Origin of the sequence: Enterovirga sp. GCM10030262, assembly GCF_042666435.1 — a bacterium.
GTDB lineage: Bacteria > Pseudomonadota > Alphaproteobacteria > Sphingomonadales > Sphingomonadaceae > Allosphingosinicella.
On sequence record NZ_JBHTDC010000001.1, the window covers coordinates 225,358 to 282,457 of the forward strand.

At 66.8% G+C, this 57,100-nt stretch carries 49 protein-coding genes and 1 riboswitch (2 of these 50 running past the window's edge); of the genes, 14 read left to right on the forward strand and 35 right to left on the reverse strand.

What is annotated here, in order from left to right; translation table 11 throughout:
* Positions 1–233: the start of a GNAT family N-acetyltransferase gene (locus ACFQRC_RS01070; protein ID WP_379956846.1), read on the reverse strand. The gene continues 346 nt to the left of window position 1, outside the view; 233 of the gene's 579 nt are visible here — the first part of the coding sequence; it begins with the start codon at positions 231–233; the stop codon falls past the left edge of the window.
* 47 nt (positions 234–280) lie between these two features.
* Entirely contained in the window at positions 281–511 is a 231-nt protein-coding gene (gene rpmE / locus ACFQRC_RS01075; protein ID WP_379956848.1) for a 50S ribosomal protein L31, read from the reverse strand.
* A 137-nt stretch (positions 512–648) separates the two neighbouring features.
* A riboswitch (cobalamin riboswitch) is annotated at positions 649–818 on the forward strand.
* A gap of 106 nt (positions 819–924) precedes the next feature.
* On the opposite strand from rpmE, the gene ACFQRC_RS01080 reads away from it, so the two are divergent.
* The 4 genes from ACFQRC_RS01080 to ACFQRC_RS01095 are packed head-to-tail and all read left to right on the forward strand — an operon-like array spanning position 925 to position 5,216.
* Positions 925–2,787: a TonB-dependent receptor plug domain-containing protein gene (locus ACFQRC_RS01080; protein ID WP_379960371.1), complete on the forward strand. Its 1,863-nt coding sequence runs from the start codon at positions 925–927 to the stop codon at positions 2,785–2,787.
* Positions 2,756–3,544, forward strand: coding sequence for an ABC transporter substrate-binding protein (locus ACFQRC_RS01085; protein ID WP_379956850.1), 789 nt, complete (start codon positions 2,756–2,758; stop codon positions 3,542–3,544). The genes ACFQRC_RS01080 and ACFQRC_RS01085 overlap by 32 nt, the downstream gene beginning before the upstream one ends.
* On the forward strand, positions 3,541–4,509 hold the full coding sequence (locus ACFQRC_RS01090; protein WP_379956852.1) for a FecCD family ABC transporter permease: 969 nt from the start codon (positions 3,541–3,543) through the stop codon (positions 4,507–4,509). The genes ACFQRC_RS01085 and ACFQRC_RS01090 overlap by 4 nt, the downstream gene beginning before the upstream one ends.
* Entirely contained in the window at positions 4,506–5,216 is a 711-nt protein-coding gene (locus tag ACFQRC_RS01095) for an ABC transporter ATP-binding protein (RefSeq protein WP_379956854.1), read from the forward strand. Before ACFQRC_RS01090 ends, ACFQRC_RS01095 begins: the two co-directional genes overlap by 4 nt.
* Here the strand turns inward: ACFQRC_RS01095 and fabZ are convergent.
* From fabZ to ACFQRC_RS01160, 13 genes are all read right to left on the reverse strand, one after another.
* A complete protein-coding gene (gene fabZ / locus ACFQRC_RS01100; protein WP_379956856.1) occupies positions 5,213–5,701 on the reverse strand; it encodes a 3-hydroxyacyl-ACP dehydratase FabZ in 489 nt (162 codons plus the stop codon). The two genes, ACFQRC_RS01095 and fabZ, sit on opposite strands and share 4 nt — an antisense overlap.
* Entirely contained in the window at positions 5,701–6,297 is a 597-nt protein-coding gene (locus tag ACFQRC_RS01105; RefSeq protein WP_379956858.1) for an OmpH family outer membrane protein, read from the reverse strand. Before ACFQRC_RS01105 ends, fabZ begins: the two co-directional genes overlap by 1 nt.
* Positions 6,297–9,074 carry an outer membrane protein assembly factor BamA gene (gene bamA, locus ACFQRC_RS01110; RefSeq protein WP_379956860.1) on the reverse strand — a complete coding sequence of 926 codons (2,778 nt, stop codon included), beginning with the start codon at positions 9,072–9,074 and terminating at the stop codon, positions 6,297–6,299. The genes ACFQRC_RS01105 and bamA overlap by 1 nt, the downstream gene beginning before the upstream one ends.
* Positions 9,075–9,154: 80 nt before the next feature.
* Positions 9,155–10,291, reverse strand: a complete 1,137-nt coding sequence (rseP, locus tag ACFQRC_RS01115) for an RIP metalloprotease RseP (RefSeq protein WP_379956862.1) — start codon at positions 10,289–10,291, stop codon at positions 9,155–9,157.
* Entirely contained in the window at positions 10,288–11,460 is a 1,173-nt protein-coding gene (locus ACFQRC_RS01120) for a 1-deoxy-D-xylulose-5-phosphate reductoisomerase (RefSeq protein ID WP_379956864.1), read from the reverse strand. Before ACFQRC_RS01120 ends, rseP begins: the two co-directional genes overlap by 4 nt.
* On the reverse strand, positions 11,448–12,278 hold the full coding sequence (locus tag ACFQRC_RS01125; protein WP_379956866.1) for a phosphatidate cytidylyltransferase: 831 nt from the start codon (positions 12,276–12,278) through the stop codon (positions 11,448–11,450). The genes ACFQRC_RS01120 and ACFQRC_RS01125 overlap by 13 nt, the downstream gene beginning before the upstream one ends.
* Positions 12,275–13,045 carry an isoprenyl transferase gene (locus ACFQRC_RS01130; protein ID WP_379960373.1) on the reverse strand — a complete coding sequence of 257 codons (771 nt, stop codon included), beginning with the start codon at positions 13,043–13,045 and terminating at the stop codon, positions 12,275–12,277. The genes ACFQRC_RS01125 and ACFQRC_RS01130 overlap by 4 nt, the downstream gene beginning before the upstream one ends.
* 74 nt (positions 13,046–13,119) lie before the next feature.
* Positions 13,120–13,677, reverse strand: a complete 558-nt coding sequence (frr, locus tag ACFQRC_RS01135) for a ribosome recycling factor (RefSeq protein ID WP_379956868.1) — start codon at positions 13,675–13,677, stop codon at positions 13,120–13,122.
* A gap of 15 nt (positions 13,678–13,692) precedes the next feature.
* Positions 13,693–14,415, reverse strand: coding sequence for a UMP kinase (gene pyrH, locus ACFQRC_RS01140; protein ID WP_379956870.1), 723 nt, complete (start codon positions 14,413–14,415; stop codon positions 13,693–13,695).
* 173 nt (positions 14,416–14,588) lie between these two features.
* A complete protein-coding gene (tsf, locus tag ACFQRC_RS01145; RefSeq protein WP_379956872.1) occupies positions 14,589–15,533 on the reverse strand; it encodes a translation elongation factor Ts in 945 nt (314 codons plus the stop codon).
* A 119-nt stretch (positions 15,534–15,652) separates the two neighbouring features.
* Positions 15,653–16,411 carry a 30S ribosomal protein S2 gene (gene rpsB, locus ACFQRC_RS01150; RefSeq protein ID WP_379956874.1) on the reverse strand — a complete coding sequence of 253 codons (759 nt, stop codon included), beginning with the start codon at positions 16,409–16,411 and terminating at the stop codon, positions 15,653–15,655.
* A gap of 354 nt (positions 16,412–16,765) precedes the next feature.
* Positions 16,766–17,563 carry a CDP-alcohol phosphatidyltransferase family protein gene (locus ACFQRC_RS01155; protein WP_379956876.1) on the reverse strand — a complete coding sequence of 266 codons (798 nt, stop codon included), beginning with the start codon at positions 17,561–17,563 and terminating at the stop codon, positions 16,766–16,768.
* Complete coding sequence (locus ACFQRC_RS01160; protein WP_379956878.1) at positions 17,560–18,294, reverse strand: phosphatidylserine decarboxylase; 735 nt, start codon at positions 18,292–18,294, stop codon at positions 17,560–17,562. The genes ACFQRC_RS01155 and ACFQRC_RS01160 overlap by 4 nt, the downstream gene beginning before the upstream one ends.
* 122 nt (positions 18,295–18,416) lie before the next feature.
* On the opposite strand from ACFQRC_RS01160, the gene ACFQRC_RS01165 reads away from it, so the two are divergent.
* The gene (locus ACFQRC_RS01165; RefSeq protein WP_379956880.1) at positions 18,417–19,640 is read left to right on the forward strand and encodes an NADP-dependent isocitrate dehydrogenase; all 1,224 of its coding nucleotides are present in this window, start codon (positions 18,417–18,419) and stop codon (positions 19,638–19,640) included.
* On the opposite strand, the gene ACFQRC_RS01170 is transcribed toward ACFQRC_RS01165, so the two are convergent.
* On the reverse strand, positions 19,603–20,895 hold the full coding sequence (locus ACFQRC_RS01170; protein ID WP_379956882.1) for an FAD-dependent oxidoreductase: 1,293 nt from the start codon (positions 20,893–20,895) through the stop codon (positions 19,603–19,605). The genes ACFQRC_RS01165 and ACFQRC_RS01170 overlap by 38 nt on opposite strands.
* Positions 20,896–20,930: 35 nt before the next feature.
* Here ACFQRC_RS01170 and ACFQRC_RS01175 point away from each other — a divergent pair, with 35 nt between their 5' ends.
* Positions 20,931–22,553: a GNAT family N-acetyltransferase gene (locus tag ACFQRC_RS01175; RefSeq protein ID WP_379956884.1), complete on the forward strand. Its 1,623-nt coding sequence runs from the start codon at positions 20,931–20,933 to the stop codon at positions 22,551–22,553.
* Between the two features lies 1 nt (position 22,554).
* Here ACFQRC_RS01175 and ybaL read toward each other — a convergent pair whose 3' ends face one another.
* Positions 22,555–24,186, reverse strand: coding sequence for a YbaL family putative K(+) efflux transporter (gene ybaL, locus ACFQRC_RS01180; protein WP_379956886.1), 1,632 nt, complete (start codon positions 24,184–24,186; stop codon positions 22,555–22,557).
* A 110-nt stretch (positions 24,187–24,296) separates the two neighbouring features.
* Between ybaL and ACFQRC_RS01185 the strand changes: the two genes are divergently transcribed.
* Entirely contained in the window at positions 24,297–26,093 is a 1,797-nt protein-coding gene (locus tag ACFQRC_RS01185; RefSeq protein WP_379956888.1) for a cation:proton antiporter, read from the forward strand.
* Here ACFQRC_RS01185 and alaS read toward each other — a convergent pair.
* Both alaS and ACFQRC_RS01195 read right to left on the reverse strand, forming a co-directional pair.
* Entirely contained in the window at positions 26,068–28,728 is a 2,661-nt protein-coding gene (gene alaS, locus ACFQRC_RS01190) for an alanine--tRNA ligase (RefSeq protein WP_379956890.1), read from the reverse strand. The genes ACFQRC_RS01185 and alaS overlap by 26 nt on opposite strands.
* A gap of 50 nt (positions 28,729–28,778) precedes the next feature.
* Complete coding sequence (locus ACFQRC_RS01195) at positions 28,779–29,318, reverse strand: hypothetical protein (RefSeq protein ID WP_379956892.1); 540 nt, start codon at positions 29,316–29,318, stop codon at positions 28,779–28,781.
* A gap of 207 nt (positions 29,319–29,525) precedes the next feature.
* Between ACFQRC_RS01195 and ACFQRC_RS01200 the strand changes: the two genes are divergently transcribed.
* Complete coding sequence (locus ACFQRC_RS01200; protein WP_379956894.1) at positions 29,526–31,550, forward strand: elongation factor G; 2,025 nt, start codon at positions 29,526–29,528, stop codon at positions 31,548–31,550.
* 12 nt (positions 31,551–31,562) lie between these two features.
* Here ACFQRC_RS01200 and ACFQRC_RS01205 read toward each other — a convergent pair whose 3' ends face one another.
* The 3 genes from ACFQRC_RS01205 to ACFQRC_RS01215 form a co-directional block, all read right to left on the reverse strand.
* Positions 31,563–32,891 carry a dicarboxylate/amino acid:cation symporter gene (locus ACFQRC_RS01205; RefSeq protein WP_379956896.1) on the reverse strand — a complete coding sequence of 443 codons (1,329 nt, stop codon included), beginning with the start codon at positions 32,889–32,891 and terminating at the stop codon, positions 31,563–31,565.
* Between the two features lie 99 nt (positions 32,892–32,990).
* On the reverse strand, positions 32,991–34,253 hold the full coding sequence (locus ACFQRC_RS01210; RefSeq protein WP_379956898.1) for a M24 family metallopeptidase: 1,263 nt from the start codon (positions 34,251–34,253) through the stop codon (positions 32,991–32,993).
* The gene (locus tag ACFQRC_RS01215; RefSeq protein WP_379956900.1) at positions 34,246–34,869 is read right to left on the reverse strand and encodes a glutathione S-transferase family protein; all 624 of its coding nucleotides are present in this window, start codon (positions 34,867–34,869) and stop codon (positions 34,246–34,248) included. Before ACFQRC_RS01215 ends, ACFQRC_RS01210 begins: the two co-directional genes overlap by 8 nt.
* 120 nt (positions 34,870–34,989) lie before the next feature.
* On the opposite strand from ACFQRC_RS01215, the gene ACFQRC_RS01220 reads away from it, so the two are divergent.
* Positions 34,990–36,267 carry a multidrug effflux MFS transporter gene (locus ACFQRC_RS01220; RefSeq protein WP_379956902.1) on the forward strand — a complete coding sequence of 426 codons (1,278 nt, stop codon included), beginning with the start codon at positions 34,990–34,992 and terminating at the stop codon, positions 36,265–36,267.
* 52 nt (positions 36,268–36,319) lie between these two features.
* Here the strand turns inward: ACFQRC_RS01220 and recA are convergent, their stop codons facing one another.
* The 4 genes from recA to ACFQRC_RS01240 all read right to left on the reverse strand — a co-directional run bounded on the left by recA (position 36,320) and on the right by ACFQRC_RS01240 (position 42,503).
* Positions 36,320–37,345 (reverse strand): recombinase RecA, encoded by a 1,026-nt coding sequence (recA, locus tag ACFQRC_RS01225; RefSeq protein ID WP_379956904.1) that lies wholly within the window; start codon positions 37,343–37,345, stop codon positions 36,320–36,322.
* A gap of 209 nt (positions 37,346–37,554) precedes the next feature.
* Complete coding sequence (locus tag ACFQRC_RS01230; RefSeq protein ID WP_379956906.1) at positions 37,555–37,914, reverse strand: response regulator; 360 nt, start codon at positions 37,912–37,914, stop codon at positions 37,555–37,557.
* 40 nt (positions 37,915–37,954) lie between these two features.
* Positions 37,955–40,363 carry a response regulator gene (locus tag ACFQRC_RS01235; protein WP_379956908.1) on the reverse strand — a complete coding sequence of 803 codons (2,409 nt, stop codon included), beginning with the start codon at positions 40,361–40,363 and terminating at the stop codon, positions 37,955–37,957.
* Between the two features lie 55 nt (positions 40,364–40,418).
* Positions 40,419–42,503, reverse strand: coding sequence for a M13 family metallopeptidase (locus tag ACFQRC_RS01240; RefSeq protein ID WP_379956910.1), 2,085 nt, complete (start codon positions 42,501–42,503; stop codon positions 40,419–40,421).
* 114 nt (positions 42,504–42,617) lie between these two features.
* Here ACFQRC_RS01240 and ACFQRC_RS01245 point away from each other — a divergent pair, with 114 nt between their 5' ends.
* On the forward strand, positions 42,618–43,652 hold the full coding sequence (locus ACFQRC_RS01245; protein WP_379956912.1) for a hypothetical protein: 1,035 nt from the start codon (positions 42,618–42,620) through the stop codon (positions 43,650–43,652).
* Here ACFQRC_RS01245 and ACFQRC_RS01250 read toward each other — a convergent pair.
* From ACFQRC_RS01250 to dapA, 3 genes are read right to left on the reverse strand one after another with little or no spacing between them, the layout of a single operon-like run.
* The gene (locus tag ACFQRC_RS01250) at positions 43,624–44,187 is read right to left on the reverse strand and encodes a DUF2062 domain-containing protein (RefSeq protein WP_379956914.1); all 564 of its coding nucleotides are present in this window, start codon (positions 44,185–44,187) and stop codon (positions 43,624–43,626) included. The genes ACFQRC_RS01245 and ACFQRC_RS01250 overlap by 29 nt on opposite strands.
* Entirely contained in the window at positions 44,180–44,662 is a 483-nt protein-coding gene (gene smpB, locus ACFQRC_RS01255) for an SsrA-binding protein SmpB (protein ID WP_379956916.1), read from the reverse strand. Before smpB ends, ACFQRC_RS01250 begins: the two co-directional genes overlap by 8 nt.
* Entirely contained in the window at positions 44,662–45,537 is an 876-nt protein-coding gene (dapA, locus tag ACFQRC_RS01260; RefSeq protein WP_379956918.1) for a 4-hydroxy-tetrahydrodipicolinate synthase, read from the reverse strand. Before dapA ends, smpB begins: the two co-directional genes overlap by 1 nt.
* 86 nt (positions 45,538–45,623) lie before the next feature.
* Here dapA and ACFQRC_RS01265 point away from each other — a divergent pair, with 86 nt between their 5' ends.
* Together ACFQRC_RS01265 and greB are read left to right on the forward strand one after the other, a co-directional pair.
* Positions 45,624–47,663 (forward strand): lytic transglycosylase domain-containing protein, encoded by a 2,040-nt coding sequence (locus ACFQRC_RS01265; RefSeq protein WP_379956920.1) that lies wholly within the window; start codon positions 45,624–45,626, stop codon positions 47,661–47,663.
* A 52-nt stretch (positions 47,664–47,715) separates the two neighbouring features.
* Positions 47,716–48,213: a transcription elongation factor GreB gene (greB, locus tag ACFQRC_RS01270; RefSeq protein WP_379956922.1), complete on the forward strand. Its 498-nt coding sequence runs from the start codon at positions 47,716–47,718 to the stop codon at positions 48,211–48,213.
* On the opposite strand, the gene ACFQRC_RS01275 is transcribed toward greB, so the two are convergent.
* The 3 genes from ACFQRC_RS01275 to aspS form a co-directional block, all read right to left on the reverse strand.
* Positions 48,207–48,605 carry a hypothetical protein gene (locus ACFQRC_RS01275; protein ID WP_379956924.1) on the reverse strand — a complete coding sequence of 133 codons (399 nt, stop codon included), beginning with the start codon at positions 48,603–48,605 and terminating at the stop codon, positions 48,207–48,209. The two genes, greB and ACFQRC_RS01275, sit on opposite strands and share 7 nt — an antisense overlap.
* 69 nt (positions 48,606–48,674) lie before the next feature.
* On the reverse strand, positions 48,675–49,451 hold the full coding sequence (locus ACFQRC_RS01280; protein ID WP_379956926.1) for a polyphosphate kinase 2 family protein: 777 nt from the start codon (positions 49,449–49,451) through the stop codon (positions 48,675–48,677).
* A 115-nt stretch (positions 49,452–49,566) separates the two neighbouring features.
* A complete protein-coding gene (gene aspS / locus ACFQRC_RS01285) occupies positions 49,567–51,381 on the reverse strand; it encodes an aspartate--tRNA ligase (RefSeq protein ID WP_379956928.1) in 1,815 nt (604 codons plus the stop codon).
* Between the two features lie 106 nt (positions 51,382–51,487).
* Between aspS and rnd the strand changes: the two genes are divergently transcribed.
* Positions 51,488–52,663 (forward strand): ribonuclease D, encoded by a 1,176-nt coding sequence (rnd, locus tag ACFQRC_RS01290; protein WP_379956931.1) that lies wholly within the window; start codon positions 51,488–51,490, stop codon positions 52,661–52,663.
* Complete coding sequence (locus tag ACFQRC_RS01295; protein WP_379956933.1) at positions 52,660–52,965, forward strand: I78 family peptidase inhibitor; 306 nt, start codon at positions 52,660–52,662, stop codon at positions 52,963–52,965. The genes rnd and ACFQRC_RS01295 overlap by 4 nt, the downstream gene beginning before the upstream one ends.
* Here the strand turns inward: ACFQRC_RS01295 and ACFQRC_RS01300 are convergent.
* The 3 genes in view from ACFQRC_RS01300 to ACFQRC_RS01310 are tightly spaced (at most 29 nt apart) and all read right to left on the reverse strand, a layout consistent with a single transcriptional unit that may run on beyond the window.
* Positions 52,952–54,412, reverse strand: coding sequence for an exopolyphosphatase (locus ACFQRC_RS01300; protein ID WP_379956935.1), 1,461 nt, complete (start codon positions 54,410–54,412; stop codon positions 52,952–52,954). The two genes, ACFQRC_RS01295 and ACFQRC_RS01300, sit on opposite strands and share 14 nt — an antisense overlap.
* 29 nt (positions 54,413–54,441) lie before the next feature.
* Positions 54,442–56,607 carry an RNA degradosome polyphosphate kinase gene (locus ACFQRC_RS01305; protein WP_379956938.1) on the reverse strand — a complete coding sequence of 722 codons (2,166 nt, stop codon included), beginning with the start codon at positions 56,605–56,607 and terminating at the stop codon, positions 54,442–54,444.
* Position 56,608: 1 nt separating this feature from the next.
* Positions 56,609–57,100, reverse strand: partial view of a chromosomal replication initiator DnaA gene (locus tag ACFQRC_RS01310; RefSeq protein WP_379956940.1) — the 3' portion only. Its footprint extends 129 nt past the window's final position; only the last 492 of its 621 coding nucleotides appear in the window; its start codon lies off the right edge, out of view; it ends in the stop codon at positions 56,609–56,611.

A 57,100-nucleotide genomic window follows, 5' to 3' on the forward strand; every position in this document is an offset into this window, starting at 1 on the left:
AGCATCGACCACAGGCCGCGAGCGCGCAGGATGCGCGACCAGACTTCTTCGCGGGTGAAGGGCTTGCCGCCGATGTGGCGGACAACCGCAGGGTTGCTCCACATAGCGGTGGAGGCTTCAAGGTCGTCCGCCGAGGGCGCGCGCAGGATGAGGCGCTCGGTCTCGATGACCGGAATGGCGCCCCCACCATCCGTCACCCCGGCGAAGGCCGGGGTCTCCGGACCAGAGGTCACGGCTGTCTCCGCGAGATCCCGGCTTTCGCCGGGATGACTCCCACGGGTCACTTCTTTCCGAGGGTCAGCCCACCGAAACGCTTGTTGAAGCGCGCAACCTGGCCGCCGGCGTCGAGCATCTTGCCGGTACCGCCCGTCCAGGCCGGGTGGGCCGACGGATCGATGTCGAGCTGCAGCGTGTCGCCTTCCTTGCCCCAGGTCGAGCGCGTCTCATAGACGGTGCCGTCGGTCATCTGGACCTTGATCATGTGATAATCGGGATGGGTGTCGGTCTTCATGTCTATTTCCTGGGGTTTGGCTGGTTCCGACCAGCCTCGTGGAAGCGTGCCGCGTGGCTGGTTCCGACCAGCCTCGTGGAAGCGTGCCGCGCCCTTAGCGGCTGCGGCATAAGTTGACAAGCCACGGCCGCCGCGCCTAGCGGGCCGTCAGCGAAGGTGCCGCCCGTTGAACGGCGGTGAAAAGGGAAGCCGGTGTGAAACCGGCGCTGTGCCCGCAACTGTAAGCGGCGAGCCCCTCTCCGGCAATCGGAGAGACAAGGCATTGACCCGCGAAGCCAGGAGACCTGCCTTCGTTGTCGTCCGCGTCCGGCCGGGATCAGCCTGCGGCGCGCGGCATCGGGGGCGCTTCTCGCGTCCACGATACCTCCGAGACGACAGTTGAATGTCGTCCAAAGGAGGTCCTTTTGCATCCAATGTTGCTTCTCGCCGCCGCCGCGGTCCAGCAGGGCTCGGCCGATGCCGCAGCCGACACGATCGTCGTCACTGGCTCGCGCGAACCCGTTGCGATCGGGAACGCGGCCGTTTCGGCGACCGTGTTCGACGCCGCGCAGCTCGAATCGCTGTCCCTGCCGCTGACCGGCGACGTGCTGCGCCTGGTGCCCGGAGTCTCCGTATCCGCCACGGGCCCGCGCGGCACGCAGACCCAGGTTCGCATCCGGGGCGCCGAAGCCAATCACACCTTGCTGTTCGTCGACGGCATCCGCTTCAACGATCCCGCCGCCGGCAACGAGGCCCGGTTCGAGCTGCTGACCGGCGATTCGCTGGCGCGGCTGGAAGTGGTGCGGGGGCCGCAATCGGCCTTGTGGGGATCGGAAGCGCTGGGCGGCGTCGTCGCGCTGGAGACGGCCGATCCGATCGCCGCGTCGGGGCTGGACGCGCTTGTCGAATATGGGAGCCACGACAGCGGCCGTGCCTCGGCCCAATTCGCGACGCGCGCGGGGGATGTCGGCCTCAGCGGCTCGGCGGGTTGGCTGAAGAGCGACGGCATCGACAGCTTCGGCTCGGGCGGAGATCGCGACGGCTTCGAGAACCGTTCGGCTAGCCTCAAGGCGGTGTTCAGTCCCCTGCCCGACAACGAGATCGGGGTGGTGGGGCATTGGATCGAGGGGGAGAGCGCGTATGACGGCTTCGACCCCGTCACCTTCCGCCGCGCCGACACGTTCGATTCCACCGACAATCGGGTCCTGGCAATGCGCGGCTGGGCCCGGACGACGCGGGGCGGCTGGTCGCTGCTCGTCGACGGCAGCTATCTCGAGAGCGCGAACCGGAACCGGCTCGCCGATGCTCCGCTCAACAGCACGTTCGGCGAGCGCTTCACCTTGGGCGGACAGCTTTCCAAGACGGTGAGCAGGCACCGCTTCACCGGCGCGATCGAACATGAAGCCGAGGATTTCCGCGCCCGCGACCAGATTTATTTCGGCGGCACCGACCAGGACAGGTCGCGCGAGCTGACCGCCTTCATCGGCCAGTGGCGCGCGGAATGGACACAAGGCTTCATCACCGACGTCGCCGTCCGCCACGACCGGTTCAGCGCCTTCGCCGACGCCACCACTTTGCGCGCCACCCTGCTGGTCAAGCCCGCCGCGGCCTGGACGCTCCACGCCGGCTATGGCGAGGGCATCGCGCAGCCGACCTTCTACGATCTGTACGGTTTCTTCCCGGGCTCGTTCGTCGGCAATCCGGAGCTGCGGCCGGAAAGCTCGAAGGGTTTCGAAGCGGGCGTCCGCTGGGCGAGCGAGCGCGCGGCCCTGGGCGTTACCGGTTTCAGCAACCGGCTGGAGAACGAGATCGTCGACACGTTCGATCCGGCGACCTTCGTCTCCAGCACCGCCAATGTCGAAGGCAAAAGCCGCCGCCGGGGCGTGGAGGTGGACGCCCGCTTCCGGCTGGGATGGCTCAGCCTCGGCGCGAACTACACCTGGCTCGACGCGAGCGAGCGGCAGGTGCCGGGATCGACGGCGGTTCGCGAGGTCAGGCGGCCACGGCACAGCGCCAATGTCATCATCGACGGCTCGCTCGGGCGCTTCGACCTCGGCGCGGGCGTCTCTTATGTGGGCGCGCGGCGGGACATGGATTTCGACCTGTTCCCGGCGGAGACGGTGATATTGGGGGATTATGTGCTGGCGTCGCTGAAGCTCGGCTATCGGGTCACGCCGGCGATGGAGGCTTATGCGCGGGTGGAGAATGCGCTCGGCACCGATTATCAGGATGTGGTCGGCTACAACACTCCGGGACGGACGGTTTATGCGGGTGTTCGCCTGCGCCTTGGGCGTTAGCCTCGCGCTTGCCGGCGCGGCGGAGGCGTCCCCGGCGCGGGTCGCCTCCCTCAACCTGTGCACCGACGAATTGCTGCTGATGCTGGCCGCGCCGGAGCAGATCGTCTCGGTGACCCATCTCGCTCAGCAGGAGGCCGAGACGCCCTTGTGGAAACAGGCCCGACGCTATCGCCGGAACGACGGCAGCCTGCTGTCCGTCGTGGGGCTGCGGCCCGACCTGGTGCTCACCATGGGCGGCGGAGCGCGCGACCGGGTGGCCATCGCGCGCAGGCTCGGCATCCGGACGCTCGACCTTCCCTTTCCGCGTAGCGTCGCCGACATCGAGGCCGGGATAAGGGCGGTGGCGACGGCGCTGAGACGTCCGAAGGCGGGCCGGCGCGCGATCGAGCGGATCGAGGCGCTGAAGCGGAACGCTCCCGAGAGCGGGCTGGACACGATCTGGCTCGGCGGCGGCGGCCGAAGCGTGGCCGCGAACGGGCTGGGGGCGCAATGGATGGCGCTGGCGGGGCTGCGCCAGCGGCCGCTGCGGGGCGACCGGGTTTCGCTTGAGTTATTGCTCGCCAAGCCACCGCGCGTCCTGTTGCGCAGCGACTATCGAAGCGGCCAATATTCGGGCGAGCAGCGCTGGCTGGCGCACCCCCTGGCGAAGGGCACGCGCAAATCCCGGACGATCGCCACCGATGGGCGGCGCTGGACGTGCATGGGCCCGCTGATGATCGACGAGATCGTGCGGCTCCGCGGAGAGGCAAGCGGGTGAGCGGGCGGTCTTCCTTGCTGCTGACGGCGCTGCTGCTGGCGCTATTCCTGCTTTCGCTGGCGGCGCCCTGGACAATGCTGGCCGATTTGCTTGAGCGGGACCGGGGCCTGGGCCTGGCGGTGCTGGTCGAGCTTCGGTTGCCCCGCGCGCTGCTGGCGCTGACCTATGGCGCGATGCTGGGCGCCTCGGGCGCGGCGATCCAGGCGCTGTTCGCCAACCCGCTCGCCTCTCCGGACCTTACCGGCACGACCAGCGGCGCGGCGCTCGGCGCGGTCGTCACCGCCTATATCTTCGGATTCGCCACGCCGCTGGCGCTTTCCGCTGGTTCCGTCGCCGGCGCCCTTGGAGCTCTGTTGCTGCTGCTCGCGCTGGCGGGGCGCAAGGCGGAGACGGCCACCCTGCTTCTCTCCGGGCTGGCGATCAGCGCGCTGGCCGGGGCATTGACGACGCTGGCGCTGGCGCTCGCGCCCTCCCCTTTCGCCTTTTACGATGCTTATGACTGGCTGATGGGGTCGCTCGTCGACCGCAGCCGGAGCCAGGCCGCCTTTGCCGGTATTCCGGCCTTGTTGTGCATCCTGTTGCTGCTGCGCCTGGCCGGGCCGCTCGACAGCCTGACGCTCGGCGAGGAGGTCGCGCTGTCGCTGGGCCACGATGTCGGCCGGATGCGGCTGTGGATCGTCTGCCTGACGGCGCTCGGCGTCGGCGCCTGCGTCGCCATCTGCGGGGCGATCGGCTTCGTTGGCCTGGTCGCGCCGATCTTCGCGCGCCGGCTGACGCGGGGACATCCGGGGCGGGCTATCCTGCCCGCCGCCCTGATCGGCGCGGTCCTCCTGCTCGCCGCCGACCTGGCGGTGAGGACGGCACCTCTCGGGCGGACCCTGCCGATCGGAGTCGTCACCGCCCTCCTCGGCGCGCCCTTCTTCCTGTGGCTGGTGGCGCATATGCGATGGAGGCTGATCCGATGACGCCGCTCGTCGCCGGCACCGGCCTCTTCATACCAGGCCGGCTGAAGGAAACCTCGCTCAGCCTGGCGGCCGGGACTTTGACCTGTCTGATCGGCCCCAATGGCAGCGGCAAGACCAGTCTGCTTCACGCGCTCGCCGGCATCGGGGGGCGGAGCGGCGGACTGCGTGTCGGAGATGTCGATCCGAGAACGCTCGGGCCGGGACAGAGATCGCTCTTCTGCGCCTATCTTCCGGCCTCCCGGGATATAAGCTGGCCGCTGACCGCCGCCGACGTCGTCGCGCTGGGGCTCACCGGTGGGAGCGAGCCGCATCGGGTCGCGGAGATGCTGGCGGCGCTCGATCTCACCGCCATGGCCGATCGCCGCATCGACCGGATGTCGACGGGCGAGCGCAGCCGGGTGCTGATCGCCCGGGCGCTGGCATCCCGGCCGAAGCTGCTGCTGCTCGACGAGCCGGTCGCGAACCTCGATCCGCTGTGGCAGCTAAGGCTGATGGACTATCTGCGGAACCTCGCCCGAACCGAGGGTAGCGCGCTGCTCGTCGCGATGCACGATCTGGAGCTGGCGCGTATTTATGCGGATCGGCTCATCATCATGCAGGACGGCGCCATCGCCGCGGACGGCGAGTCCGCCGAATTGCTCGACGGCCCGCATATTCCGGCGATCTTCGGAATCGAGAAAAAAGACGGCGCCTGGCGCCCCGTCTAGGCCGCCGGCGGGTCGGCGATCATCGCGGTGAAGTTCGCCTCAGCCGCGACCTTGCCATCGACCAGCGCCTTGCCGGCGAACTTGCAGACGGTCGAGCGCTTCTGCACGAACTCGACCTCGAGCCGAAGCAGGCAGCCCGGCTCGACCGGCACGCGGAACTTGGCGCCGTCGATGGCCATAAAATAAACGAGCTTGCCCGAACCGGCGAGACCCAGCGATTCGACCGCGAGGATGCCGGCGGCCTGCGCCAGCGCCTCGACGATCAGCACGCCGGGCATGATCGGCCGGCCCGGGAAATGCCCGTTGAAGAAATCCTCGTTGATCGTCACGGCCTTGATCGCCGCGATCGACCGATCGGGGATTATCTCCTCGACCCGGTCGACGAGGAGCATCGGATAGCGATGCGGCAGCGCCGCCATGACCCGCTTGACGTCGAGCGGACCCCGCTTCGACTCGGTGAGGGCGGCGCTACTGTCTTCGGACATTAGCGGCCCTGGGGCTGCGGCTGCTGGGGCTGGGCCTGCTGCGGCAACGGCGTCACGCTGACGCTCGGCAGCTGCTGGTTGAGCAGGGCCAGCACATCGGCGGTCACGTCGAGGCTCGGCGAGACGGCGAGCGTCGCGCCCTTGCCGATCGCGATCGAGGCGCCGCGCGACTGCATCACCTGGTTGATGATCGGCGTGAGGCGCTGGCCGATCTGCTGGTTCACGTGAGCCTCGATCGAGCGCAGATTCTGCTCGGTGCCGCTCAGTTCCCGGTTCGCGGCGGTTTCCCTGGTCTGATAGGCCTGGATCCGCGCTTCCAAAGCGGCGTCGGGATTGCCCTTGGCCGCGGTCAGCGCGGTCTGGATGCCCTGCGCTTCGGTCTGGAGCGGCTGGCGGAGCGCCGTCGCCCTCTGCTGAAGCTGCTGGAGCTGCTGCTGGATCTGTGTGCCGGCCGTCCGGCAGGCGTTGCACTCGGCCGAGACGCGCGCGATGTCGACGACCGCGACGATGGCGGGCGAAAGACGCTGGGCGGATGCCGCGGTGGGGATGGCGGCGGTGAGCACGGCCAGCGCCGCGCCGAAAGCGAATTTGTTCATCAAAATGCCGTTCCTACGTTGAATGTGAAGAGCTTCGTATCGTCACCCTCGGCGGTAATAAGCGCCTTGGCTATATCGATCCTGAACGGGCCGAAAGGTGAGTTCCAGTTCACGCCGAAGCCGACCGACACACGCGGCTTCATCGTGTCGCCGAGGAACACCTCCTTGAACGGCGCGCTGATCGCGAACCGGACGAGGTCGCTTCCGCCGGGACATTCCGCGCCCACCGGGATTGGCGTGATCACCGGCGAGGTGCCGCCGGTCGTGCACTGGCGAAGGCCATCCTCGTTGAGCACGTCGCGGAACAGCCGCGGATCGCCCGGCGGATAATCGTTGACGATCGGATCCTTGACCCCGAACAATGCGCCGACATCGACGAACACGGAAGGCCGAAGACCCAATTCGCGGCCGGAGGAGCCCAGCGGAATCTCTAGTTCGGCGCGTCCCAGATAATAAGCACGGCCGCCCAGAGCGTCGTCGGTGATCCGGTTCTTGTCGGTCGTCAGCTTCACGTTGATCACGTTGCCGTCGTCATCGAGCTCGAACTCGTAGGGAATGCGCTGGATGCGCGGTCCGACGCCACGAATGTCGAAGCCGCGAATCTGCGGCTCGCCAAGGAAGAATCGGTCGGTGAGGCGAACCGGATCGATGCCCTCTCCCCGGCTGTTCTCGAAGCTGTGGATGTAACCGCCTTCGAGGCTGGTCGAGAAGATGAAGCCGCTATCGCCGATCGGCCAGTATTTGGAGCCGTTGATGCGGGTGCGGAGATATTTGGTGCTGCCGCCGAGGCCGGCGAAATCCTGGCTGAGGACGACGCGGTTGCCGCGCGTCGGGCGGACACGGTTGTCGAGCGTGTCGTAGACCAGCGAATAGCCCGCCGACGAGGTTACCCGATCACCGATCGCATCGCACAGATAACGGCCGGCAAGGAGCGGTTCGCAGAATGGCGGGAGAGGGCCGGTGGGTCCGTCCGGATCGGTGAAATAGGTGCCGCGATCCAGGGAAATCTCATCGTAGCTGAGGCCGTAGCGCAGCGCCAGCGACAGGAATTCCGTCAACGGCACGCCGAGGCGGATCTGGCCGCCGGTGGTCACCTGTTCGTAGGTGGTGTTGCGCTCGCCGTTCCCGAGGAAGTTGAAGCTGCTATAGTCGCGGCGGTAGATGTCGCCGCCGATGGCGATGTTGCGGTCGAACAGATAGGGTTCGGTAAAGCCTAGCTCGACCGACTTGGAATAGCTCGAATAATTGACGGCGGCGCGCAGCTCCTGGCCCTTGCCCATGAAGTTGCGCTGCCGGATCGAGAGGTTGACCAGAAACCGTTCGAGGCTCGAGAAACCCGCCGAGACCTGAAGCTCGCCGGTCGACCTCTCCTCGACGTCGACGGCAAGCACGACCCGGTCGGGCGCCGATCCGGGCTGCTGCTCGATTTCGAGATTGTCCTGGAAAAACCCCAGCGACTGGATGCGGTCGCGCGAACGCTTGACGCGCAGGCTGTTGAAGGGGTCGCCCTCGGCCAGCCGGAACTCGCGGCGGACCACCTTGTCGCGGGTGACGGTGTTGCCGTTGATGTCGATCCGCTCGACATAGACACGCGGAGCATCGCCGATCTGGAAGGTGATATCCATCGTCAGATCGTCTTTGTTCCGCTCGAAATTCGGGCGGACATCGGCGAAGGCATAGCCGAACAGGCCGGCGGTCTCGGTCAGCGAGGTGACCGTGTCCTCGATCAGCTTGGCATTGTACCAGTCGCCGGCCTTCATCGGCAGCGTCTTCTGGAGCTCGATCGCGTTGAAATCGCGCAGTTCGCTTTCGACCGCCACGTCGCCGAATTTGTAGCGTTCGCCCTCTTCCACCACATAGGTGATGATGAAGTCCTGCTTGTCCGGCGTGAGCTCGGCGACCGCGGAGATGACACGGAAATCGGCATAGCCTTCGGTCAGGTAATATTGCCTCAATTTCTGCTGGTCGAAGGCGAGGCGATCGGGATCGTAGGTGTCGTTCGAGCTCAGGAAGCTCAGCAGGCCGCTCGTCTTGGTCGCCATTTCACCGCGCAGGTCGCCGTCCGAGAAGCGCTCGTTGCCGATGATGTTGATCTGGCGGACCTTCGATTTCGGCCCTTCCTGTATTTCGAAAACGAGATCGACGCGGTTCTGGTCGAGTTCGACGATCTTGGGCTCGACCGACGCGGCGAAGCGACCCTGACGGCGGTAGAGCTCGATGATGCGGGCGACGTCGGCTCGGACCTTGGAGCGGGTGAATATCTGGCGCGGCGCGAGGCGGATCTCGGGCGCTATCTTGTCTTCCTTCAACCGCTTGTTGCCTTCGAGGAGGATGCGGTTGATGACGGGATTCTCGCGCACCTCGACGGTCAGCGCGCCCGCGTCGTCGCGGATCTGGACGTCGGCGAACAATTCGGTGGCGTAGAGCGCGCGCAAGGCCTCGTCGAGACGCTCGCGCGTATAGGGCTCGCCGATGCGCAGCGCCATGTAGGAGAGGACGGTTTCGGGCTCGAGGCGCTGGTTGCCGGTGACCGCGATCGAACGGATGGTGCCGAGCGGCACGGGCGCCGAAAGCGGCCCGGTCTCGGCCGTGGCCGGCGCCGCGGTCGGGACCGTCGCGGCGGGGGCTGTCGCGGGTGCCTCGGCCGGCGGCGCGGTCTCGGGCGCGGCGGCCGCGTCCTGCGCATGAGCCGGCATTACCATTCCGCCGAGGACGGTGCCGACCAGGAGCGCGGAGCATAGCCGCCTGATATTGGAGTTTGCCTTGATCGCTGTCACGCGTCCCCGCCCTTTATACTTCATGGCCGGTTATCGCTCCGGCCCCTATCCCTGTCGAACATCGCCCTGCCCGAAGCCGGTCAGCCAATCAACCCGCCAAGCTTCGTCCAGACGCCAAAAGAAGCCAGATCGTTCAGAGTGACGAAGATCATCAAGGCGAGCAGCGCGGCAAGGCCGGTCCTGAACGCCCATTCCTGCGCTTCCGGCTTCAATGGTTTCCGTCTTACTCCCTCGACCAGATAGAAGAGCAGGTGGCCGCCATCGAGCAGCGGGATTGGCAACAGGTTGATGAATCCCAGATTAATCGAGATGACGGTCATGAACCAGAAGAACTCGACCCAGCCGAGGCTCGCCTGCTGGCCGGAATATTGCGCGATCTTCAGCGGCCCGCCCATTTCCTTGACCGAGCGTTGGCCGGTGATGATCTGACCGAGGCCGGTGACCATTGCCCGCACGGTATCGATCGTCTGGCTGACCGAAGCACCGAGGAGCGCGGGCGGCGCCAGCCGGGCATAAGTGGGCGGTCCCGACGTGACGCCAAGCGAGCCCAGGCGCGCCTCGTTGCCGAAGCTGTCGCGCGCGATCGTCTCGCCGGTGACGACCGGGATCCGCAGCCGCTCGCCGTCGCGCTCCACCGTGAACCGGATCGATTGCGCCGGGCGGAGGCTGACATAACCCTGGAGGTCGGCGAAGATCTCGATTCCGCGCCCGTCGGCGGCGACGATGCGATCCCCGGGACGAAAGCCCGCGCGGTCGGCTGCTCCCGCTTCGACGACGCCGTGCACCACCGCGGGCGTGGTCGGATAACCGATGGTCCCGAAGATCGCCATGAAGGCGAGGATGGCGAACAGGAAATTGGTCGCCGGCCCGGCCAGCACGATCAGGAAACGCTGCCAGAGCGGCTTGGCCTGGAAGGTCTCGGCACGCCGCTCGGGCGGCAGCGACAGCCATTCGTCGGTGGGGCTGCTCGCCGGGTTCATGTCGCCGGCGAACTTGACGTAGCCGCCCAAAGGCAGCCAGCCGATCTTCCAGCGCGTGCCGCGCCGATCGGTCCAGCCGCCGATCTCGCGGCCGAAGCCGATCGAGAAGGTCTCCGCCTTCACGCCGAACCAGCGGGCGACGAAATAATGGCCGAGCTCATGGACGAAGATGAGCGGCCCGATGACGAGCAGGAAGCTCGCGATCGTCATCAGGAGGCCGGGATCCGCTGCGGTCAAAGGCGATATTCTCCAACGAGTTCAACGGCGCGCCGGCGAGCCTCGGCGTCGATCTCGATCACGTCGTCGAGGGAGGCCGGCGCCGGCGGGGCGTAGCCCTCCAGCACCTGGCGCGCGATTGTGGCGATATCGAGGAAAGGAAGCCGGGAGTCCAGAAAGGATGCGACGGCTATTTCATTGGCGGCATTGAGGATTGCGGGCTTCGCCCCCTTTTCCCTCAGCACCTCGCGGGCGAGCGCCAAAGCCGGGAAACGCACCAGGTCCGGCTCCTCGAAATCGAGCCGCGCGACCGCGACCAGGTCGAGCCGCTGGCACGGCGTCTCCATCCGCTCCGGCCAGGCGAGGGTGTGGGCGATGGGGATGCGCATGTCCGGCGCGCCCAATTGGGCTAGGAAGGAGCCGTCGACATATTCGACCAGGCTGTGGATCACCGACTGCGGATGGACAACGACGTCGAACGCCTCGGCGGGGAGCGGGAACAGGTGGAAGGCCTCGATCAGTTCGAGCCCCTTGTTCATCAGGGTCGCGGAATCGACCGATATTTTGGCGCCCATCGACCAATTGGGGTGCGCCACGGCCTCGGCGGGAGTAACCGCGCGCATCTCCTCCAGGGTCCGGCTCCGGAACGGGCCGCCGCTGGCGGTGAGGACGACCCGACGAACCGAGCCCGGGCGCGCGCGATCGAAGCATTGAAAGACGGCGTTATGCTCGGAATCGACGGGCAACAAGGTGGCGCCGCTCTCGCTCGCCGCCCGGGTCATGACGTCGCCGGCCGAGACCAGTGCCTCCTTGTTGGCGAGAGCGACCGTCCTGCCCTGGCGAAGCGCCGCCATGACGGGACGAAGACCCGCGCAACCGACGATCGCCGCCATCGTCCAGTCGGCGCCCAAAGCGGCGGCCTCGACGATCGCCTCGTCGCCCGCCGCCGTCTCGACGCCGCTGCCGGACAAGGCGTCCTTCAGGGCGTTGTGGAGCGATGGGTCCGCGATGACGGCGCGCCGGGCGCCCACCCGCCTCGCGGCCGCGGCAAGCCCCTGTACGTCGCGCCGGGCGGTCAGCGCCAGCACGTCGAACCGGTTGGCATTGCGTTCGATCAGGTCCAGCGTCGATTGGCCCACCGAACCGGTCGCGCCGAGGATGGTGACGGTGCGCGCGCTCACCCCGTCCACAGGTCCGCCGCCAGGATCAGGAAGGTCGCCACGATGACCGGCAACAGCCCGTCGAGCCGGTCGAGCGCTCCGCCATGGCCGGGAAGGATGGTGCCGCTGTCCTTGACGCCGGCGCGACGCTTCAGCCAGCTCTCATAGAGGTCGCCGCCCTGGGCGATGACGCCCATCAGCCCGCCGAGGTAGAAGAAGGGCGCGCCGAGATCGAAATACCAGGCGGCGGCGGCGCCGAGCACGGCGGCGCCGACGATTCCGCCGAAGAGCCCCGCCCAGGTCTTGTTCGGGCTGATGCGCGGCGCGAGCTTCGGCCCGCCCAGGGAACGGCCGGCGAAATAGGCGAATATGTCGGTCGACCAAGTGACGATCATCACCCAGAAGGTAAGGCCGAACCAAGCCCAGTTGATCGCCAGCAGGGCGAAGGCGGGAATGGCGATGTAGAGGAAGCCGCCGATCATCGCTGTCCGCCGCGCGAGGAGGCCGAGCAGTAAAGCGAGCCCCGTCGCGATCACGAAGCCCGTCCAGGCGGGGCCGAAGCTGGCGCCGCTCAGCGCCTCGTCCATCATCTCGGCCGGGAACAGCCACTGCGCCGCGGCCAGGAGATAGGCGGCGAGCAACGCCGCGCCGAACGCGCCCCACAGGCGCGGCACCCGGTGCATGTCGACCCATTCGAGCAGCATCACCGCGGCCGCGATGGCGACCAGGATCCGGAACGGCCAGCCGCCCCAGTAGATAGCGAGGCAGGCCACGGCGACCATCGCCACGCCGGCGGCGAAGCGGGTCGGCAGGTCCGACGCGGGAATGGGATCCTCAGCGTCGCTCACAGGCCACCATAGCGACGCTCGCGCGCGGCAAAGTCGCCCAAAGCGGCGCGGAGCGCGTCGCCGTCGAAATCGGGCCAGAGCGTATCGACGAACAGCAATTCGGCATAAGCGGCCTGCCACAGGAGGAAGTTGGAGAGGCGATATTCGCCCGAGGTGCGGATGAGCAGATCGAGGGCTGGGAGGCCGGCCGTGTCGAGCGACGCGTCGATCGCCGCCTCGTCGATTTCGTCGGGGATGATCTCGCCGGCGGCCGCCCGACGCGCGAGGTCGCGGGCGGCCATCACTAGTTCGGTTCGCGCACCGTAATTGAGCGCGATCGCCAGGGTCATGCGGTCATTGCCGGCGGTCCTGGCGACCGCCTCGTCCACCATCCTGGCCACATCGGGCTGGAAGGCCTTGTGATCGCCCAGGATCCGGAGCCGGATGCCTTCGCGGTGGAGCGCGTTCAGCTCGGACCCGATGTAGAAGCGCAGCAGCCCCATCAGGTCGTTGATCTCGGCCTCGGGCCGGCGCCAGTTCTCGGATGAGAAAGCATAGAGCGTCAGGCACTCGACGCCCGCCTCCCCGGCCGCGCGGAGCACCTTGCGGGCCGCCTCGGCGCCCGCTTTGTGGCCGGCCGTGCGCGGAAGCCCCCTCGCCTTCGCCCACCGGCCGTTTCCGTCCATGATGATGGCGACGTGACGGGGCGTGGGGCGCCCCGGATCGGAGCCATCGACGTGACGGGGCGCGGGGCGCCCCGGATCGGAGTCATCGACATGCCGCGGCACCCCGCCGCCGGCGTGGTGCGTCGCGGGCGCGTCCGCGCTCCCCGGCCGCGGCGCCGCGCTGGCCGGGCGAGCGGTCACTGCTGGAGGATTTCCTTTTCCTTGGCGGCGGCGGCGGCGTCGATCTCGGCGACGGTGTCGTCGGTCATCTTCTGGACCTCGGTGCCAAGCCTCTTATGCTCGTCCTCGCTGATCTCGTGCTTCTTCTCGTCGGCCTTGAGGCTGTCCATTCCGTCGCGGCGGACGTTGCGGACGGCGACGCGCGCCTTTTCGGCATATTGGCCGGCGAGCTTGGCGAGTTCCTTGCGGCGCTCCTCGGTCAGGTCCGGGATCGGCAGCCGGATATTCTGGCCGTCGGTGATCGGGTTGAGGCCGAGGCCGGCCGAGCGGATCGCCTTTTCGATCGGCGTGACGTTCGACCGATCCCACACCTGCACGGAGAGCAGGCGCGGCTCGGGAGCGGACACCGTGGCGACCTGGTTGATCGGCATGTTGGCGCCATAGACCTCGACCACCACCGGATCGAGCAGGCTGACCGAGGCCCGACCGGTGCGAAGGCCGCCGAGATCGTGCTTCAGCGCCTCGACGGCGCCGTGCATACGACGCTGAATATCGGCTTTGTCATAGGCTGGCATCGCTCACTCTCCGGTTCAGTCCTGGTCGTTCTGCACGATCGTCGCTGTGCCTTCGCCGCTGAGCACCTTGGCGAGGTTGCCCTGCTCGCGGATGTTGAAAACGACGATCGGGATATTGTTGTCGCGGCACAAAGCGACGGCGCTGGCGTCCATGACGCGCAGGTCGTCGCTCAGCACCTTGTTGAAGCTGACGCTCTCGTAGCGCCGGGCGCCCGGCACCTTCTTGGGATCGGCATCGTAGACGCCGTCCACCGACGTGCCCTTGAACAAGGCGTCGCAGCTCATTTCGGCGGCGCGCAAGGCGGCGGCGCTATCGGTGGTGAAGAAGGGATTGCCGGTGCCGGCGGCGAAGATGACGATCCGGCCCTTTTCCATGTGCCGTTCGGCGCGGCGGCGGATGAAGGGTTCGCAGACCGTGTTCATCGGAATGGCGGACTGGACGCGGGTCTCGACGCCGATCTGCTCCAGCGCGTTCTGGACGGCGAGCGCGTTCATCACCGTCGCCAGCATCCCCATATAGTCGGCGCTGGTCCGGTCGAAGCCCTTGGCGGCGGCGGCGAGCCCGCGGAAGATGTTGCCTCCGCCCACGACGATGCAGAGCTCATGCTCACGGGCGACGCCGGCAATCTCCCCGGCGATGCGGCCGACCGTATCGGGATCGATGCCGAACTGGCCGGGGCCCATCAGGACCTCGCCCGAAAGCTTCAGCAGGATCCGGTTGAAGCGCGGGCGCGGCATGAAGGTGACTGGTCCGATCGAATGAATTCAGTGAAGGCGCGGTGCACCTTAGTTAGCGGTTGCGATGCTGCCAAGCCTTCCCCTCCCGCTTGCGAGAGGGGTTGGGAAGGGAATGTGCCTGAGCGACAGGCCCTCCCCTCGATCCCCTCCCGCAAGCGGGAGGGGAGATAGAGTTACGCGACCGGTTCCGGCTTGTTCGTGCCGGCGGCGGCGGCGACTTCGGCGGCGAAATCGCTTTCCTTCTTCTCGATGCCTTCGCCGAGCTGGAAGCGGGCATAAGCGGCGAGCGTCACGGGCGCGCCGATCTTCTTCGCCTCGGCGGCGACCACGTCTTCGATCCTGGTCTTGTTGTCCATCACGAAGATCTGGCTCATCAGCGCGTTTTCCTTGCGGAACTTGGCGATGGCGCCGTCGACCATGCGGGCGACGATGTCCGCCGGCTTGCCGGATTCGGCGGCCTTCTCGGACGCGATGGCGCGCTCGCGCTCGATCATGGCGGCATCGAGGTCGTCGCCGTTAAGCGCCAGCGGGTTGGCGGCGGCGATGTGCATCGCGAGCTGCTTGCCAAGCGCTTCGAGCGCGGCCTTGTCGCCGGTCGATTCGAGCGCGACCAGAACGCCGATCTTGCCAAGGCCCGGCGCGGCGGCGTTGTGGACATAGGAGACGACGACGCCATCCTTGACCTGAAGCAGGGCCGCGCGGCGCAGCGACTGGTTTTCGCCGATCGTGGCGACGTTCGCGGTCAGCACTTCGCCGACGGTGCCGCCACCCGGATATTGGGCGCGCGACAGCTCGTCGATATTGTCGCCGGTGGCGAGCGCGAGCTGGGCGACGTTGCGGACGAAATCCTGGAACTGCTCGTTCTTGGCGACGAAATCGGTCTCGCTATTGACTTCGACGACCGAGCCCATCGTGCCGAGGACCTGCACGCCGACCAGACCTTCGGCGGCGGTGCGGCCGGCCTTCTTGGCGGCTGCGGCGAGACCCTTGGTGCGCAGCCAGTCAATGGCGGCTTCCATGTCGCCGTTCGTTTCGTTCAGCGCCTTCTTGCAATCCATCATGCCGGCGCCGGTGCGCTCGCGCAGTTCCTTCACGGATGCGGCTGTGATCTCCGCCATTCTACTGATCCTTTCAATTTGCTCCCCTCCTGCTCGCGGGAGGGGCTGGGGGAGGGAATGTGCCTGAATGACAGCCCCCCCCCCTGGTCCCCTCCCGCAAGCGGGAGGGGATAAGATTCTCAGGCCTCCGCCAGCGCGGCTTCGGCCGGCGGCTCGTCCATCGCGCCGATGTCGACGCCCTTGGCGGCCTGGCCGCCCTGCTTGCCGGCGGTGGCCGCGTCCGCGACCGCGTCGCAATAGAGGCGGATCGCGCGGCTGGCGTCGTCATTACCCGGGACCGGGAAGGCGATGCCCTGCGGGCTGGCGTTCGAATCGAGGATCGCGACGACCGGGATGCCGAGCACGTTGGCCTCCTTGATCGCCAGCTCTTCCTTGTTCGCGTCGACGATGAAGATGACGTCCGGCAGGCCGCCCATGTCGCGGATGCCGCCGAGCGAAAGCTCGAGCTTGTCGCGCTCGCGGGTGAGCTGGAGGACTTCCTTCTTGGTGAGGCCGGCCGTGTCGCCGGAGAGCTGCTCCTCGAGGCTCTTGAAGCGCTTGATCGAGCCCGAGATCGTCTTCCAGTTGGTGAGCATCCCGCCCAGCCAGCGATGGTTGACGAAATGCTGGTTCGAACGGCGCGCCGCCTCCGCGATCGGCTCCTGCGCCTGGCGCTTGGTGCCGACGAACAGAACCTTGCCGCCGCTCGCGGTCGCCTGGCGCACGAAATCGAGCGCGCGGGCGAATAGGGGAACGGTCTGCGAGAGATCGATGATGTGGACCCCGTTGCGATCGCCGAAAATATACGGCTTCATCTTGGGATTCCAGCGGTGGGTCTGATGGCCGAAATGTGCTCCGGCCTCAAGCAGTTGCTGCATGGAAACGTCGGTCGACGCCATGTGATAGTCTCCTTCCGGTTAACCCTCTGCGGAACCGAGAGACCGCGACCCCAAAAGGATCGACAGCCACCGGTTATGATGGCTCCGCATGTGGAATGGACGCGCCCTTAGCCGGCCCGGCTCGTGAAATCAAGCATTGACAGTGAGGAACATATAGGGAACGACGGGGTCAACGGATCGTCCGGGCGGCACATTTGCCCGGCCGTGATCAAGTCAGGAGGAAAGCCGTGACTCATATCGCCGCCTCATTGTTCTTCAGCGTCATTCTGGTGGGAGCCTGCGCCATGCTGCATCTCCTGGTGAAGGAGCATTGGCAGGAAATGCTGACGGCGCTCGCCGGTAGTCCGGATGGTTTCAGGCCGAAGGTTCATCCGATGACGGCGCCGCCGGTCGGACGGCCCCGGCCCGCTGCTTCTTGACCCGGCCATAGGCATAGAGGCTGGCCGGGATCAGCGCCGCGTAGAGCATCGCCGAGAGGCTGAGCGCCGGCCAGGGCGCGGAGAAGAGCGCCGCGCCGAGCAAAGCGATGACGACGATCGCCCAGAGGCGGACGTGGCTCCGGAGCCGCAGCGACGTCCATGAGAATGTCGCGACGTTCGAGACCATCAGGAAGGCAACGAGCGCCGCCCATGGCGCCACCACCCAGGGTTCGCGGAAGATGTCCTGGCCCGTCCACAGCCAGAGATAGAGCGGCAGCAGCAGCAGGCCCGCCCCGGCCGGCGCCGGAACCCCGGTCAGGAAGCCGGCCGATTTGTGCGGCTGCTCCTCGACGTCGATGGCGGCATTGAAACGGGCGAGGCGAAGCGCGGCGCAGACCGCGTGGGCGAGCGCGAAAAGCCATAAATAGCGCGGATTTTCCTGCAGCGACCACAGATAGATGATGACCGCGGGCGACACGCCGAAGGCGATCACGTCGGACAGCGAATCGAGCTCGGCGCCGAACCGGCTCTGGCCGTTGAGCATCCGCGCGATGCGCCCGTCCATCCCGTCGAGAACGGCGGCGACGACGATCGCCAGCACCGCGAGCTCCCATTTGCCCTCGATCGCGAAGCGGACGCCGGTCAGGCCGAAGCATAAAGCGAGCGCGGTGACGGCGTTGGGCACCACCGCGCGGAGCGGAATGCCGCGCGGCCGCCGCTCCGGCCGCCTCACTGGCTGACGCCTTCGGGAATGTCGGCGACACCCGCCCGCGCGACGATCGTCTCGCCGGCGATGGCGCGCTGGCCGAGGATCACCTGCGGCGCGGTGCCGGCGGGCAGATAGACGTCGACCCGGCTGCCGAAGCGGATCAGGCCGACGCGCTGGCCGGTGGTGACGGTATCGCCGGGCTTGACCCAGGGAACGATGCGGCGGGCGACGAGCCCGGCGATCTGGGTGAATCCGATGCGCAGTCCGTTCGCGCCCTCGACCAGGATATGCTGCCGCTCATTATCCTCGCTCGCCTTGTCGAGGTCGGCGTTGAGGAATTTGCCGGCGATATAGACGACGCGCGTGATCGTGCCGGCGATCGGGGTGCGGTTGATGTGGACGTCGAACACGCTCATGAAAATGGAGACGCGCGTATAGAGGCCGTCGGCGAGGCCGTCCTCGCCGGTCAGCTCGCGCGGCGGCGGCACGGCGGCGATCATCGTCACCAGCCCGTCCGCCGGCGCGACGATCAGCCCTTCGCCCGTCGGGGTCGTCCGGATCGGATCGCGGAAGAAGGCGGCGACCCAGAGCGTCACTCCCAGCAGCGGCCAGCCGATCTCGTCGGAGATGTAGAAAAGGAACAAAGCGGCGATCGCGCCAGCGATCACCACGAATTTGCGGCCCTCGGGATGGACCGAGGGCCAGCGCCAGCGGACGTTGGTGGTGACGAGTTCCGGCTTTTCGAGCGATGTCATGCGCCGTCCTTTAGGCGGAGAGGCGGAGCGAGACAATGGCGGGCGCCCATCCGGTTGATTGGCGCGCTTTCACCGCCTACACCGCGCCCCAAATCACCCCTGACAAGGAAGCGCGACCCGGCATGGCCAAGATCAAAGTGAAGACGCCCGTCGTCGAAATCGACGGCGACGAGATGACCCGCATCATCTGGCAGTGGATCCGCGAGCGGCTGATTCAGCCCTATCTCGACATCGATCTCGTCTATTTCGACCTTGGCATCGAGAAGCGCGACGAGACCGAGGATCGCATCACCGTCGAGGCGGCCGAGGCGATCAGGAAGTACGGCGTCGGCGTCAAATGCGCGACGATCACGCCGGACGAGGCGCGCGTCGAGGAATTCGGCCTCAAGAAGATGTGGCGCTCCCCCAACGGCACGATCCGCAACATATTGGGCGGCGTCGTCTTCCGCGAGCCGATCGTGATCGACAACGTCCCCCGCCTCATCCCCGGCTGGACCGACCCGATCGTCGTCGGTCGCCATGCCTTCGGCGACCAGTATAAGGCGACCGACTTCAAGGTGCCCGGCCCCGGCAAGCTGCGGATGGTCTGGGAAGGCGAGAATGGCGATCGGATCGAGGAGGAGGTGTTCGACTTCCCCGCCTCCGGCGTTGCCATGGGCATGTACAATCTCGACGATTCGATCCGCGATTTTGCCCGCGCCAGCATGAATTACGGCCTGAACCGGGGTTGGCCGGTGTACCTGTCGACCAAGAACACCATCCTCAAGGCCTATGACGGCCGTTTCAAGGATATCTTCCAGGAGGTGTTCGATAGCGAATTCAAGGATAAGTTCGCCGAAGCGAAGATCGTCTATGAGCATCGCCTGATCGACGACATGGTCGCATCCGCGCTCAAATGGAGCGGCAAGTTCGTCTGGGCCTGCAAGAATTACGATGGCGACGTGCAGTCGGACCAGGTCGCCCAGGGCTTCGGCTCATTGGGCCTCATGACATCGGTCCTGATGTCGCCGGACGGAAAAACCATCGAGGCCGAGGCGGCGCATGGCACCGTCACCCGCCATTATCGCATGCACGAGCAGGGTAAGGCGACCTCGACCAACCCGATCGCGTCCATCTTCGCCTGGACCGGCGGGCTCAAATATCGCGGCAAGTTCGACGATACGCCCGAGGTCACCCAATTCGCGGAAACGCTGGAGCGGGTCTGTGTCGAGACCGTCGAAAGCGGCAAGATGACCAAGGATCTCGCGATCCTCATCGGCCCCGACCAGAGCTGGATGACCACGGAGCAGTTCTTCGAGGCCATCCGCGTCAATCTGGAGGCGGCGATGGAAACGGAGGCTGTCTGAGCCCGGCATCCGGCGAGCGGACATGCTCCGCCCGGATGCCGAACCCGAGGAATGCCGCGGGCAAACGTCGCAGGATGGGGAAACGGTCGAGCAGCCTTATCGCAAGGATCGGCTTGACCGGCCCCGTCGGATTGGCGAGCAGCCGGCCGATGATCCGGCGCTGCGCCATCTTCTGAAAGCCCTGGATGGCGCGCACAGCGAGCCGGCGGCGCCGTTCGACCATGCGCAACAAAGGGGTGACGTCCCTCCCCTCCGCCATCGGGCCCGCGAGGATGTTGGCGGCGGCGACCGCGTCCTGGATGGCCACGTTGATGCCGACGCCGCCGATCGGCGACATGGCATGGGCGGCGTCGCCGATGACCAGCAGGCCGGGCGCATCCCAGGTCGTGAGCCGGTCGAGCGCGACGGTGAGCAATTTGACGTCGTCCCAGCTCTGGATCGCGCCGACATTGGCCGCCGCCATGGGCGCCACGCGGGCGACGTCGGCGCGAAAGGCGTCGAGCCCCCGGGCGCGCACGGCATCCGCCTCGCCCTTGGTGAATACGTAGGCACATTGCCAATAATCGCCGCGGTCGATCATGGCGATGATCCGGCCGGAATCGAAGATGCCGGTCGTGTCGTTGCCGGGCGTTCGTTCCTTGGGGATGCGGAACCAGAAAACGTCCATCGGCGCGCCAAGGTCTTCGACCGGCAGTCCCGCCTTGCCGCGCAGGATCGAGCGGCGCCCGTCGGCGGCGATGACGAGCTTCGCGCGTATGTCTCCGGTGGCGCATTCGACGCCGACGACCCGGTCGCCGGACCAGAGGAGATCGTTCGCTTCCGTTCTCATGCGAAGCGTGAAAGACGGATAAAGCCGCGCCTCGTCGGCGACGAAATCGAGAAACTCCCATTGCGGCATCATCGCGATGAAATTCCAGCGCGGGTCGAAATGGGAGAGGTCGGCGAGCTCGAGCGACTGGCCGCCGATCAGGCCGGTGACGTCATGGACCTTGTCATGAGGGCGAGCGAGCAGCCGATCGAGCAGGCCCAGCTCGGAGAAGAGCCTGAGCGTGGAGGGATGGACGGTGTCGCCGCGAAAATCGCGCAGGAAGTCGGCATGTTTTTCGAGCACGACCGTTTGCACACCGGCCCGCGCGAACAGCAGCCCAGCCATCATCCCGGCCGGGCCGCCTCCGACGATGCATAAATCGGTTTCTTGCGCCGCCATGGCTGACAATCGCGCGATTTGCGGCATAAAGGCAATATGACCATCCATTTCCAGGCTACCGGCGACGCGCTATCGAGGCCCGCGTGACGTCGAGGATCACCGGACGGCGCAAGGCGACGCTCGAAGTGCGGCAGGCGCGGCCCGCCGACGCTCCGGGCATCGTCGCTCTGGTCGACCGGGTCTATGGCGAGCGCATGTCCAGCTACAGCCGGGGCATGATCCGGGCGCAGGTCAACAATTACCCCGAAGGTCAGTTCGTCGCCCTCTATGAGGGCACGATCGTCGGCTATTGCGCCTCGATGCGGCTCGACGAAAGGCTGGCCCTGTCGCCGCACAGCTGGGAGGAAATCACCAATGACGGCTTCGGATCGCGCCACGATCCGACCGGCGACTGGCTCTACGGCTACGAGATGTGCGTCGATCCCAAGCTGCGCGGCGTCCGCATCGGCCAAAGGCTCTACGACGAGCGCAAGGCGCTCGCGGAGCGGCTGGAGCTGAAGGGCATCGTCTTCGGCGCGCGCATGCCCGCCTTCGCGCGCAGCCGCCGCAGGGTGACGGGACCGGAGGATTATCTGGATCAGGTGCTGGCGGGGACGATCCGCGACCCGACGATCGGGTTCCAGCTGCGCAACGGATTCGAGCCGATCGGAATACTCAAGGCCTATCTGCCGGAGGACAAGCAGTCGGCGGGCTTCGCCGCCCACATGGTCTGGCGCAATCCCTATGTCGATCCCGACGAGCCGCCCAAATTCCGCGTGCCCCGCGATGTCGAGAGCGTCCGCCTCGCCACCTGCCAGTTCCAGGCGCGGGCGGTGAAGAATTTCGAGGAGTTCGTCCACAATGTCGAATATTTCGTCGACATCGCATCGGATTACCGATCGGACTTCATAGTCTTTCCCGAACTCTTCACGCTCCAGTTGCTCGCCTATGAGAAGGAGCATCTGACGCCGATGGAGGCGATCGACCGCCTCACCGACCATAGCCCCAGGCTCACCGCCGAGCTGTCGCGGATGGCGCTCAGGTACAATATCAACATCATCGGCGGATCGCACCCGACCCGCACCGACGACGGCGACATCCAGAACGTCGCTTATGTGTGCCTCCGCGACGGATCGGTCCACGCCCAGGAGAAGATCCACCCGACGCCCAACGAGCGTTACTGGTGGAAGATCAAGGGCGGCGACCGGATCGACGCGATCCAGACCGATTGCGGCCCGATCGGCGTCCTCATCTGCTACGATTCGGAATTTCCCGAACTCGCCCGCCGGCTGGTCGACGAGGGCGCGCGGATCATCTTCGTCCCCTTCTGCACCGACAGCCGCCAGGGCTATCTGCGCGTCCGCTATTGCAGCCAGGCCCGCGCGATCGAGAATCAGTGCTTCGTCGTCCTGTCCGGCAATGTCGGCAATTTGCCCAATGTCGACAATATGGACATCCAGTACGCCCAGAGCTGCATCCTCACCCCGTGCGATTTCCCCTTCGCGCGCGATGGCATCGCCGCCGAGGCGAGCGAGAATGTCGAGACCTTGACGATCAGCGACGTCAACCTCGCCGACCTCACCTGGGCGCGGGCGGAAGGGACCGTCCAGAATCTCGCCGATCGCCGGTTCGACCTCTACCGCATCGCCTGGACCCGCAATCCGACCGGCGAGCGCCCCCCTGCCCCGCCCCCCACGAGTGGAACTGACACGCCCGGCGGCGGATAACCTACTTCACCGCCCGCGCCTGCTCGATCATGCGCTTGGCGATTTCCTTCTCTCCCATGATCGCACGGTCGGCGCCGCGCGAGAGCAGATAATCGACCTCGGCGTCGGAATAAGCCCGCGCGACGATGCGCAGGGAAGGATTCATCGCGCGCGCCTGTTCGACGATCTGCCCGGCCTCGAACGTCTGCGGGATTGCGACGAAAAGAAGCCTCGCATCCTTCAAGCCGGCTTTGGCCAGCATCTGGGGATTGGCGGCGTTGCCTATGACCAGCTCCGCCTTGTCGGGGTCGGGTAGATTGTCGGCATCGGATTGGACCTCCACGATTTTCGGTCGCTCGCCTTTCTCGATCAGCCCCGCCGCGACAAGCGAACCGACATGGCCGTAGCCGATCACGACCGCATGGCCGCTCGTCCGGGAATCGGCCTCCGCGGCATCGACGGCGGCGGCCTCGGCCGGGCTCTCCATCTTGCGCGAGAAGCGGCCGACGGCGGTGAACAGCAAGGGATTGATCAGGATCGAGATGATCGCGCCGGCCAGGATGAGGTCGCGGGCGTCGTCGGCCAGAACGCCGAGATAGGTGCCGAGCGCCGCCAGAATGAAGGAGAATTCGCCGATCTGCGCCAGGCTGACGGCGATGGTGAAGGCGGTGCGTCGCGGCCGGCCGAACGCCACCACGATCGCGTAGGCGGCGGCCGACTTGCCGACGAGGATGATGAGCAAGGTGGCGAGGAGCGGCAGCGGATCGGTGAGCACGATCGACGGATTGAACAGCATGCCTACGGAGACGAAGAACAGGACCGCGAAGGCATCGCGCATCGGCAGCGTTTCCTCGGCCGCGCGCTGGCTTAACGGCGATTCGGCGAGGATCATGCCGGCGAAGAAGGCGCCGAGCGCGAAGGAGACCCCGAACAGCTTGGCCGCGCCATAGGCGACGCCCAGAGCAATCGCGAGAACCGCCAGCCGGAACAATTCGCGCGAGCCGCTATGCGCCACCCGGTGCAGGATGGTCGGAACGAGGCGCCTTCCGACGATCAGCATGAAGGCGATGAAGCCGGCGACCTTGGCGATCGTGACAAGCAGCGTGACGCCGATGCTGGTGCCCGCGTCGGCGCCCGCGACAAAGGCGGGCAGCAGGACCAGCGCCAGCACCATCACGAGATCCTCGACAATCAGCCAGCCGACCGCGATCCTGCCGCGTTCGGTGTCGAGAAGATTGCGGGTCTGGATGGCGCGGAGCAGCACCACGGTGCTCGCCACCGACAGGGCGAGTCCGAAGACCATGCCGCCGGCAAGCGACCAGCCCATCATCTGACCAAGGCCCATGCCGAGCAATGTCGCGACCGCGATCTGCACGAGGGCGCCCGGTATCGCGACCCGGCGGACGGACATGAGGTCCTTCACCGAAAAGTGCAGGCCTACGCCGAACATCAGCAGAATCACGCCTAGCTCGGCGAGCTGGTTGGCGAGCCCCTGGTCGGCGACATAGCCGGGCGTGAATGGGCCGACCACGACCCCCGCCAGCACGTAGCCGACCAGCGGCGAAACCCTGAGGCGCACGGCGAGCGCGCTGAAGACGAACGCCAGCACCAGGCCCGCGACAATCATGGCGATCAAGGGCGTCGCGTGCTGCATGCTCTCTCCTCTGCTCGTGGCCGCGGAACCCTTAAGTTCTGAAATCCCGATTTGCGAGCGGGTCGGGATTAGTTCTGGAATTACGAGAATTGTTCCCGCAGGAAAGCGGCATGGCGTTGCACATGGATTCCCACGCATTCAGCGATTCACTGGTAATATTGGGCGCGGCGGGGCTGGTCATTCCGGCCTTCGCCAGGTTCCGCGTCAGTCCCGTTATCGGGTTCATCCTGGTGGGCCTGCTGGTGGGACCGGCGGGGCTGGGGACAATGGTCGACCGGTTTCCCTGGCTCTATTACATCACCATAACCGAGCCGGAATCGATCGCGCCGTTCGCCGAGCTCGGCATCATCCTCCTGCTCTTCTCGATCGGCCTCGAACTCTCATTCCGCCGCCTGTGGACGATGCGGCGGCTGGTCTTCGGCCTCGGTGCGACGGAATTGCTGGTCGCGGGCGGGCTGATCGGGGTGGCGCTCCACCTGCTCGGCCAGAATTGGGCGGGCGCGCTCGGCCTGGGCTTCGCGCTCGCTTTATCTTCCACCGCTTTGGTGCTGCCGATGGTCGGTACGACCAGCCCGGTTGGGCGAAGCGCCTTTTCGATGCTCCTGTTCGAGGATCTGGCGCTGGTGCCGATCATCTTCGCGCTCGGCGCGCTGGCGCCGTTCGCCGCCGCGGAAGGCTGGGACGGGCTGGCGCGGACATTGTGGCTGGGCGGGCTCACGGTCGGCGCGATGCTCGTGCTCGGCCGCTTCGCTTTGCCGCCGCTGTTCGCGCAGGCGGCGCGGACCAAGAGCCCTGAGCTTTTCCTGGCGGCGAGCCTGCTGGTCGTCATCCTCGCCAGCATCGCGACGACCGCGGTGGGCCTGTCGCCCATCGTCGGGGCGCTGCTGGCCGGCCTGCTGATCGCGGAGACCGATTACCATACCGAGGTGGAGGTCATCACGGCGCCGTTCAAAGGCCTCGCGCTCGGCGTGTTCCTGATCACGGTGGGGATGAGCCTCGACGTGAGGCTGATCCTCGCCAACTGGCCGAGCCTGCTCGCGGCGGTGATCGGCGTGGTGGCATTGAAGGCGGTCGTCACCGGGGTCGCTCTCAGGATGAGCGGCGCCCGGCGCGGCGTTGCCGCCGAGACGGGGCTGCTCATGGCCTCGCCGTCCGAGACGACCCTGATCGTCCTCGCCGCCGCCAGCGCGGCGCAGCTCATCCAGCCGGAGACCGCCGCTTTCTGGCAGATCGTGACCGCGATCGGCCTCACCATCACGCCGCTCCTCGCCCATCTCGGGCGAATGGCGGCCCGGCGGGTAGACCTTCAAGCGGATGTCGATCTGCCCGCGTTGGGCGTGGAGGGCAAAGACGCGGTGGTCGTCATCATCGGCTTCGGCCGGGTCGGACGGCTGGTGGCGGAGATGCTGTCGGTCCACGGCCGCGCCTATATCGCAGTCGATTCCAGCGTCGACACGGTCGCCGCCGCGCGCCGCGAAGGGTATCCGGTCATGTTCGGCGACATCTCCCGGCCGGGCCTGGTCGACAAATTGAAGCTCGGCCAGGCGAGCGCGCTCGTGCTGACGATGGACGAGCCGGTGCTCTCGATACGGCTGGTGAGGAAGGCGCGCGGCTGGTGCCCGGACCTCACGATCGTCGCCCGCGCCCGCGACTCACAACATGCAGCCGACCTCTACAAAGCGGGCGCGACCGACGCCGTGCCGGAAACGCTGGAATCCTCGCTTCAGCTGTCGGAGGCGGTGCTGGTCGACCTCGGCATCGCGATGGGGCCGGTGATCGCCTCGATCCACGACAAGCGCGCGGACTTGAGGAAGGAGATCATGGAATTGGGCCAGCTCAACAAGGAGCCCCCGATCCAGCGCCGGCGGCTGCGCGACGCGCTCAAGCCGCAATCGTCTCCCCGCTGAGCGCTTTGCGCACGGCGTCGAGCGCCGCCTGCGCTCTCGCGCCATCGGGGCCGCCGCCCTGGGCCATGTCGGGCCGGCCGCCCCCGCCCTGGCCGCCGACTTCGGCGACAGCCTTGCGGACGAGGTCGACGGCGTCGCGGGCGCCGGTGAGATCATCGGTGACGCCCACCGCGACGGTGGCGCGGCCACCATTGACGGCCACCAGAGCTACCACGCCCGAGCCGACGCGCTGCTTGGCTTCGTCGACCAGGCCGCGCAGGCCCTTCGGGTCGAGCCCTTCGATCACCTGGCCGATGAAGCCGTGGCCGCCGACCTGCTCGGGACCTGACGCCTCCGCCGCGCTCCCGCCGCCCAGCGCCAGCGCCTTCTTCGCCTCGGCCAGTTCGCGTTCGAGACGCCGCCGCTCGTCCAGCAGGGCGGCGACCCGGGCGGGCACCTCCTCCGGCGTTGCCTTGAGCGCCGAGGCCGTTTCCCTGAGGCGATCCTCGCGCGACGTCAGCCATAAGCGGGCCGCTTCCCCGGTCAGCGCCTCGATCCGCCGGACACCCGATGCGACGGCGCTTTCGGAGACGATCTTGAAGAGGGCGATGTCGCCCAAAGCGGAGACGTGGGTGCCGCCGCACAATTCGACCGAGTAACTGGCATCACCGCCCCGGCCCATCGAAAGCACACGGACCTCGTCGCCATATTTCTCGCCGAACAGGGCTATCGCGCCAGCGGCGATCGCCTCGTCCGGAGTCATCAGCCGGGTGGTGACTTGGTCATTCTCGCGGATGTGGCGGTTCACCTCGGCTTCGACGGCTTCGATATCCTCGGGTGTCAGCGCCTTGGGATGGGAGAAGTCGAAGCGGAAGCGGTCGGGCGCGACCAGGCTGCCCTTCTGGGTGACATGGGTGCCGAGCCGATTGCGGAGCGCCGCGTGGACCAGATGGGTCGCCGAATGGTTGGCGCGAACGCGGGCGCGGCGCTCGGCGTCGACTTCGAGGCGCACCGCGTCGCCGACCCTCAGCGTGCCCGCTTTGACGGTCGCGCGATGGGCGTGGAGTCGCCCGAGCGGCTTTGACGTGTCGGACACGTCCGCCCGCAGGCCGCTGTCGTTGCGGATAAGTCCGGCATCGCCCATCTGGCCGCCGCTCTCGCCATAGAACGGCGTCTGGTTGGCGATCACGACGATCTCGTCGCCTTCGCCCGCGCTCTCGACGCGGACCCCGTCCTTCACCAGAGCCAGCACCTGGCCCTCGCCTTCGTGGCCGGAATAGCCGGTGAATTCGGTCGAACCATATTGCTCGGCTATGTCGAACCAGAGATCGTCGGAGGCCTTGTCGCCCGACCCCTTCCAGGCGGCGCGGGCGGCGGCCTTCTGCTCGGCCATGGCGGCGTCGAAGCCGGCGCGGTCGACGGCGAGGTCCTGGGCCCTCAGCGCGTCCTCGGTAAGGTCGTAGGGGAAACCGAACGTATCGTAGAGCTTGAACGCGGTCGCGCCGGGAAGGGTGTCGCCCGAGTCCATCCCGGCGGTGGCCTCGTCGAGCAGGCGCAGGCCCTTGTCGAGCGTCTGGCGGAAGCGCGTCTCCTCCAGCTTCAGCGTCTCCGCGATCAGCGGTTGCGCCCGGACCAGTTCGGGATAAGCGGCGCCCATCTCGGCCACCAAAGCCGGCACGAGCCGGTGCATGAGCGGCTCGGCGGCGCCGAGGATATGGGCGTGCCGCATGGCGCGGCGCATGATCCGGCGGAGGACATAGCCCCTGCCCTCATTGGCCGGAAGCACCCCGTCCGCGACGAGGAAGCCGGACGCGCGCAAATGGTCCGCGATGACGCGATGGCTCGCCTGCCTGTCGCCGGTGGTCGCCGTCTTCGTGAGCTCCCCGCTCGCCTCGATCAGCGCCTTGAACGTGTCGGTGTCATAATTGTCGTGGACGCCCTGCAGCACGGCGGCGATCCGTTCCAGGCCCATGCCGGTGTCGATCGACGGCTTGGGCAGATCCCGGACGATCTCATTGTCCTCCTGCTCGAACTGCATGAAGACGAGGTTCCAGATCTCGACGAAGCGGTCGCCGTCCTCGTCCGGCGAGCCCGGAGGGCCGCCGGGGATATGATCGCCATGGTCGTAAAAGATTTCGGAGCAGGGTCCGCACGGGCCGGTGTCGCCCATCGCCCAGAAATTGTCCGAGGTGGGAATGCGGATGATGCGGCTTTCGGGAAGGCCGGCGACCTTCTTCCACAGGTCGAACGCTTCGTCGTCATTGTGGTAGACAGTGGCGGTCAGTCGATCCGGATCAAGGCCCCATTCCTTGGTCAGCAAGGTCCAGGCGTGGTGGATCGCCTGTTCCTTGAAATAATCGCCGAACGAGAAATTCCCCAGCATTTCGAAGAAGGTATGGTGGCGCGCGGTATAGCCGACATTGTCGAGATCGTTATGCTTGCCGCCCGCGCGGACGCATTTCTGGCTCGACGTCGCGGTCGAATAGGGGCGCGTCTCGAGGCCCGTGAAGACGTTCTTGAATGGCACCATGCCGGCGTTGACGAACATCAAGGTGGGATCGTTGTGCGGCACCAGAGGTGCCGACGGAACGATCCGATGTCCCTCGCCCCCGAAATAATCGAGGAAGGAGCGGCGGATGTCGTTGGTCGATGTCATGGGCGCGATTTAGGCGAGGCCGGCCAAGCGGGCAAGCGGCGTCGCCCGCCTCAATAGCCGGGCCTGTTCTCCACCGGCTCGTCCTCCCGCGCGATTCCATATTCGGCGGCCGGCGGGTCGTTCTCCAGGACGGCGGAGACCGCGAGCAGATGGGCCTCGCGTTCCTGCTCGCTGACCGGATAATGCGCGTATCGCCGCACCAGCTCTCGCTCCTCCGTCAGCGCATCCGGGCCAGTCTCCGCTTCATAGGCGACCGTCTCCACCACCGGGATTTCCGGCGGCGCCCACGCGCTCGCGACATAGGCGTCGACGCCGCCTTCATATCCCGGCGCCGGATCTTGCCGGCGAGCGGAGCAGCGGGTGCAGCCTGTTCCCAACGGTGCATCGGGGTCCGTGAACCGACCGACATCGACAGGTTCGGGATCCGGAACTCCCTGCGGCGTCAGGGCGGCGTAGGAATGGGTGCCCTGCGGATCGGTGAAATAGAAAGGATCGATGTCGTTGACGGCGGCGCGGCCGAAATGAACGCCGAGCCCCACTCCGGCCAGCGTCAGCAAGACCAGCATCGGCAACGTCCTGGCATAATGCACGAAGCGCAACTCCCCTCGTCACAGGGACCGGCATGCTCCTCCTCCGGCCCGTCCGTGTCAAACCCGCGAGGCGCCGGGAGCGTTCCAAAGTCGGGCCGGGCCGCATTTTCACCCCCTTGCGCTTCGCGGCATATGGGAGGACGTTGGCGGCTTGGCGCGGACGCGCTCTTCAGCGGGCTCGCGCAGCGGAACCTTAAGGAGAGGATCATGCCGGAAAGATCGGTTGGCACCAGAAGCATCGCGCTCGTCGGCCCGGGCGGCGCGGGCAAGACGAGCCTCGCCGAAGCCTTGTTGTTCGCCGCCGGCAAGCTCGACCGACAGGGCGCTGTCGGCAATGGCGGCAGCGTCGGCGACGCCAGTCCCGAGGCCCGCGCCCGCGGCGGCTCGACCGAACTCAACCTGATGCATTTCGATTTCCTCGGCGACCGCTTCGCTTTGCTCGACTGCCCGGGATCGATCGGCTTCTCGGCCGACGGCGCGATGGCCGTCGCCGCGGCCGACCTGGCTCTGGTGGTCGTCGATCCCGAGCCCGACCGCGCCCTCCTCGCCGAGCCCGCGTTGCGGCAGCTGGAAGCGCTCGGCATCCCTCACGCCATCTTCGTCAACAAGATCGACCAGGCGCGCGGCGGCATCCGCGACCTGCTCGAGGCGCTGCAGCCGATGAGCGCCTCGCCGCTCATCGCGCGCCAGATACCCATTCGAGAAGGCGAGAAGGTGACCGGCTTCGTCGACCTCGCGCTCGAACGGGCGTTTCACTATCGCCCCGGCAAGCCGTCGGAGCAGACCGAGATACCGGCGAGCCTGGCCGAGCGCGAGGCGGCGGACCGGTTCCACATGCTGGAACAACTCGCCGACCATGACGATGCCTTGCTCGAACAATTGCTGATGGACGAGACCCCGGACCTTCCGACCGTGCTCGCCGATCTCGCCCGCGAGACGCGCGAGAATCTGGGCGTGCCGGTATTGTTCGGATCGGCCCTCAACGGCTTCGGCATAAGGCGGCTGCTGAAGGCGCTGCGGCACGAGGCCCCGGGTCCCGCAGCGGCCGCCGAAAGGCTGGGCGCGAAGGATGGCTGCGCCTTCGTCTTCAAGGTTTCGCATGGCGGCGCGATGGGCCGGCTGGCGCTCGCCCGTGTGTTCGGAGGCGCGCTCAGCGAGGGCGCCGAGCTGACCAACGCCGACGGCGATCCGGTGCGGATCGGAACCCTGTTCGCCGTGCAGGGGGAGAAGACGGCCAAGGTGTCGAAGGCCGAAACGGGCGACGTGGTGGCCATCGCCAAGGCCGAACCGGTCGGCGCGGGCCAGTGGCTCAGCGCGGGAAAACCGGCCCCTTCGCCCGAGGTCGAACTGCCGGCCAGCAATTACGTGCTGGCGATCGCGACCCGCGACCGCAAGGACGACGTCCGCCTCTCCACGGCGCTGCACAAATTGGTCGAGGAGGATCCTTCGCTCCACTGGGAGCAGGATGAGGCCCTGCACGAGACCCGCCTCAGCGGCGTCAGCGACGAGCATCTGAAGGTCACCATCGCCCGGCTGAAGCGGCGCTACGGCGTCGCCGTCGATTCGAAGCCGCCGACGGTCGGCTACAAGGAGTCGATCCGCAAGGAGGTCACCCAGCGCGGGCGGCACAAGAAGCAGTCCGGCGGCCACGGCCAGTTCGGCGACGTCGTGATCGAGCTCAAGCCGCTCGCGCGCGGCGAGGGTTTCCGCTTCGACGAGCGCATCCACGGCGGCGCGGTGCCGAGACAATATATGTCCGCCGTCGAGCAGGGCGCGCGCGACGCGACGTTGAAGGGGCCGCTAGGCTTCCCGGTGGTCGATGTGGCGGTGACCCTGACCGACGGCAGCTACCACAGCGTCGACAGCTCCGAGCTTGCCTTCCGCACCGCGGGGCGGATCGCGGTCAGCGAAGCGCTGGCGGCGGCGGCGCCGCATCTGCTGGAACCGGTCCACAGGATCGTCGTGACGACACCGGGGAATGCGACCTCGCGAATCACGTCGGCCATCTCGAGCCGGCGGGGGCAGATGCTCGGCATGGCCCCGCGCGAAGGCTGGTCGCGGTGGGACCGGATCGAGGCCCTGATGCCCGAATCGGAGCTTCGCGGCCTGGATGCCGAGCTGCGTTCGCTGAGCCAGGGGCTGGCGAGCTATGAAGCCGAATTCGACCATCTGGCCGAGCTCAACGGCAAGCTCGCTGACGAAGTCGTCCAGCAGGTGCTCGAACCGGCATAGCGGTCCCGGTCGCTAGCTCGGATGCGCCTCGGCGATCGGCGTTTCCTCGATGGGCGTCAAAGGCACATCCTCCTCGCCGCGCGAGATGACGACGGCGGCGGTGAGGTCGCCGGTCACGTTGAGCGTCGTGCGGCACATGTCGAGGAATCGGTCGACGCCGAGGACGAGGCCGATGCCCTCCGGCGGCACCCCGACCATGCCGAGGATCAGGGCCACCACCGGCAGCGAACCCGCCGGCACGCCCGCCGTGCCGATGCCGCCCAGGATGCAGACCAGGAGCACCATCGCCTGCTGCACCAGGGTCAGCTCGACACCGAAGAACTGGGCGAGGAAGAGAACGGTGACGCCCTCGAAGATGGCGGTGCCGTTCTGGTTGGCGGTGGCGCCGATGGTGAGGACGAAGCGCGACACGCGCGACGGAAGATGCAGCCGCTCGTCGGCGACCCGCAGCGCGGTCGGCAGGGTGGCGTTGGACGAAGCGGTCGAGAAGGCCATGACCATCGCTTCCTGGCTCTCGCGGAAAAAGTGGATGGGGGACATCCTGCCGAGGAAGCGCAGCGCCAGCGGATAGGTGACGAACATGTGGATGCCGAGCGCGAGCAGAACGACGCCGACATAGGCGCCGAGCCGCACCAGCAGATCCCAGCCGAACACCGCCGCCAGATTGAACATGAAACAGGCGATGGCGATCGGCGCGAGGCGGATGACGATGCCGATGAGACGCATCGTGACGTGGAAGATACCCTCGATCGTCTCCTGGAGACGCTGCGCGGAGGGGGTGTTAACGAGCAGCAGCCCGATACCGAAAAAGAGCGCGAAGAACATGATCGCCAGGATGTCGTTCGCGGACGCGGCGGCGAAGACGTTGCTGGGAATGATGTTGAGGAAGGCGGAGACCCCGGAAGGCGTGTCCGCGCTGGCGGAAACGATCGCGCCCGCCCCTTCGCGGGCGTCGGCGAGCAGAGTTTGGGCGAGCGCGGGATCGACGCCGGCGCCGGGCTCGAAGATATTCACCACGGCAAGCGCGATGACGACCGCCACCGACGAGATGGCGACGGTAAAGACGAGCGTCTTGATGCCGACCCGCTTCAGCGACCGCACGTCGCCCATTTCCGCGATGCCGACGACGAGGGCCGAAAAGAGCAGCGGGATCACCAGCATGAACAGCAAGCGGAGGAATATCTGCCCGATGGGGCCCGTCACATAAGTGGTGACTGCATCCACCCAGGGGGCTCCGGGCGAGGTGACGTGCGCGATCAGGCCGACGACCAGGCCGACGATGAACCCGATCAGCATCTTCATTTGCAGCGACACGGCGCGGCGCTCTTCAATGGTCGTCAAAAATCCCTCCTCATGCGCCTTTGGCGGACGCTTGTTATTCGGGGCGTCCGCCGACGACAAGCCGGCTGCGCCCTCTCAATCTCTCGCCCGCGCAGCCCGTTAGCCCAGCGGCCGATCCAGCGACGGCGGCGGCTCCGAGAAATAGACCGGGCCAGCCTCCGTCATATGGAAACAGTCTTCGAGCCGTATGCCGAACTGGCCGGGAATGTAGATGCCCGGCTCGTTGGAAAAGCACATTCCCGGCGCCAGCGGCGTCGTCTCGCCGCGGACCAGGTTGACCGGCTCGTGGCCGTCGAGGCCGATGCCGTGGCCGGTGCGGTGCGACAGGCCGGGCAGCTTGTAATCGGGGCCGTAGCCGAGCTTCGCATAATAAGCCCGCACCGCATCGTCGACCGTGCCGGCGGGAACGCCGACGCGCGCCGCTTCGAACGCGATCCGCTGCCCCTCGTGCATCTGGTTCCAGACTTCGCGCTGGCGGGGCGCGGGATCGCCGAACACGAAGGTGCGGGAGATATCCGACTGATAGCCTTCGACCGCGCAGCCGCAGTCCATCAGCACGATTTCGCCGTCGCGGACCATTTGCGGCTTGCCGCTGCCGTGCGGGTAGGCGCTGGCCTCGCCGAGCAGGACGAGAGCGAATTCCGGGCGGCCGCCCAGCGCGGTGGTCGCCGCATTCATGATCGCGCTTATGTCGGCGGGCGTCATGCCGCGTTCGATGCGCGGCCGGGTGTGGCGATAGGCGGCGACGGTGATGTCGTTCGCCTTTTGCATCAGCGCGATCTCGCTCGCCGACTTGACCATGCGGCAACCCCGGACGACGGGCGCGCCCGAACGGATTTCGACGCCGGGAAGCGCTTTGCGCAAGCCATCGACGGCGAAGAAGCGGACCGTCTCCTCGATGGCCACCGGCTTTCCCGCCAGCTTGCGCTCGCTGAGCGCGCCGGCAACGAGCGCGAGCGGATCCTCGTCCTCCTGCCAGGTGCGGATTTCAGCCGGGATGCCCAGGCTCTCGCGCACCGACGGTTCCTCGAAAAAGGGCGTGACGACGAAGGCGTCGCCCTCGGCGGGCAGGATGGCGGCGGTGAGCCGCTCGCTCCGCCACCATTGAACCCCTGTGAAGTAAGTGAGCGACGCGCCGGGCTCGATCAGCAGCGCGCCGATTCCCTGCGCTAGCATCAGACGCTGGGCCTTGGCGATTCGTTCGAGCCGCTCGGCCGGGCCGATTGGCACGACATCGCCGGTCATCGGCCGAAGCTCCACCGCAGGCTGGGCTGCCCAGAGCCGGGGCGCGAGCAGCATCGCGCCGCCCGCCGCCAGAGCCGTCCGGGCGAATTCGCGGCGCCCCAGGAGCCGCTCAGGCATAAGCATAAGCGCCGCCCTTCGCGAGCGCCTCGCCATAAGCGGGGCGGGCATGGATGCGCTCCAGCCAGTCGATGAGGTGGGGACGGCTCTCGTCAAGACCGCCGCGCGAGCGCGAGGCTTCGAGCGGAAAGCTCATCATGACGTCGGCGGCGGTGAACTCGTCGCCGGCGAACCAGTCGCGGGTGGCGATCTCGCCCTCCAGCCAGTCGAGATGGCCGTCGAGCATGGCCTGGACGGGTGCTTTAGCGGGTTTGCCGAGCATTCCGAGCCGGCCGACGACGAGCAACGCCAGCAGCGGCGGCATCATCGACCCCTCGGCATAATGGAGGAAATGACGGTAGCGCAGCACCGCCTCCCGGTTCGGCGGCGGCCCGAGCCGTCCTTCGGCCTTCTCGACCAGATATTCTACGATCGCGCCCGTTTCGGCGACGACCCGGCCGCCATCCTCGATCACCGGAGACTTGCCGAGCGGGTGGACATTCTTAAGCTCTGGCGGGGCGAGCATCGTCTTGGGATCGCGGGCGTAGCGGCGGACCTCATAGGGAAGCCCCAGCTCCTCGAGCAGCCACAGCACACGCTGCGACCGCGAATTTTCGAGATGATGGACGACGATCATGGCTTCTCCCTGGCCCGTTCCTATTGCAGCTTTTTTCGGCGGGTGGAACCGGGGTTGCCCCGGGGCGCTTCGTCCGCGATGGGAGCAACCTCCCCCCCGTGGCATCGAAAGCGAGATAGTGTGACCGACCGACCCGCGCCGCGCGCCAGTAAGCCTCGGGGCGAGCCCTGGAGCGGCCCCGGCCTCGGCGAATTCGTCGCCATGATGGCGGCGCTGATGGCGGTGAACGCGCTCGCCATCGATTCGATGCTGCCCGCTTTGCCCGCGATCGGCGACGCTTTGGGCGTGTCGGAGGACAATCGCCGCCAGCTGGTCATCACCTTCTACCTGCTCGGCTTCGGCGGCGCGCAACTGCTCTACGGGCCGGTGTCGGACCGGGTCGGGCGCAAGGCGATCCTGCTCGGCAGCCTATTCTTCTACGGCGTGTTCGCAATGATGTCGGGGTTGGCGACCAGCTTCGAGATGCTGCTCGCCGCGCGCTTCCTGCAGGGCGTGTCGGCGGCGGCGACGCGGGTGCTGGTGGTGGCTATCGTGCGCGACCGGTTCCACGGGCCGCAAATGGCGCGGCTGATGAGCCTCGTCTTCATCGTCTTCATGATCGTGCCGGTGCTGGCGCCCGCTTTCGGCCAGGCGGTGCTGGAGGTGGCGAGCTGGCGGTTCATCTTCATCGGGCTCGGAGTCTATTGCGGGGCGGTGCTGTTGTGGGGCCTGCTGCGGCTCCCCGAGACGCATCCGCCGGAAAAGAGGCGAGCGCTTTCGCTGCGCAATATCGGCGGCGCGATCGGGACGACGCTCCGCCACCGGCTGTCGATCGGCAACACGGTCGCGCTGACCCTGGTGATGGGCGGGCTGTTCGCGTTCATCAATTCCATCCAGCAGATCGTGTTCGACGTGTTCGGCCGGCCCGAATTGATGGCCCTGGTCTTCGCCTGCATCGCGGGGCCGATGGCCTTGAGCTCCTACCTCAACTCGCGGATCGTCGAGCGAATCGGGTCGCGGCGGATCATGCTGAGCGCGCTGGCGGCGTTCAGCCTGTTCGCGGCGCTCCACCTCCTCCTCGTCGCCTGGCGGGGCGAATCGCTGTTTGTCTTCATCCTGCTCCAGGCGCTGACCATGGCGTCGTTCGGGCTCATCTCGGCCAATCTCGGCGCGATCGCGATGGAGCCGTTGGGCCACATCGCCGGCACCGCATCGTCGGTGCAGGGCATGATCACGACCATCGGCGGCGCGCTGATCGGCCTCGCCATCGGCCAGAGCTTCAACGGGACGACCCTGCCCTTCCTGGTCGGCTTCACTCTGTGCGGGGCCGCCGCGCTCGGCATCGCCTTGTGGACCAACCGGCCCGAGGAGACGATGCCGGGCACGATCGCCGACCTGCCCGACCCCGAGACCCGCTGAATGGTCCCAAAGGTCGCGGTGACGGGCGTGTTTTTGGCCTCGAAGCGCGTCCTCAGCCGTCGTCTTCCGCGCCGGCGCCGGTCATCAGGGCTTCGGCGACCTCGTCGGTCTTGCCCCGGATCGCACTTTCGATGCGAGCGGCGATCTCGGGATTGTCGCGCATATAGGTCTTGGAATTCTCGCGGCCCTGGCCGATGCGGATCGAATCGTAGCTGAACCAGGCGCCCGATTTCTCGACGATGCCGGCCTTGACGCCGAGATCGAGTATCTCGCCCATCTTCGAGATGCCCTGGCCGTACATGATGTCGAACTCGACCTGCTTGAACGGCGGCGCGACCTTGTTCTTGACGACCTTCACCCGGGTGGTGTTGCCAACGATGTCGTCGCGGTCCTTGATCTGGCCGGTGCGGCGGATGTCGAGGCGCACGGACGCGTAGAATTTAAGCGCGTTGCCGCCGGTCGTCGTCTCCGGATTGCCGTACATGACGCCGATCTTCATGCGCAGCTGGTTGATGAAGATGACGATGCACTTGGACTTGGAAATGGAGCCGGTGAGCTTCCGCAGCGACTGGCTCATCAGCCTGGCCTGGAGGCCCACATGGCTGTCACCCATCTCGCCCTCGATCTCGGCACGGGGAACGAGCGCGGCGACCGAATCGACCACCAGCACGTCGATCGCGTTGGAGCGGACCAGGGTGTCGGTGATTTCGAGCGCCTGCTCGCCGGTGTCGGGCTGCGAGACGATCAGTTCGTCGACGTCGACCCCCAATTTGCGGGCATAGACCGGATCGAGCGCATGTTCGGCGTCGACGAACGCGGCCGTGCCGCCCATCTTCTGCGCCTCGGCGATAACGTGGAGGGCGAGCGTCGTTTTGCCCGAGCTTTCCGGCCCGTAGACCTCGATGACGCGGCCGCGCGGCAGGCCGCCGATGCCGAGCGCGATGTCGAGCCCGAGCGAGCCCGTCGAGATCGCCTCCATCTTCACCGCCTCGCGCGAGCCCAGCTTCATCGCCGAGCCCTTGCCGAAGGCGCGGTCGATCTGCGCCAGGGCGGCGTCGAGGGCTTTCTGCTTGTCCATATCTGAAGAATTCCTGTCGGAAACGACTTTCAGCGATGCCACCATGGCCAGGCCTCCCTATTGCGTGCGCGCCACCCATTCAACGCCGAAGCCATGTACGTCATTTGTTCCGGCGGAACAAGTGGGAAACAACGGAGTGTCCGATCGTTGCTCGGCGACGACGGAAGGAACAAAGCGTCACCCGCGAGACGGCGCGGAACTCTGCGCCCTCAGCGCCCGCACGCCGCGGTAAGGGCCGGGTCGATGGCGTCGATCGTATAGGGCTTGGCCAGCACCGGCACCGCGGCATGTTCGGCCGGCGGCTGCTCGATATGGCCGCCGGTGGCGAGGATGAAGGGAAGGCCCTGCCGCGCCAGCCTGTCGGCCACCGGCCAGACCTTCTCGCCATTCTTCAGATGCACGTCGATGATCGCGCAGTCGAAGCCGCCTTCCTCGATGCGGGTGAGAGCGTCGAGGACGGTCTCGGCGGTGCCGACGACGCGGTGCCCGAGCGAATCGAGAAAGTCCTCGAGCATCATCGCGATGAGCGGTTCGTCTTCGATGATGAGGATGTTGCGGCTGAAGGTCACGCCCCGAGATTTAGAGCTTGTTCGTTCAAAATCAAAAAGATTATTTCGCCCGCAGCGCATCCCGGGCGGCTTCGGCGAGCTTGCGGACGGAGAAGGGCTTGGCCAGGAAGGCGACGTTTTCGAGGTCGATCGACTTGCGCAGCTGCTCCTCGGCATAGCCGGAGATGAACAGGATCGGCAGGTCGGGATGGGTCTTGCGGGCTTCGCGGACCGTGGTCGGACCGTCCATCGTCGGCATGACGACGTCGGAGACCATCAGGTCGACGCCGCCCTCGCGCGCCAATATCTCCAGCGCCGCCTCGCCATTCTCCGCGGTCAGCACTTTATAGCCGTGGCGGGTGAGCGCGCGCTCCGCCACCGCCCGCACCATCGCCTCGTCCTCGACCAGCAGGATGGTGCCGGTGCCCCACAGCTCGCCTTGCGGCTCGGGCGCCTTCTCCCGCGCCGCCGCCTGCTTGCCCTCGGTCCGATGGACGGGAAGGTAGATGCTGAAGGCGGTCCCCTCGCCCTCCACCGATTCGGCGAAGATGAAGCCGCCCGATTGCTTGACGATGCCGTAGACGGTGGAGAGGCCGAGGCCGGTCCCCTTGCCCACTTCCTTGGTGGTGAAGAAGGGCTCGAAAATCTTGCCGAGCATGTTGTGCGGAATGCCGGTGCCGGTGTCCGACACCTTGAGCGCGGTATATTCGCCCAAAGGCAGGATATCGCTGCCGATCTTGCGGACGTCCTCGGTCGAGACGGCGAACGTCTGGAGGGTGAGCGTGCCGGTGCCGTCGCCTTTGCCCTGCATCGCGTCGCGGGCGTTGACGGCGAGGTTGACGATGACCTGCTCAAGCTGGCCGGGATCGGCGCGGACGGCGCCCAAGTTGCGGCCGTGCTTGACCTGGAGCTTCACCGTCTCGCCGAGCAGGCGCTTCAGGAGGTTGGAGACTTCGGAGATGACGTCGGGGAGCTGGAGCACCTGCGGGCGCAATGTCTGCTGACGCGAGAAAGCGAGCAACTGACGCGTCAGGCCGGCGGCGCGGTTCGAATTGCTGCGGATCTGCTGGATGTCGTCATAGTCGCTGTCGCCGGGCGTGTGGCGCATCAGCATGAGATCGCAATAGCCGAGGATGGCGGTGAGGATATTGTTGAAATCGTGGGCGACGCCGCCGGCGAGCTGGCCCACCGCCTGCATCTTGGTCGCCTGCGCGACCTGGCGCTTCAGGCGGTCGGCCTCGCTATTGTCCTTGAGCGACAGGATGACCGCCGCCTCGCCGAGGCCGCGGGCGCCGGCGAGGGTGAGCGCGATCGGCTCTTCGGGGTTCGACCTCAGCCGCACCGCCATGTCGCTCGACGTCGTCGGGCCGCGCGCGAAGCGGCGCACCGAATCCGATACCGCCGCCTTGTCCTCGTCGACGACGAGGTCGCCGGGATAGAGCGGGCGCGCGTTGGCGGCGAGGCCCGCGGCCTTCCTGAACGCCTTGTTCAGATAGACGAAGCGGCCGTCGACATTGGCGAGGGCCAGGCCCAGCGGCAGGAAATCGAGCAGGGCGTTGACGCTGGCGCTCTCCTCCCCGCCAAGCTTGCCGAAACGGCCGGCGGGATCGTCGAGGAGAAGGAACAATGTCAGCGGGTCGCGGCCGTCGGAGACCGGAATCTGAACGATGCGCAGCGCCAGCCCGCTCTTGCCCTCGCCGGCGAAATGAAAGGCGCCATCCTCGCTCGCGGCCAGCAGGCTGACCAAAGCCGTCCCGGCGACCGCCGAATCGGCATGGCCGGTCGCCCGGGCGACGAAGGCGCGATTGGCGCTGATCAGATTGCCGGCGCCGTCCGCCAGCGCGGCCATCACGCCCGCTTCGCCGATCCGGTTCCCGGCCTCTCCGGCGATCAGGCGATGGGCCTCGCGGACGAGGTCGAAATCCTCGGAACGGACGAACTTCCAGACGAGATGGTCATCCAGGCCGGCGCGGTCGACATCGGCGCGAAGGGCGAGCCCGTTGACCTGGACCCGCCCGGCCGAAGCGGCGCCGTCGCGACGCGCGTCACGCCCAGCCGCCCTCAGGCGATCGGGATCCTCGGAGGTCAGCGTCAGCTCGAACGGCGTACCGCGTCCGAACCATTGTTCGTAAGCTTCGTTGGCCGCCACCATCGCGCCGGCGGCGTCAGTGATGGCGACCGCCGCGCTGGCGCTGTCGAGCGCCGCCCGGAGCAAGGCGATGTCGACCGGGGCGGGCGCCGGTTCGGCCACCGTCCGCGCCCAGACGCGGGCGCGAAGCAGCATCAAGGCGCCGATCCCCGCCAGCCCGGCGAGGAAGGCGCCGGCGAAGGTCGCGTCGCCCACCGTCCAGAGCAGCAAGGCCGCCGAGGCGATGGCCGCGACGACGGTAGCGAATATGGCCCAGCCGGCGCCGCGACGGGAGGTGTCGGAAGCGAAAGCGGGGGAGGAAGCGGGACTGGCGATCGGCATGGATGCCGTCACTCATGTGCCGCGCTTCTCCCCCGCGTCAAGCGGCCCGGGACGCCTACCAGATGCGGACGCGCTGTTCGGGCGGCAGATAGAGCGTATCGTCCGCCGAGACGTCGTAGGCGCCGTACCAGGGATCGAGATTGCGGACGACCGCGACCCTCTGCTCCGACGGGGAGTGCGGATCGGTGAGCAGGCGCTGGAGGAGATTGTCCTCGCGATAATTGCGCCGCCAGATCTGCGCCCATCCGAGATAGAAACGCTGGTCGCCGGTCATGCCGTCCAGCACCGGCGCCTCCTCGCCGCCGAGCGACGCCTTGTAGGCGTCATAGGCGATGGCCAGGCCGGCGAGGTCGCCGATATTCTCGCCGAGCGTCAGTTCGCCGTTGATGGTCTTGCCGGGCAGGACCTCGTAGCGGGCATATTGGTCGACCAGCGCGGTGGTGAGCGCCTTGAAGCGCTGGACGTCGCCCGGGGTCCACCATTCCTCGAGGGCGCCGCGTTCATTATATTTGCTGCCCTGATCGTCGAAATGATGGCTGATCTCGTGGCCGATCACCGCTCCGATGCCGCCATAATTGATCGCATCGTCGGCATTGGGATCGAAGAAGGGCGGCTGCAGGATGGCGGCCGGGAAGACGATCTCGTTCCAGTTGAAATTGGCGTAGGCGTTGATTGTCATCGGCGTCATGAACCATTCGCCGCGGTCGATCGGCCTGCCCAATTTGTCGAGGTTGCGCTGATGCTCGAACTGGTTGGCGCGGATGACGTTGCCGACGAGGTCGTCGCGCTCGACGACCAGCGCCGAATAATCGCGCCATTCGTCCGGATAGCCGATCTTGGGCGTGAAGGCGGCGAGCTTGGCCTGCGCCCGCGCCTTGGTCTCGGGCGCCATCCAGGTCAGGCCCTGGATGCGGCGGTCCATCGCGGCCAGCACGTTCTGGACGAGCGCGTCGGCGGCGGCCTTCGCCTCGGGCGGGAAATAACGCTCGACATAATATTTGCCGACTTCCTCGCCCATCGCCTGGGTGACGAGGCCCACCCCCCGCTTCCAAGGCTCCCGGTTCTCGGGCGTGCCGTTCAAGGTGGTGCCGTGGAAAGCGAAATTGGCGTCGACGAAGGCGCTCGACAGATACGGCGCGTAGGTGTCGAGCGTGTGGAGGAGCAGGTAATCCTGGACCACCGCCATCGGCGCGGCACCGACGATCCTGGCGGTGCCGGCGATCGCGCTCGGCTGGCGGACCAGGAAGGCGGGCTGCGCGTCGACGCCGACCGTGTCCAGATAGGCGTCCCAGTCGAAGCCGGACGCGTCCGCCGCGAACTGGCCGCGGGTCCACTTATTGTAGGTCTTGTCGGCGTCGCGGCTGTCGACGCGGGTCCAGTGCGCCTCGGCGATATCGGTCTCCAGCGCCATCACGGCGTCCGCCCGGGCTTCGGCGTCGGGCTCGCCGGCAAGTTTCATCAGCTGGACGAGATAGGCGCGATAGGCGGCCCGCTTGGCGACCAGCCCCGGATCGTCGCTCAGATAATAATCGCGGTCGGGCAGGCCGAGACCCCCCTGCGAGAATTGAAAGATGGCCGCGTCCGGATTCTTGTCGTCGGAATCGACATAATTGCCGAACGGCGCGGCGAGGCCCATGCGGCTCAGGCGCCCCATCATCCCCGCGAGCGCCTCGCGCGAGTCGGCGGCCTTGATCTCGTTCAAGACGGGCGCAAGCGGCTGGAAGCCCTTCGCGTCGACGGCGGCGCGGTCCATGAAGCTCGCGTAGAAGTCGCCGATCTTGGAGCCGGGCAGCTTCGCCTGCTCGTCGAGGATTTCGCGGGTGCGTTCGTTGGAGAGATCCTCCAGCATCGTGAACATGCCGTAATTGGAACGGTCGGCGGGGATCGGGGTGGTCCGCGCCCAGGCGCCGTTGGCGAAATCGTAGAAGCTGTCGCCGGGGTCCACGGTCCGGTCCATGCCGGCCATGTCGAAGCCGAAGCTGCCGAGCTGCGGCGCCTCGGCGGGCGCGGGCGTGACCGGTCCCGCCGCGGCGGTCGCGACGGTCGCGGTCTGTTCGGCGACTTCGGGCGGGGTGGTTCCGGTGGTGGCGCAGGCGGCCAAGGCGCTGGTGGCGAGGAGCAGGACCAGGGGCTTCATCATCATCCTCTCGATATGCGGGGGGTTGGAGGCTCTCTAGCGAAGCGGGGCCGTGGTTTCAAATCCATGGGCTCGCGGCACGCTGGCATAAACGCAAGGGGGCGATAGAAGGGGCGGATGGTCGATACCTCTCCACGCGCCGTGGCGCTCGATCCGCAATGGCTGCCTCACACTTACGGGCCGGACGGCGCGCAGCTCACCTCCGTCTTCGTGCCGCGCGACAAGCAGCAGGCGCTGATGTTCCTCGGCGACGACCATTATAAGGGCGAATATGCCAAGGTGACCCACCCGGCGGCCGACATCGCCGCCGAAGCCGCCGCCGCGACGGCCGCGCCGCTCCATTTCATCTTCCACACCGCTTTCTGCTGCTCGACCTTGATGGTGAAGGCGCTGGACGTCCCCGGCCGGTCGCTGGGGCTCAAGGAGCCCGACGTCCTCATCAACCTCGCCAATCGGATCGCGCGGAGCGACGACGCCGCCAACCGCCAGCGGCTCCAACTGGTGCTTCGCCTGCTGTCACGGCCGTTCGAGCCAGCCGAGACGGTGATCGTCAAGCCGACCAATTTCGCCAACCGCCTGATCCTTCCCGCGCTCGAGGCGCTACCAGGTTCGCGCGCGGTTTTGCTCCATTCGGACCTCGCCACCCTGCTCCGTTCGATGGTCAAGCGCGGCATGTGGGGCCGTATCTGGGGGCGCCAGCTGTTCAGGAGCGCGGGCGCGTGGAGCGCGCTCGATTTCGGCTATGACGCGGGCGAATTGTTCGAGCTCACCGACCTTCAGGTCGCGGGCCTCGCCTGGCTGATGCAAATCCACCATTTCGGCGAGGCGGCGCGCCGGCTGGGTCGCGACCGTGTCACCATCGTCGACAGCGCCGATTTCACCGCCGATCCGGCGTCCACTTTGCGCGATGTCGCCGCTTTCTTCGGGCTGGGGCTCGGCGACACAGAGATAAAGGCGATCGCGCATGGCCCGGTATTTTCGCGCCACAGCAAATATTCCCAGGTCGATTACAGCGTCGATGCGCGCGAGGCCGAGCATGAGGCGGCGGTGGCGGCGCATGGCGAGGAGATCGACATGGTGGTGAAATGGGTCGAAGCCGTCGCCGCCCATTGCCGCGTGCCGCTCAGTCCGTCGGTTCCCGTCCGGGCCTGAGCCCGCGTTTCTGCCATTTGCGGCCCTGCCACCAGCGCCAGCCGAGATCGGCGACGACATAGCCGATGGCGGCGGCGAGGAAGGCGATGACCAGCAGGCCGCAGAGCAAAGCCGGCGCGGCGTCGGAGAAGAGCCAGGCAAACCATTCGCCGGGACCCGCGCGGCGTTCGTAGAGCGCATAAAATGCGGCCGTGTCGGCGCGGAAGCCGAGCGCGTTGCCGACGAAGATGGAAGCGACCAGGATGAAGGGGGTAGTCGCCGGATTGCTGAGGAAGGTCATCGCCGCGGCGATCGGGATGTTGGCCCGGAACGGGACCGACAGCAAGGCGGCGCCGATGATCTGCAGGCCGGGTATCATCAGGAAGATGCCGACGATCAGCCCGATCGCCACGCCGCGCGGCACGGATCGGCGGGTGAAGCGCCACAGCTCGCTTCGAAGGATGCGGCCGGCGAACGGGCGCATCCAGCGATTCTCGGCCAGCTCCTCGCGCTTGGGCGCCTTCTTCGCCAGCCAGCGGCCGATCCGCTCAACCATGCTGACGCATCAGCCGGCCCTGCTCCCTCTTCCAGTCCTGCTCCTTCAGATGCTCGCGCTTGTCGTGCGCCTTGCGGCCCTTGGCGAGCGCGATCTCGACCTTGGCGCGGCCGCGGCTGTTGAAATAGATGGAGAGCGGGACGAGCGTCATGCCCTGGCGCATCACCGCGCCGAACATCTTGGCGATCTGGCGCTGCCGAAGGAGCAATTTGCGCGGCCTCTTGGGCTCGTGATTGTGGCGGTTGCCGTGGCTGAATTCGGGGATGGTGGCGTTGATTAGCCAAACCTCCTCGCCCTTCACCTCGGCATAGCTTTCGGCGATCGACCCCTCGCCGAAGCGGAGCGACTTCACCTCGGTGCCGGTGAGCGCGATCCCCGCCTCGAACTTCTCCTCGATGGCATAATCGAAGCGCGCGCGCCGGTTCTCGGCCACGACCTTGACCTTCTCGAACTCCTCGGGGCGCGGGCGGGCCATCAGGTCAGGCCCGCATGGTCGAGCGCGGCGTCGACGGCCTTGCGGCTGGCGTCGGAAGGCGGCGTCATCGGCAGGCGAAGGTCGGAGGGCATTTCAGGGCGGACACGGGAAAGGGCATATTTGACCGGCCCGGGTGAAGCATCGCTGAACAAGGCCTTGTGGAGCGGGAACAAGCGGTCCTGCAGATCGAGGGCGGTGGCGACATCTCCCGACAGAAAGGCGTCGTGGAAGCGGGCGAAGAGGCGCGGCGCGACGTTCGCCGTCACCGAAATCGTGCCGACGCCGCCCATTCCAAGAAAACCCAGGGCCAGATCGTCATTGCCGGACAATTGGACGAAATCCCTGCCGCACAGCGCGCGATGGGCGGTGACGCGGGTGAGGTCGCCGCTCGCATCCTTGATGCCGACGACGCTCGGCAATTCGGCGATCCGGCCCAGCGTCTCCGGCGCGATGTCGGTGACGGTCCGGCCAGGCACGTTGTAGACGACGATCGGCAGCGAGCTCGCCCCCGCCAAAGCGGCGAAATGGGCGACGAGGCCTTCCTGATTGGGGCGATTGTAATAAGGCAGCACGATCAAAGCGGCGTCGGCCCCCAATCTTTCCGCCGCTTGCATATTCTCGATGGCCGAGGCCGTGCTGTTCGATCCGCAGCCGGCGATGACCGGGATTCGCCCCCGCGCCTGATCGACGCAGGCACCGACCACCCGATAATGTTCCTCCGCCGTCAGCGTGGCGGACTCGCCGGTCGTGCCGCAGGGGACAAGGCCATGACTTCCTTCGGCAATTTGCCATTCGACAAAGTCACGAAACGCGGCCTCGTCAAACGCTTCACCGCGAAATGGCGTCACCAGAGCCGGTATCGACCCGCGAAACATGATCTGCTCCTTCACCTCGGAAGCCGGGACGGACATAGGGTCGGGCTCGGGTTCGTTCATGGCCTGATAAGGAGGGGGTCGGCATAATGTCCAGCATGCATAAAAAAGCAGCGACCTTTGCCGTTCTCCTCGCATCCGCCGGAACGGTCGGGGCCGCGCTCGCGCCGAATGTCGGCCTGAAGCTCGGAACCGCCGCCGTCCAGAGCGCCCCCGCCCCCGTTCAACGACAGGCCGTGACGCCCGCCCCGGCACCGCCGGCGATCGGCAGCCGGATCAGCACCGCGCTCGCCCGCTGGAACAGCCTCAGGCAGAGCGACAATCTTCCTTTTTCCGCTTACGCCTCCTTCCTGACGAGCCATCGCGGCTGGCCGGGCGAGACCGCGATGCGGCGGACGGCCGAACGGGCGATCGACCCCAATGGCACGCGTTCGGGCGAAGTCATCGCTTATTTCCGGATCATGCCGCCGCTGACCGGCATCGGCCATACCCGCCACGCCTTCGCCTTGCTGGCCGAGGGGCAAATAGAGCAAGCCCGCGCCGCCGCGCGCACGGCCTGGGAGAGCGGCGTGCTGCCGCGGGCCGACGAGGACCGCCTGCTCGCCTCGTTCGGCGCGGCGTTCGGCCCGCAGGACCATGACCGCAGGATGGAGACCCTGCTCGCCAATGGCGACACGGTGAGCGCGCTGAGGACATTCGGCTATGCATCGCCCGCGCGAAGGCCGGTCTATCAGGCGCGGCTCGCGCTGCAGACCGGCGCCGCCGATACCGACTCCCGCCTCGCCGCCATCGGCGATCTCGCCAACAGCGATCCGGGCGTGCTGCGGGACCGCGCCAACCGGATGCGCGACACCAGCCAGAGCCCCGCCGCCCGCGCGCTCCTCGCGCGCTCGCGCACGCTCTCGTCGCGGCCGCACGACGTCGAAAAATGGTACGAAACCTTGCTCGTGATGGCGCGGGGCGCGGAGAATGACCGGCAATGGTCGACCGCCTACCAGATCGCCTCGCAGATTGACGACGCTTATGCGCCCGGGACCGACATCAGCGCGCAATCCTATGGCGAGCGGGACGATTATACGAGCCTCGCCTGGCTCGCCGGGACGGTCGCCCTGCATCGCCTCAACCGGCCGGCCGACGCCGAGACGATGTTCGTGCGCTACGCCAATGGCGGCCGCTCGTCGCAGGTGCTGACCAAGGGCTATTATTGGGCCGGACGCGCGGCGCAGGCCAGCGGCCAGGTCATCCGCGCGCAAAGCCATTTCGGCCGGGCCGCGGCCTACCCAGAGCTTTTCTACGGCCAGCTGGCTCTGGAGCAATTGAACCGGCCGGTCCCCGCGCCGGCCGCCGCGACCGCCGTCGAGATCACCGCCGCGGATCGCGCCGCCTTCCACCAGAAGGATCTGGTCCAGGCGGTCCGATTGCTCGGCCAACTCGGCAGCTGGTCGGACCAGTCGACCTTCGTCCGGGCTTTGTCGGAAAATGCGGCGAACGACAAGGAGCGCGCGCTCGCGACCGAGCTCGCCCGCCAGATCGGCCGCCCCGACCTCAGCGTCTGGGTAGCGAGAAGCGCCCGCAACGACGGATCGCCCTTCTACGTCCGGGCCGGCTATCCCGAAGTCCGGATCCCTCCGGCGCAGAGCCACCTCTGGTCGCTGGCCCACGGCATCATGCGCCAGGAAAGCTCGTTCGACCGCGCCGCGATGAGCCCGGTCGGCGCGCGCGGCATGATGCAGCTGATGCCGCCGACCGCGCGCGAGACCAGCGGCAAGATGGGCCTGCCCTACGACCTCGCCCGCCTGACCCGCGATCCGGATTACAACATCATGCTCGGCAGCCGCTATTTCGCCGGGCTGATGGACCAGTGGGGCGGCTACGCGCCGCTGGCGATCGCGAGCTACAATGCGGGCGCCGGCAATGTGCGCAAATGGATCAGGGCCAATGGCGACCCCAGGACGCCGGGCGTGGACATTGTCCGGTGGATCGAGGAAATCCCCTTCTCCGAGACCAAGGGCTATGTGCAGAGGGTCCTTGAAAACGCCGTGGTCTACGACGCGCTGAATCCTTCGCAGGTCCGCACGCGCCCGACGACGCGGCTGTCTTACTATCTCGGCAAGAGCCGGCCGGGCTGAGGCGTCGCGAATCCGTCTGGACTCGCGCCCGCGGGCGCGTGACGGTGGGCGAATGGACGACCGGCCCAATTACATCACCCCCGACGGCTATCGCCGCCTCCGCGAGGAATATGAGGCTTTGTTCGGCGTCGAGCGGCCGAAGCTGGTCGAGACGATCAGCTGGGCGGCCGGCAATGGCGATCGGTCGGAGAATGGCGATTACATTTACGGCCGCAAGCGGCTGCGCGAGATCGACCGGCGGATCGGTTGGTTGTCGAAGCGCATGGCCAAGGCGGCGGTGGTCGATCCGGCCAGCCAGCCGGATCGCAACCGCGTCTTCTTCGGCGCGACGGTGACGCTTGCCGACGACAATGACGAGGAGAGGATCGTCACCCTGGTGGGCGAGGACGAGGCCGATGCAGGCTCCGGTCGGGTCAGCTGGAGCTCCCCGATCGCGCGCGCGATACGCGGCGCGGCGGTGGGCGACGTACGCCGGGTGCGGCTGCCCTCCGGCGAAAAGGACTATGAGATCGTCGCGATCGGCTATCCGGAGCCGGGCCGCCTTCAATAGGAATCGCGCATCCACGGCCGGTCGCGCGAACCTTGCACCAGGGCCAGCCTGATCTCCTCGTCGGTGAGGCGGAGGTCGTCGTCCGTGTCGGCATAGCGACGGAACCAGATGTTGGCGCGATAGGCCTTGTCTTCGCTCAGACCTTGGCCGCCGCTGCTGAAGCCGAGCGCGACGATGTCCCTGCCCTCCGGCGTCAGGCCCAGCCAGGGATCGAGCATATCCTCGCCTCCGGCATAGCCAGTGTCATAGTCGCCGCCGTCATAGCGATAGTCGCCATAATAGGAGCCATCGTCATAGGCATAGCCCGATCCGTAGCCGCCGGAATAAGCGCAGGCCGAAAGGCCGATGGCCGCGCCGGCCACGAGCGTGAGAGTGATCAGCGTCTTGCGCATCGCCATCCCCTTCATGGTTGATGCATCGTTAACCATGAGCGGGCGCAAAGGTTGCTTCGTTACGGCTCGTTAACCATCTTTTCCGAACGCGCGGCGGGCCAACTCCTCAATTTCCGCCGAGGGCGTGGGCGGCTTCATCGGCACTGCCTTCTCCAGCGCATCGGCGACGACGTTCAACGCCGCGATCCGCGCCGCCTTCTTGTTGTTGCCGTCGATGACATGCCAGGGCGCCCAGCGCGTGTTCGTCTGGGCGAACATGTCGCCGACCGCCTTCAAATAATCGGCGCGGCGGGCGCGGTTGCGGAAATCCTCGGGGCTCACTTTCCAGCGCTTCCACGGATGGGCGAGCCGCGCCTGGAGGCGCTCGTCCTGCACGTCCTGGGTCACGTGGAAGAAGAGCTTCACCATGGTGGTGCCGTCTTCCACCTGCTGGCATTCGAATTCGTTGATCTCGTCATAGGCGCGGCGCCATTGCGCTTCGGACGCGAAGCCCTCGACCCGCTCGACGAGGACGCGGCCGTACCAGCTGCGGTCGAACACCGCGATCTCGCCCGATGCGGGGAGCCTCCGCCAGAAGCGCCAGAGGAAATGGCGGGCTTTCTCCTCCTCGGTCGGCGCCCCGATCGGCCAGACGCTGTAGCTGCGCGGATCCCATTCGGCGGTCAGCCGCTTGATCGTACCGCCCTTCCCCGCCGCGTCCCAGCCCTCGACCACGACGATGCTGCGCTTCTTGTGCACGGCATGGGCGACGAGGATGCGGGCCAGGCGCTCCTGGAGGGCATCGAGCGTGTCGCCATAATTGCCGTGATATTTGGCGCCGGATTCATAGTCTGAGAGGTTAATCAAACCACCACCGTTCGCCCTGAGCCTGTCGAAGGGCTGCCCTTCCGCTCCAGCGTTAAAAGAAAGGACAGGGCTTCGACAAGCTCAGCCTGAGCGGGAGTTGGGACAATTCGTGCCGTTACTCCGGAGCGACCACCTTGGCCGGGTCCTTCTTCGCCGCGCCGGCCGGTTCGACGATGCGGATGCTGAGCTCGCGCAATTGCTTCGGCGAGACCTCCGACGGCGCGTTCATCATCAGGTCCTCGGCCCGCTGGTTCATCGGGAAGAGGACCACCTCGCGGATATTGGGTTCGCCGGCGAGCAGCATGACGATGCGGTCGATGCCGGGCGCCGAGCCGCCATGGGGGGGGGCGCCATATTTGAAGGCGTTGATCATGCCGGAGAAATCGCGGTCGACGTCTTCCTTGCTGTAGCCGGCGATCTCGAACGCCTTGTACATGATGTCCGGGCGGTGGTTCCGGATCGCGCCAGACGACAGCTCCACGCCGTTGCAGACGATATCATATTGGAAGGCGAGGATGTCCAGGGGGTCCCCGGTCTCCAGCGCCTCCAGCTCGCCCTGCGGCATCGAGAAGGGATTGTGGCTGAAATCGACCTTCTTCGCCTCCTCGTCATATTCGAACATCGGGAAATCGACGATCCAGCAGAATTTGAACGCGCCTTCCTCGATCAGGCCCAGTTCCTCGCCGACGCGGGTGCGGGCGGCGCCGGCGAGCCGGACGGCCTGCGCCTGCTTGCCGGCGGCGAAGAAGACGCCGTCATTCGGGCCGAGGCCGAGTTCGGCGATCAGCTTCGCGGTGGCCTCCTCGCCGAGATTCTTGGCGATGGGGCCGCCGGGCACATTGTCCTTGATGTTGATATAGCCAAGGCCGGCATGGCCTTCGCCGCGCGCCCAGTCGTTCATGTCATCGAAGAATTTGCGGCTCTTCTCGCCGGCGCGCGGGGCCGGCACGGCGCGGACGATGCCGCCGCCCTCGACGATCTTGGCGAACAGGCCGAAACCGGCGCCGCGGAAATGCTCGGTCACGTCGCTTATCAGGATGGGGTTGCGAAGATCGGGCTTGTCGCTGCCATATTTCAGCATCGCGTCCTTGTAGGCGATGCGCGGGAAAGCGCCTTGGGTCACGCTCTTGCCGTTGGCGAATTCCTCGAACACACCCCCGAGCACCGGCTCGAGCGCGGCGAACACATCGTCTTGCGTCACGAAGCTCATTTCGAGATCGAGCTGGTAGAATTCCCCGGGCGAGCGGTCGGCGCGGGCGTCCTCGTCGCGAAAGCAGGGTGCGATCTGGAAATACTTATCGAAGCCGGCGACCATGATGAGCTGCTTGAACATCTGCGGCGCCTGCGGGAGCGCGTAGAATTTGCCGGGATGGACGCGGCTGGGCACCAGATAGTCGCGCGCGCCTTCGGGGGAGGAGGCGGTGAGGATCGGCGTCTGGAACTCGGTAAAGCCCTGATCGACCATGCGCCGGCGGATCGAGCTGATCACCTGGCTCCTGAGCACGATGTTGCGGTGGATGCGCTCGCGGCGAAGGTCGAGATAGCGGTAGCGGAGGCGGATATCCTCGGGATAATCGGCTTCGCCGGCGACGGGCAGCGGCAGCTCCTCGGCGGCGGACTGGACGGTGACCTGGTCGGCAACGACCTCGATCTCGCCGGTGGCCAGGTTGGGATTGGTCGCGTCGGCGCCGCGCGAGACGACTTCGCCGACCACCGTCACCACCGATTCGGCGCGGAGGCGGTCGAGGATTCTCAGCGCCTCGCTATCCGCCTTGGCGACAATCTGGGTGAGCCCGAAATGGTCGCGCAGGTCGACGAAAAGGACGCCGCCATGATCGCGCTTGCGGTGAATCCAGCCCGACAATTTGACCCGGGTCCCGACATCGGCGGCGCGCAACTGGGCGCAATCGTGGGTGCGATAGGCGTGCATGAGGGCTGGCTTCCGGTTCTCGGCTTTTCGTGAAAAATGCTGGCGAGCGCTTCGCTTGGGAGACAAGCCTTTGTCAAGGGAAGAGCCGGTCGCTAAGAGCGGCGCAATGCATATCCATCCGCTCATCACCGACAGCCAGTCGCTCGCCGACTTGTGCGAACGCCTTTCCACTTCTCCCTTCGTCGCGGTCGACACCGAGTTCATGCGGGAGAACACCTATTGGCCCGATCTGTGCCTCATCCAGATCGGCGACCAGAAAGAGGCCGCGGCCATCGACCCGAAGGCGGACGGAATCGACCTGACGCCGCTCCTCAACCTGCTCGTCAACAATGAGGATGTGCTCAAGGTCTTCCACGCCGGCGGGCAGGATCTGGAGATCATCTTCAACATGACGGGCGGAACGCCGCATCCGCTGTTCGACACCCAGGTCGCGGCGATGGCGCTGGGGCTGGGCGAGCAGGTCGGCTATTCCAACCTGGTCGAGAGCCTGCTCGGCCAGAGCCTCGACAAGGGCGCGCGCTTCACCGATTGGGGTCGGCGGCCGCTCGACGCGCGCCAGATCGATTATGCGATCGGCGACGTCACCCACCTCGCCACCCTGTTTCCCAAGATGCTGGAGCGGCTGCGCAAGACCGGCCGGGGCGACTGGCTCGACCAGGAGATGGAGAAGCTCGCCGACCCGACCAATTATGCCAACGATCCGGCTCTGGCCTGGAAGCGGGTCCGCATTTCGAGCCGCAAGCCCGACGTGCTCGGCCGCCTGAAGGCGCTGGCGGCGTGGCGCGAGATCGAGGCGCGCTCCAAGAACCTGCCGCGCGGGCGAATCATGAAGGACGAGACCCTCGCCGACGTCGCGTCGCATCCGCCGGCCAACCAGGAAGCGCTGGCGCGGGTACGCGGGCTTTCGGCTGGCTGGAAGAGCAACGACATCGGCGCCCGGATGATGGAGGCGCTGGCCTCCGCCCATCCCCTGCCTGCCGACGAGATGCCGCAGCGGGAGGACAGGCAGCCGGGGCTCGGCAAGGAAGGCGCTCTGGTCGCCGACCTTTTGAAACTGTTGCTCAAGATCCGCTCGCGCGAGAGCAATGTCGCGGCCAAACTCATCGCCCGCTCGGAGGAACTGGAACTTCTTGCCGCCGGCAGGCGTCAGGGCCTTGCGATACTCGAAGGTTGGCGGTTCGAGGAATTCGGGCGGGACGCGCTCGACCTGGTCGAGGGCCGCCTGGCCTTCGCGATCCGCAACGGCAAGCTGGCGATGACCCGAACGGAGGCCGAGACATGATGATAAGAGCAGCCTGGAGCGCGATATTGCTGGCGACGGCCGGTTGTACGACCGCCGTCGCGGACGACGGCCCCGTGCCGCCGCCGATGGGCGGGGAGAACAGCTGCGATGCCGCCGCCGCTAATGGCCTGGTCGGACAGGCGGCGACCGCCGAGCTGGGCGCCGAAGCCCTTCGATTGACAGGCGCGCGCGCGATTCGCTGGATCCAGCCCGGCCAGGCGGTGACGATGGACTATCGGGCCGACCGGCTGAACATCAAGCTGGACGCCCAGAACCGGGTGGAAGGGATCACCTGCGGGTAGTTGTTCCCGTCACGCGCCCTGTTTCGGCCGAGCAATCCATCGCGCCGGCCAGCGCCTTGAAGCGCCGCTCCACCGCCTCGCCGTACAGCATCTCGTCCCCCTTCTCGAACTCCAGGCGGAGCACGTCCTTGCGGCGCACCAGGCGGCTCCGCTTCAGGCTGGCAGCGACGCCGCCGCTCAACCGCTGAGCGAGACGCATGGCGAGCCCCCATTGGGCCGCGCGAGCGAGGGCCGCCTTGTCGCACAGCCGCGCCACATCGAGGGTGGAGAAGCTGCGCCCGCCGCCGAACGCGCTGAACAAAGCCTGGGCGAGCATCACCCTGCCCGGCCCGTCTATGCCCACCCAATTGGCGTAGAGCGCCATGTCGACGCCGCGTTCCGCGCGGAAATCGGGATGCGCCTGCCAGGCGATGTCGCCGAGCAGGCATGCGGCCAGCCTCAACCGGGCCAAGCCAGGCTCATCGTCGAAGATCGGGCCGATCCAGCGATCGAGCAGGGCGCCATGCTCGTCGAAGCGGCCGATCTGGCCGCCGACCTCCCGCGCCGCCTCGATCAAAGGGTCGAGCCTTCGCGTCGCAGGGTCCAACGCGTCGTAGAGCAGGCCTTCCCGAATGCCGAAGCTGGAGACGACCAGCTCGCAGGGCTCGAGCTCCCGCACCAATATCTTCAGGAGCATGTTCGCCGCCGGCAGGGTCGGCAGGCGCGAGGTCGAAAAGGAGGGGAGATGCTTGAGATCGGCCTTATGCAGGCCGGATATCTCCGATTGCAGCGCCGCGGGGCGGTCGGGCGCCATCCGATATTGGTGCATGATCGGCAGCGGATAATCGATCCGGTCCATGTCGATCCGCGCCAGCGCGCGCCAGGATCCGCCGACGAGATAGAAAGGGCGGTCCTTTCCTCGTTCCCGAAAGCCGCACCGGTCGAGCGCCTTGGCCACGCGCTTGGCCAGCGCCGCTTCGCCCTGCTCCGCGTCTATCCGCAGCACGCCGAGAGGCAGCGACGCACTCGTGCGCACCTTCTCGTCGGAGACGTCCACGAGTTCGAGGCTGCCGCCGCCAAGATCGCCGACCAGGCCGTCGGCGCCGGGAATGCCGGAAAGCACGCCCCGCCCCGCCATATGACCTTCCTGGTCGCCGGGAAGGAGCTCGGGCGAGAAGCCGACGGCGCGGACCTTTTCCAGGAATTCTTCGCCGTTGGAAGCGTCGCGGACCGCTGCGGTGGCGACCGCGCGGACATGGCGGACGCCCATCTGGTCGGTCAGCAGCCGGAAGCGCCGGAGCGCGGCGAGCGCCCTTTCCTCATCCGCCCGATCGAGCGCCCCATCCTGGACGACGCCGCGCCCGAGCCCGGCCATCACCTTCTCGTTGAAGATGACCGAGGGAATGCGGGCCGGCCCCGAATAGACGACAAGCCGTACCGAGTTCGAACCGATATCAATGATCGCCACCGGATGCCGCATGAGGGGAGACACGCCGCTCAGCGTCCGCGCCGAAGCCGCAGCTTGGGCACGGCGCCGCTGCCCCGCAGCGCCGCGCCCCGGCCCGAAAGCGACGGATTGGTCATGAAGTAACGGTGAAGGTTGAAGGGCTTGTCGTCGTCGATTGAAAGACGTTCATAGCTGCCGTCTGGAAGCAGACGCCAGCTTTGCTCGTTGTCGATGAGGTTCGCGACCATCACCTGGTCCAGTATCTGCGCGTGCACCGTGGGATTCTCGATCTTGAGCATATATTCGACCCGGCGATCGAAATTGCGCGGCATCCAGTCGGCCGAGCTTACATAGACGGCCGCGGCCCGGTTGGGCAGCGCGTCGCCGGCGCCGAAGCACCAGATACGGCTATGCTCCAGAAAGCGGCCGACGATCGACTTGACCCTTATGTTCTCGGACAGCCCCGGTACGCCGGGGCGAAGGCAGCAAATGCCGCGGATGACGAGATCGACCTGAACCCCGGCGGCGCTGGCGGCGTAGAGCTTGTCGATGATCGCCGGGTCGACCAGCGAGTTCATCTTGGCCCAGACCATGGCGGCCTCGCCCGCCCTCGCATTGGCGGTCTCGACGTCGATCAGCCGGGAGAGCTCGTCGCGCATGTCGTGCGGCGACATGACCAGAAGCTCCAGGTCGCGCGGCTCGACATAGCCGGTGATGTAATTGAACAATTGCGCGACATCGCGGCCGACCCGGGGATCGGCGGTGAAGAAGCTGATGTCGGTGTAGATGCGCGCGGTGACCGGGTGATAATTGCCGGTGCCGAGGTGACAATAGGTGCGGTAGCCCTTTTCCTCGCGGCGGACGACCATCGACACCTTGGCGTGGGTCTTCCAGTCGATGAAGCCATAGACGACCTGCACCCCAGCCCGCTCCAGCGCATTCGCCCAGAGGAGGTTCTGCTCCTCGTCGAAGCGCGCCTTCAGCTCGACCACGGCGGTCACCGACTTGCCCGCCTCGGCGGCGTCGATGAGGGCGCGGATCACGGCAGATTGCTTGCCGGCGCGGTATAGCGTCTGCTTGATCGCCACGACGTCCGGATCCTCGGCGGCCTGGCGGAGGAAGGCGACCACGACCTCGAAGCTCTCATAGGGATGATGGACGACGATGTCCTTGTCGCGGATCGCCGCGAAGCAATCGCCGCCATGCTCGCGGATGCGCTCGGGAAAGCGCGGCGTGAAAGGCGGGAATTTGAGGTCGGGCCGATCCTCCTCGACGAGAGTCTCGAGATCGGCGATGCCGAGGAAACCGGTCGATTCGAAGATCAGGGCCTCGCCGGCGCCGAGCCCTTCGCGCACCATCAGTTCGAGGCTGTCGGGAATATCCTCCTCCAGCTCCAGGCGGATGACACGGCCGCGGCGGCGGCGCTTGATCGCGCTGCGGAAATAGCGGACCAGATCCTCGGCTTCCTCCTCAACCTCGATGTCGCTGTCGCGGATGATGCGGAAGGCGCCGCCGCCGAGCAGGTCGTAATCGGGGAAGAGGCGCGAAATATGGCGGCGGATGAGCGATTCGATGGCGACGTAGCGCGCCGCCTCTCCCGGCAGCCGGACGAACCGCTTCAGGGTCGCCGGGACCATCAGCAACTCGCGTATCGGCTCGCCGTCCGATCGCCGCTTCAGGTCGAAGACCAGCGAGAAGCCCTTGTTGGGGATGAACGGGAACGGGTGCGCCGGATCGATCGCCTGGGGCGTCAGCACCGGGAATATCTGCTCGCTGAAATGACGGTCGAGCCAGTCCGAATCGCCCGGCTCCAGCTCGGCGCGGTTGCTGATGACATCCACGCCCGCCTCGCCCAGCGCGATGCGGAGCTCGCGCCAGACCTGCTGCTGCGCGCCAGTAAGCCGGTTCGCCTCTTCGCCGATCGCCGCGAGCTGCTGGGCCGGAGTCAGCCCGTCGGCCGAACGCTCCTCGACGTTGAGCAATTGCTGTCCCTTCAGCCCGGCGACGCGGACCATGAAGAATTCGTCGAGATTGTTGCCCGAGATGGAGAGGAAGCGCAGCCGCTCCAGCAACGGATGCGCCGGGTTGCTGGCCTCTTCGAGCACGCGCCGGTTGAAGGCGAGCCAGGAGAGTTCCCGATTGAAATAGCGCGCGCGCGCGGCATCGCCAGTGGCGGGCGCCGGGTCGCTGGCGATATTCGAAGGCGCTGGATCCATGTCAGTCCCGGCCTCTCGCTCGCTTGATGACGCCCGCGTCGGCGAGCGCGCGGCGGGCCATCGGCACCGTCATCCGGCGATGCTGCAGCAGCATCGCCCGGTCGAGGATATCGACCACCCGCTGAACGGCGACATAGCTGCGTTCGATCCGGGGAATGAGATATTCCGCCAGTTCGGGCGGGGCGGCAACTCCGCGATCACCGAGCAGCTTGACAATGAGATCCCCGATCAAAGCGTCGTCGGGCCGGGCGATGGCGATATGGGGCGTCGCCGCGAGGCGGGAGCGCAGGTCCGGGAGGCGGACCTTCCATTCGGGCGGCGGCACGTCCGCGACGATCAGCAGCGGCTTCCTCCGCTCCTGAGCCTCGTTCCAGGCGTGAAAGAGCATTTCCTCGTCATGGTCCTCGGCATCGTCGAACAATCGGCCGCCGGTCTTGCGGACGAAGATGCGGCCAAGCAGGCTGCGTCCCGATTTGCGCGGCCCGGTGAGCAG

Bases quoted from the DNA above. Each gene is read 5' to 3' on its own strand.
- ACFQRC_RS01265 (WP_379956920.1), top strand. From the start codon at position 45,624: ATGTCCAGCATGCATAAAAAAGCAGCGACCTTTGCCGTTCTCCTCGCA.
- aspS (WP_379956928.1), bottom strand. From the start codon at position 51,381: ATGCACGCCTATCGCACCCACGATTGCGCCCAGTTGCGCGCCGCCGAT.
- fabZ (WP_379956856.1), bottom strand. From the start codon at position 5,701: ATGTCCGAAGACAGTAGCGCCGCCCTCACCGAGTCGAAGCGGGGTCCG.
- frr (WP_379956868.1), bottom strand. From the start codon at position 13,677: ATGCCAGCCTATGACAAAGCCGATATTCAGCGTCGTATGCACGGCGCC.
- ACFQRC_RS01080 (WP_379960371.1), top strand. From the start codon at position 925: ATGTTGCTTCTCGCCGCCGCCGCGGTCCAGCAGGGCTCGGCCGATGCC.
- ACFQRC_RS01095 (WP_379956854.1), top strand. From the start codon at position 4,506: ATGACGCCGCTCGTCGCCGGCACCGGCCTCTTCATACCAGGCCGGCTG.
- ACFQRC_RS01170 (WP_379956882.1), bottom strand. From the start codon at position 20,895: ATGGATGGTCATATTGCCTTTATGCCGCAAATCGCGCGATTGTCAGCC.
- rpsB (WP_379956874.1), bottom strand. From the start codon at position 16,411: ATGGCGTCGACCGACGTTTCCATGCAGCAACTGCTTGAGGCCGGAGCA.
- rpmE (WP_379956848.1), bottom strand. From the start codon at position 511: ATGAAGACCGACACCCATCCCGATTATCACATGATCAAGGTCCAGATG.
- ACFQRC_RS01085 (WP_379956850.1), top strand. From the start codon at position 2,756: ATGCGGGTGTTCGCCTGCGCCTTGGGCGTTAGCCTCGCGCTTGCCGGC.
- pyrH (WP_379956870.1), bottom strand. From the start codon at position 14,415: ATGCCGCGCCCGCGCTTCAACCGGATCCTGCTGAAGCTTTCGGGCGAG.
- greB (WP_379956922.1), top strand. From the start codon at position 47,716: ATGGACGACCGGCCCAATTACATCACCCCCGACGGCTATCGCCGCCTC.
- ACFQRC_RS01185 (WP_379956888.1), top strand. From the start codon at position 24,297: ATGGCGTTGCACATGGATTCCCACGCATTCAGCGATTCACTGGTAATA.
- dapA (WP_379956918.1), bottom strand. From the start codon at position 45,537: ATGTTTCGCGGGTCGATACCGGCTCTGGTGACGCCATTTCGCGGTGAA.
- ACFQRC_RS01105 (WP_379956858.1), bottom strand. From the start codon at position 6,297: ATGAACAAATTCGCTTTCGGCGCGGCGCTGGCCGTGCTCACCGCCGCC.
- ACFQRC_RS01250 (WP_379956914.1), bottom strand. From the start codon at position 44,187: ATGGTTGAGCGGATCGGCCGCTGGCTGGCGAAGAAGGCGCCCAAGCGC.
- rnd (WP_379956931.1), top strand. From the start codon at position 51,488: ATGCATATCCATCCGCTCATCACCGACAGCCAGTCGCTCGCCGACTTG.
- ACFQRC_RS01275 (WP_379956924.1), bottom strand. From the start codon at position 48,605: ATGCGCAAGACGCTGATCACTCTCACGCTCGTGGCCGGCGCGGCCATC.
- ACFQRC_RS01240 (WP_379956910.1), bottom strand. From the start codon at position 42,503: ATGATGAAGCCCCTGGTCCTGCTCCTCGCCACCAGCGCCTTGGCCGCC.
- ACFQRC_RS01245 (WP_379956912.1), top strand. From the start codon at position 42,618: ATGGTCGATACCTCTCCACGCGCCGTGGCGCTCGATCCGCAATGGCTG.
- ACFQRC_RS01305 (WP_379956938.1), bottom strand. From the start codon at position 56,607: ATGGATCCAGCGCCTTCGAATATCGCCAGCGACCCGGCGCCCGCCACT.
- ACFQRC_RS01165 (WP_379956880.1), top strand. From the start codon at position 18,417: ATGGCCAAGATCAAAGTGAAGACGCCCGTCGTCGAAATCGACGGCGAC.
- ACFQRC_RS01200 (WP_379956894.1), top strand. From the start codon at position 29,526: ATGCCGGAAAGATCGGTTGGCACCAGAAGCATCGCGCTCGTCGGCCCG.
- alaS (WP_379956890.1), bottom strand. From the start codon at position 28,728: ATGACATCGACCAACGACATCCGCCGCTCCTTCCTCGATTATTTCGGG.
- ACFQRC_RS01210 (WP_379956898.1), bottom strand. From the start codon at position 34,253: ATGCCTGAGCGGCTCCTGGGGCGCCGCGAATTCGCCCGGACGGCTCTG.
- ACFQRC_RS01160 (WP_379956878.1), bottom strand. From the start codon at position 18,294: ATGACATCGCTCGAAAAGCCGGAACTCGTCACCACCAACGTCCGCTGG.
- ACFQRC_RS01215 (WP_379956900.1), bottom strand. From the start codon at position 34,869: ATGATCGTCGTCCATCATCTCGAAAATTCGCGGTCGCAGCGTGTGCTG.
- smpB (WP_379956916.1), bottom strand. From the start codon at position 44,662: ATGGCCCGCCCGCGCCCCGAGGAGTTCGAGAAGGTCAAGGTCGTGGCC.
- ybaL (WP_379956886.1), bottom strand. From the start codon at position 24,186: ATGCAGCACGCGACGCCCTTGATCGCCATGATTGTCGCGGGCCTGGTG.
- recA (WP_379956904.1), bottom strand. From the start codon at position 37,345: ATGGACAAGCAGAAAGCCCTCGACGCCGCCCTGGCGCAGATCGACCGC.
- ACFQRC_RS01295 (WP_379956933.1), top strand. From the start codon at position 52,660: ATGATGATAAGAGCAGCCTGGAGCGCGATATTGCTGGCGACGGCCGGT.
- ACFQRC_RS01235 (WP_379956908.1), bottom strand. From the start codon at position 40,363: ATGCCGATCGCCAGTCCCGCTTCCTCCCCCGCTTTCGCTTCCGACACC.
- tsf (WP_379956872.1), bottom strand. From the start codon at position 15,533: ATGGCGGAGATCACAGCCGCATCCGTGAAGGAACTGCGCGAGCGCACC.